This is a genomic window from Pseudomonas sp. RIT-562 (assembly GCF_026241895.1).
Classification (GTDB): domain Bacteria; phylum Pseudomonadota; class Gammaproteobacteria; order Pseudomonadales; family Pseudomonadaceae; genus Aquipseudomonas; species Aquipseudomonas mandelii_F.
Genome location: NZ_JAPJIV010000025.1, coordinates 1 through 56,171, shown reverse-complemented (window position 1 = coordinate 56,171; position 56,171 = coordinate 1). Strand labels below are relative to the sequence as shown.

Here is a 56,171-nt window from a genome sequence, read left to right as displayed (position 1 = left end):
ACCAGTGCGCTGGTACTGGCGGCCAGTTGGGGCTGGCAGGACGCGCTCGCTGCGGATAAAGCGCCGAAATTCGGCGCCGATGGCATGCCTAATGGCTGGATCGACGACCCGAAGGTTTACGTCAGCATTGCCGCCGATGGCACCGTGACCGTGGTCTGCAACCGTTCGGAAATGGGCCAGGGCGTGCGGACCAGCCTGAGCATGGTGGTCGCCGATGAGCTGGACGCCGATTGGGCGCTGGTCAAGGTGCAGCAGGCGCCTGGCGATGAAGTGCGCTATGGCAACCAGGACACCGACGGCTCACGCAGCATGCGCCATTGGTACGAGCCGATGCGCCGCTGCGGTGCCGCCGCGCGGACCATGCTGGAGCAAGCGGCTGCCAAGCAGTGGCAAGTGCCGGTTGGCGAGTGCCGTGCGCAACTGCATAAAGTCATTCACCAACCCTCCGGGCGCGAACTGGGTTACGGCGCCCTGGCTGCCGCCGCTGCTGCGCTGGCGGTGCCGGCCCGCGACAGTCTGCGGCTCAAGCAGCCTGCGGAATTTCGCTACATTGGCAAGGAGGGGATCAAGGCGATTGACGGAGCCGACATCGTCAATGGTCGTGCCGTCTACGGCGCCGACGTGCATATCGAAGGGATGCTCTACGCGACCATCGCGCGCCCGGCGGTTTACGGTGGCAAGGTCAGATCGGTGGATTCCAGTGCAGCGCTAAAAGTGCCTGGCGTGCTCAAAGTGGTCAATATCGAGGGGCGGCCGCTGCCGTCGGAGTTCCAGCCGCTGGGCGGCGTCGCGGTGATCGCCAGCAACACCTGGGCGGCCATCAAGGGGCGCGAGGCGCTGAAAATCGAGTGGGACGATGGCCCCAACGCCAGCTATGACTCGATTGCCTATCGCAAGGAACTGGAAGCCGCAGCGCTCAAACCCGGCAAGGTCGTGCGCAATACCGGCAACATCGACGCAGCCATAGACGGTGCCGACAGTACGCTGGAAGCGTCCTATTATCTGCCGCACCTGGCGCAGTCGCCAATGGAACCGATGGTTGCCATCGCGCGCTTTAAGGACGGCGTTTGTGAAGCCTGGGCTCCGAGCCAGGCGCCCCAGGTAACGCGCGAGCGAATCGGCGAGCGCCTGAGCATTGCGTTCGATAACGTCACATTCAACGTGACCCTGCTGGGTGGCGGCTTCGGACGCAAGTCCAAACCGGACTTTGTGATCGAGGCGGCGATCCTCGCCAAGGAATTCCCCGGCAAGGCGGTGCGGGTGCAGTGGACTCGCGAAGATGACATCCATTGTTCCTACTTTCATACCGTTTCGGCCGAATACCTCAAGGCCAGCCTGAACAAGGACGGCCTGCCATCTGGCTGGTTGCATCGCACCGTTGCGCCGAGTATCACGGCGCTGTTCGCACCGGGCATGAACCACGAAGCGGCGTTCGAACTGGGTATGGGCTTCACCAACATGGCTTATGCCATCCCCAATGTGCGCCTGGAAAACCCCGAGGCGAAGGTCCATACCCGGGTCGGTTGGTATCGTTCGGTGTCGAACATTCCCCACGGTTTTGCGATCCAGAGCTTCGTCGATGAGTTGGCGCACAAGGCCGGTCGCGACCCGCTGGAGTACCAGATCAAACTGCTGGGCCCGGATCGCCAGATCGATCCGCGCACCTTGAGTGAAGAGTGGAACTACGGAGAGTCGCCGGAACGTTATCCGATCGATACGGGCCGGATGCGCAAGGTCCTGGAAACTGCGGCTAAGGCCGCAGGTTGGGGCCGTGACTTGCCCAAGGGGCGTGGCCTGGGCCTGGCGGTGCACTACAGTTTTGTGACCTACGTCGCGGCGGTGATCGAGGTCGAGGTCAAGGACGACGGTACCCTGATCGTGCACAAGGCGGATATCGCGGTGGACTGCGGGCCGCAGATCAACCCGGAGCGGATCCGCTCGCAATTCGAAGGTGCTTGTGTGATGGGCCTGGGTAACGCCGTGCTGGGCGAAATCAGCTTCAAGGACGGTAAGGTCCAGCAGGACAACTTCCATATGTACGAGGTGGCGCGCATGTCCCTGGCGCCGAAGGAGATCGCGGTGCACCTGGTCACTCCTGCTGGGGAGGTGCCGCTCGGAGGCGTTGGCGAGCCCGGGGTGCCACCGATTGCGCCGGCGCTGTGCAACGCGATTTTCGCTGCCACCGGGCAGCGTGTGCGTAATCTGCCAGTGCGCTATCAGCTGCAGGGTTGGCAGAAGGCACAAGCCTGATGGACAGCGTCGATCTGAATGTCCTGCGCAGCGTGCTGGAATGGCGCAACGCGGGCCAGCGCGTGGTGTTGTACAGCGTGGTCCAGACCTGGGGCACCGCGCCTCGGGCGCCTGGTGCCATGCTGGCGTTGCGTGAGGACGGCGTGGTGATCGGCTCGGTTTCCGGTGGCTGCGTCGAGGACGACCTGATCGCGCGCCTGCACGATGGGCGCATCCCCGCTGACGGGCCGCCGGTGCAATTGATTACGTACGGTGTCACTCGCGAGGAAGCCGCGCGCTTTGGCTTGCCCTGTGGTGGCACCTTGCGCCTGACCGAGGAACGAGTCGGCGACCCGGCTTGGGTCGCACAATTGCTGGCGCGTTGCGAGGCGCACGAGATCGTGGCGCGCACGCTGTCTATCGAAACCGGTGAAGTGCAGCTCGAGCCTGCGGACAAAAGCCAGGGGCTGACCTTTGATGGCAAGACGCTGCGGGCGATTTATGGCCCGCGCTGGCGTCTGCTGCTGATCGGCGCCGGACAACTGTCGCGTTATGTTGCCGAGATGGCGCGGCTCCTGGATTTCGAAGTGTTGATCTGCGATCCGCGCAGCGAGTTTGTCTATGGCTGGGAAGAACAGCATGGTCGCTTCGTCCCAGGCATGCCGGACGAAGCGGTACTGACTATCCAGACTGACGAGCGCACGGCCATTGTGGCGCTCACCCATGACCCGCGCCTGGATGACATGGCGCTGCTAACCGCGCTGGACTCCGCCGCCTTCTATGTCGGTGCCCTGGGTTCCCGGGTCAACAGCTTGAAGCGCCGCGATAACTTGGCTCAGCTAGGCTTGTCAGCAGAGGCCATCGAACGGCTGCACGGACCGATCGGTTTGCACATTGGCAGCCATTCACCGGCGGAAATCGCCTTGTCGCTGCTGGCAGAAATTGTTGCGATCAAGAACGGCGTCGAACTCAAACAGAAGAAGCCCCTGCGGGAGGAACCATGAGCGAATCCATCGGCATCATTGTGCTGGCGGCAGGGCAGGGCGAACGGTTTCGCCAGGTGGCGGGCGAGGATAAGGACAAGTTACTGGCTGACTGCACCGGGCGCGACGGTGCCGTGCGTTCGGTGATCGAGCACGTGCTGGTGAACCTGCCGGTTCAGTCGGGCAAACGAGTGTTGGTCACCACCGCAGATCGTCCCCAGGTGATTCGCATGGCGCAGGCCTACGGGTTCGAGGTGGTCTTGATCGATTCCACGGGCATGGGTGACAGCATTGCTGCCGGGGTGGCGGCGTGTCCAGACCTCAGTGGCTGGATGATTGTGCTGGGGGATATGCCGTTCATTCTGCCTTCGAGCATTGAGCGGGTACTGGCGGGCATGGCGGACGATACCATCAGTGTGCCAGTGCATGACGGCGAGTATGGGCACCCGGTGGGTTTCGCAGCTTCATTCGGGCCGGCATTGATGGCGCTTTCGGGGGATCGCGGGGCCAGGCCGTTGTTTGCTTCTGCCAGAGTGGTTGAGGTGGAGGTGGATGATCCCGGGGTATTGAGGGATGTGGATGTGCCTGGGGCTTTGGTGTTTGTACGATAGATCGCCATCGCGGGCAAGCCTTGCTCCCACAGGTCTTGCGTGGCTCTTTTGTGGGAGCAAGGCTTGCCCGCGATGAACGATAACGCGGACCTGTTCCTTACGTTTCAAGCATAAAAAAAGCCCCGCTCTGGATCACCAGGCGGGGCTTTTTGTCAGCCGTTGGAATCAGACGAGGGGTTTAGGCTCGTGCTCTTTTTCCTGGGCTTGTTCGTGTTGCTCTACCGCTTGTTGAACAGAACGCGGTGCTTCGTCGATTGCTGACTCTACAGGCTCAGCGGCGACTTCAGCAGCAGCTTCAGCAACCACCGGAGCCGCCTCGACCACGGCTGGAGCAGCAGCGGCGGCCAGTTCAGCTTCCTTCTGCAGACGCTCGGCTTCACGCTTGCGACGACGCACTTCACGCGGGTCGTTTGGCGCGCGGCCATTCTCAGTCAGGGCGCTGGCTGGCGCGGCTTCGGCTACAGGTGCAGCCACTTCGGCTACAACCGGCGCTTCAATCGGCGCTTCTACCACTGGAGCTGGCTCTGGCGCAGCGACTGGCTCAGGCTCTGGCTGGTAAACCGGAGTTTCTGCTACCGGGGCTGGAGCTTCGACGACAGCGGGTTCGGCAACCCAGTTGAAAGCGGTTTGCTCTTCGCGAACTTCACGAATCGTTTCAGTCACGGTTTCAGTGACTGTCTCGGCGGCTGGCTCTGCAATCACCGCTGGAGCCTCGACGACGACCGCAGGTTGCGGTGCCACTTCGACTTCAGGCTGCACTTCACGAACCGGCGCGATTTCGATTTCCGGCGAAGCGGTGGCTTCCACAGGCGAGGTCGCTTCAACCACTGGCGCTTCGACTGGAGTGGTGTCCAGGGTAGCGGCAGTAGCGCGTTCGGCTTGCTCGTTGGCCTGTGCTTCAGCTGGAGCGCTTATAACGCTGCTGGCTACGGCTGCGGTAACAGCCAGGCCGGCGGCCAGGTCGGCGGTGCTCGGCGCTTCGGTAGTGGTAGCTACTTCGCCTTCAGCGGAATCGGACTCTTCCGAACCTTCGATCACATTGCCGTTTGCGTCACGTTGACGCTCGCGACGGTTGCTGCGACGACGCTGGCCACGGGAGCGACGACGTGGGCGATCGCCTTCGGCGCCTTCCTGTCCGTCTTCCTGCAGTTGCTCTTCGTTGGACAGCAGCTCTTCTTCGGCTACGGCAGCAACAGCTTGCTCGGCACGTGGCTGACGTTCTTCACGCGGTGGGCGTGGAGCGCGTTCTTCGCGTGGCTGGCGAGCTGGACGCTCTTCAGCGGTAGCGACAGCGGCGGCAGCTGGAGCAACAGCGTCCAGAGGCTCGCGCAATTCGCGCACACGCTCTTCACGCTCGCCACGAGGCTTGCGATCTTCACGAGGAGCGCGCGGAGCACGTTCTTCACGCGGGGCGCGCGGTGCACGCTCTTCACGTGGAGCACGTTCTTCACGCGCAACCGCTGGAGTTTCTTCACGAGCTTCGCGTGGTTCACGAGCTTCCCGTGGCGCGCGCTCTTCACGCGGTGCACGTTCTTCACGAGGCTTGCGCTCTTCATCGCGGCGACCGTTACGGTTGCGGCTTTGCTGGCGACCGTTGCGACGCTCTTCGTTACGCGCAGGGCGCTCGGTGGTTGCAGGCTTCTCAACCACAACCGGAGCGGCTGGCTCTTCCTTGGTTGCAAACAGGCTGACCAGCGACTTCACCAGGCCTTTGAACAGGCTTGGCTCTGGCACGGCGGCCGGTGCAGCCACAGGCGCGGCAGCGACGACTTCGGCAGGCACCGGGGCGTTGGCGCGGGCCGGGGCAGTCTTGACCGCGGCTTCCTGGCGAACCAGGGTGCGGGTCGCAGCAGCTGGCTGGACTTCTTCGACTTCGGCAGCGGCAGCAGCGATTTCGTAGCTGGACTGGCCGACCGCAGCTTCCGGGCTATCATCGCGCAGACGCTGCACTTCGAAGTGCGGAGTTTCGAGGTGATCGTTCGGCAGAATGACGATGCGGGCACGGGTGCGCAGTTCGATCTTGGTGATCGAGTTGCGTTTTTCGTTGAGCAGGAACGCTGCGACCGGGATCGGCACTTGTGCACGAACTTCGGCAGTGCGGTCTTTCAGGGCTTCTTCTTCGATCAGGCGCAGGATCGCCAGGGACAGCGATTCCACGTCACGGATGATGCCGGTGCCGTTGCAACGCGGGCAAACGATGCCGCTGCTTTCGCCCAGGGATGGACGCAGGCGCTGACGGGACATTTCCAGCAGGCCGAAGCGCGAGATGCGACCGACTTGCACGCGAGCGCGGTCGGCTTCCAGGCATTCGCGGACTTTCTCTTCCACGGCGCGCTGGTTCTTGGCAGGGGTCATGTCGATGAAGTCGATGACGATCAGGCCGCCGATGTCGCGCAAGCGCAACTGACGGGCGATTTCTTCGGCGGCTTCAAGGTTGGTCTGCAGGGCGGTTTCTTCGATGTCGCTGCCTTTGGTAGCGCGCGCCGAGTTGATGTCGATGGACACCAGGGCTTCGGTCGGATCGATAACGATGGAGCCGCCGGAAGGCAGTTCAACGACGCGCTGGAAGGCGGTCTCGATCTGGCTTTCGATCTGGAAACGGTTGAACAGCGGAACGCTGTCTTCGTACAGCTTGATCTTGCTGGCGTACTGCGGCATCACCTGGCGGATGAAAGTCAGGGCTTCGTCCTGGGCTTCAACGCTGTCGATCAGCACTTCGCCGATGTCCTGGCGCAGGTAATCGCGGATGGCGCGGATGATCACGTTGCTTTCCTGGTAGATCAGGAATGGCGCGGAGCGATCCAGCGAGGCTTCTTTGATGGCGGTCCAGAGTTGCAGCAGGTAGTCGAGGTCCCACTGCATTTCTTCGCTGCTGCGGCCCAGGCCGGCAGTGCGCACGATCAGACCCATGTCGGCCGGGGCAACCAGACCGTTCAGGGCTTCACGCAGTTCGTTGCGCTCTTCACCTTCGATGCGACGGGAGATACCGCCGGCACGCGGGTTGTTCGGCATCAGCACCAGGTAACGACCGGCCAGGCTGATGAAGGTGGTCAGGGCGGCGCCCTTGTTGCCACGTTCTTCTTTTTCGACCTGAACGATGACTTCCTGGCCTTCGCTCAGGACGTCCTTGATGTTGACGCGGCCTTCGGGGGCTTTCTTGAAGTATTCGCGGGAGATTTCTTTGAGGGGCAGGAAGCCGTGGCGCTCGGAGCCGAAATCGACAAAGGCAGCCTCAAGGCTTGGTTCGATGCGAGTAATCCGGCCTTTATAGATGTTGGCCTTCTTCTGCTCGCGTGCACCGGATTCGATGTCCAGGTCGTAGAGGCGCTGGCCATCTACCAGTGCAACACGCAACTCTTCGGGTTGAGTTGCGTTAATCAGCATTCTTTTCATGTAGTACCGTCGGTTTCCGGGCTGCCGGAAACGGCGTTCGGCACACACGACTTCTCACGGTCGGTGTCAGGTGCGTCAGGAGTGTGGTTGGACACTCCAGTGTCTAGCGAACCCCGGCCAATTGGGCCGGTGTCGCGACGTACGCGTCCTGCTTGCTGTGGCTACTTAAGCACTCAGTCAGGAGGAGGAATCAACCAGTGGCTGTGGACGAGATGAAGCGTCTTGGAAAAGCCTATTGCTACACAGTCCAGCGGTTGTGCATCTCCACCCTACACGTATCCCTGATAATTCGGGTGCTGCCGCGCGCAGAATCCGCAGCGGGTTGGCATTTACCGTGAGCTCCAAAAGGGGAGGTCACGCATCATGGCTAATTTAGGCGATGTTTCCGAAACCTTCGCTCGGGGTCATTCGCAGCTGACTGCACTTTGTGAACTGGCCGTGAATATTGGCTCGCAAGGAGAGTCAAAACTCTGCTCTGCGGCTTGATTCAGGCCTCATGTCACCTGCGCTCGTTACACCTGCAAACTCCACCGTTACGTAGCGAAAGCCCCGTAGGACGGCCTCGCGTCCTGGTGAATTGCATTGGTCAGGGCCGGTTTTTGACCGTTGGTCCGCTGTCCAGGCCGCTTTTGGCGGCGTTCGCGACTATAGCAGTAATGATTAAGTGCTTCAATTCCATAAAAAATTGATATCATCTCCGGCATGACGACTACTGCCCCCTCGACTCCAAGCGTACAACTGCTTGAGGTCTCGCCGGAATATGCCGGCCAACGTATTGATAACTTCCTTCTCGCTCGGCTCAAAGGCGTGCCCAAGACCTTGATCTACCGCATTTTGCGTAAAGGCGAAGTGCGGGTGAACAAAGGTCGGATCAAGCCCGAATACAAGCTGCAGGCGGGCGATATCGTGCGCGTGCCGCCGGTACGCGTGCCTGAGCGCGACGAGCCGGTACCGCTGGCACAAGGCCTGCTGCAACGCCTCGAAGCCTCGATTATTTTCGAGGACAAGGCGCTGATCGTGATCAACAAGCCTTGTGGCATTGCGGTTCACGGCGGCAGCGGGCTGACCTATGGCGTGATCGAAGCCTTTCGTCAGCTGCGCCCCGATTGCAAGGAGCTTGAGCTGGTTCACCGACTGGACCGCGACACCTCCGGCCTGCTGATGATCGCCAAGAAACGCAGCATGCTGCGTCACTTGCACACGGCCTTGCGCGGTGATGGCGTGGACAAGCGCTACATGGCGCTGGTTCGCGGCAACTGGGCTGCCTCGATCAAACAGGTCCGGGCGTCGCTGGGCAAGAGCAACCTGCGCTCCGGCGAACGGATGGTCGAGGTCGACGAGGAGGAGGGCAAGGAATCCGTGACCGTGTTCAAGGTGCTACGGCGCTTCGGTGACTTCGCGACCATGGTCGAGGCTCGGCCGATTACCGGCCGTACCCACCAGATCCGCGTGCATACCCTGCACGCCGGTCACTGCATCGCTGGCGACCCGAAATACGGGGACGAGGGTTTCAGCAAGGAAATCCGCGATTTGGGTGGCAAGCGCCTGTTCCTCCACGCCTACATGCTGACTGTGCCGCTGCCGGATGGTGGTGAGTTGAAGTTGCAGGCGCCGGTGGATGAAATGTGGGCCAAGACCGTGGAGCGCTTGAGTGCACCCCTCTGATTGCAAGCTGTTGATCTTTGATTGGGACGGGACGCTGGCCGATTCCATTGGTCGGATCGTCGAGGCCATGCATGTGGCCTCCGAGCGTTCCGGCTTCGAGTTGCGCGATGATTTTGCCGTCAAGGGCATCATTGGCCTGGGCTTGCCGGAGGCGATCCGCACCTTGTATCCGCAAATCAGCGACGCCGAATTGATCGCATTCAGAGAGTATTACGCCGATCACTACATCGCCGCCGAGGCCGTGCCGTCGCCGTTGTTCGAGGGTGTGCTCGAGTCGATGGAGGCGTTTCGCGCCGAGGGTTATCATTTGGCCGTGGCAACCGGCAAGGCCCGTCGCGGGCTGGATCGAGTGCTCAAGGCCCATGGCTGGGAAAACTATTTCGACATCACCCGTGCGGCTGATGAAACTGCCAGCAAGCCCCATCCTCTGATGCTGGAGCAGATCCTCGCTCACTGCGAGGTTCGTCCGGAACAGGCGCTGATGGTGGGCGATTCGTCTTTCGACCTGCAGATGGCTCGCAACGCCGGTATGGCTTCGGTGGCGGTCAGCTACGGCGCGCAATCGATCGAGGCGCTGAAGCTGTTTGAGCCGCGCCTGGCGATTGATCGTTTTTCACAATTGCATGCCTGGCTGAACCAGCGGGCTTAACAGGTTTTTTGGGGTAGACGGCATGACCGACGAATGGAAAGCACCCGCCAAGGCGGATGCGCAGAGCGGTGACGAGAAAAGCTGGCAGTTGCTGGAAAAGACTTTGCTCGCCAGTGTGCAGGAGCAGCGCCGGTCCCGTCGCTGGGGGATTTTCTTCAAGCTGTTGACCTTTGTATATCTGTTTGGCGCATTGATGCTGTTCACGCCGCTGATGGATATGGAAAAAGCTGCCAGTCGCAGCCCCAACTACACGGCCCTGATCGAGGTCACAGGCGTGATCGCCGACAAAGAGCAGGCCAGTGCCGACAACATAGTCGGTGCCCTGCGAGCTGCGTTCGAGGATGACAAGGTCAAGGGCGTGGTCCTGCGGATCAATAGCCCGGGCGGCAGTCCGGTGCAGTCGGGGTATGTGTACGACGAGATTGTTCGCCTGCGCGCGTTGCACCCTGACACCAAGCTGTACGCGGTCATCTCCGACCTGGGCGCGTCCGGTGCGTACTACATTGCCAGCGCTGCTGATCAGATCTACGCGGACAAGGCCAGTCTTGTGGGCTCCATCGGGGTTACGGCGGCCGGTTACGGTTTTGTTGGCACCATGGAGAAGCTGGGGGTAGAGCGTCGTACCTACACCTCTGGCGAGCACAAAGCGTTCCTCGATCCGTTCCAGCCGCAGAAACCTGAGGAGACTCAGTTCTGGCAGGGCGTGCTTGATACCACTCATCAGCAATTTATCAATAGCGTGAAGAAGGGGCGTGGCGATCGCCTGAAAGACAAGGAGCACCCGGAGCTGTTCTCCGGGTTGGTCTGGTCGGGTGAGCAGGCGCTGCCGCTGGGGTTGATCGATGGTCTGGGCAGTGCCAGTTCTGTGGCTCGCGATGTCATCGGCGAGAAAGAGCTGGTGGATTTCACTGTTCAGGAATCAACCTTCGACCGCTTCTCGAAGAAGCTGGGCGCCAGCGTGGCTGAGCAATTGGCGATGTGGATGGGTTTCCACGGTCCGTCGTTGCGCTGAACCCCGCAAATACGGTCCGTAGCAGCTGGCGAAGCCTGCGTTCGAGTGCGCAGCGCTCGCCAGGTCATGCGTCGCGACCATTCAGCCGGGTAGCGGAATCCGGATTTGCGAGCGCTACGCACTCGAACGCAGGCTTCGCCAGCTGCTACGGGATGTGGTGTTCAGGGGATCTGTATTCCTTCCGCCAGCAACATGTCCACCAGCCGAATCAGCGGCAGGCCCACCAGGCTGGTGGCGTCAGGGCCTTGCGTGCTTTGAAACAGGCTCACCCCCAATCCCTCGGCTTTGAAGCTGCCTGCGCAGTCGTAAGGCTGCTCTGCGTGCAGGTAGCGCTCGATGCTCGCCTGGTCGAGGGTGCGCATATGCACCGTGAACGGCACGCAGTCGACCTGGCAATGCCCGGTCTGGCTGTTGAGCAGGGCCAGGCCCGTCAGGAAGGTCACGCTGGCGCCGCTGGCAGCGAGCAATTGATCCCGTGCCTTCTCGAACGTGTGCGGTTTGCCGATGATGCGCTCGCCGAGTACCGCGACCTGATCGGAGCCGATGATCAGGTGGTCGGGAAAAGTGCCAGCCAGCGCCTGGGCTTTTTCCCTGGCCAGGCGTTTGACCAGGTCCGTCGCGGACTCTTGCGGGTGATGACTTTCATCGATATCCGGCGAGCTGCAGACGAACGGCAACTGCAGGCGGGCCAGCAATTCCCGGCGATAAACCGAGCTTGAAGCGAGTAATAAAGGCAGCATGCGCAACTCCAGAAGTCAGTCGCGAATTCTAGCGAGGCTTCCAAGTGACGCACAGGGCTGAATTTCCTTTGACATGGCTGGGTGCATCCCTATAATGCTGCGCCTATGTTGAATGACCCGATTCCACCTCACGTTGACCCGCGCAAATTGGCTGACCGTGGCACCACCCTTCAAGGTGAACTGCTGCTGGCCGATTTGGAGAGACTCTGCGACCCGCTTTCCGACACTGTCGGTACGGTGCAGGCGAAATTCGTTTTTGAACGAGATGAACGTAAGTCTGTGGTAATCCACAGCTTTATCGACACCGAAGTCAAAATGGTTTGCCAGCGTTGTCTTGAGCTGGTCACCCTGCCGATCCATAGCGAATGCAGTTATGCTGTGGTGAAGGAGGGTGCGAATACCCAGTCGTTGCCGAAAGGTTATGACGTGCTGGAACTGGGCGAAGATCCATTGGATCTGCAGTCACTGATCGAGGAGGAGCTTCTGCTCGCCTTGCCCATTGTGCCTGCTCATCATCCGGAAGAATGCCAGCAGCCGGCGGGTCTCGATGAGCCCGAACCGAGCGAGGACGAGGTAACGCGGTCCAACCCGTTCAGTGTATTGGCGCAGTTAAAGCGTGACCCAAACGTTTAGGAGTTAATCAATTATGGCTGTTCAGCAGAACAAAAAATCCCGCTCTGCCCGTGACATGCGTCGTTCGCACGACGCCCTGACGGCAAGCACTCTGTCTGTAGAAAAAACCACCGGTGAAATTCACCTGCGTCACCACGTATCGCCAGAAGGCGTATACCGTGGCCGTAAAGTGATCGACAAGGGCGCTGACGAGTAATCACTTGTCTGCTCAAGTCATCGCGATTGACGCAATGGGCGGGGACTTCGGTCCCCGCAGCATTGTTCAGGCCAGCCTCGCTTGTCTGAATGCTACGCCCTCGCTGCACCTGACCCTCGTCGGTCAACCCACTCTCCTTGAAGAATTGCTCGCAGGCCAATCGGCTGCGGATCGCGCGCGCCTGTCTATCGTGCCCGCCAGCGAAATCATCACCATGGACGAGAAGCCTGCCCAGGCATTGCGGGGCAAGCCGGACTCGTCGATGCGTGTGGCCCTCGAGCTGTTACGCGATGGCAAGGTCCAGGCCTGTGTCAGTGCCGGCAATACCGGGGCGCTGATGGCGTTGTCGCGTTTCGTGCTCAAGACCTTGCCGGGCATAGACCGGCCAGCGATGGTCGCGGCGATTCCGACGCAGAAGGGCTACTGCCAGTTGCTCGATCTCGGGGCCAACGTCGATTGCAGCGCCGAACACCTGTTGCAGTTTGCGGTGATGGGGTCGGTGGCGGCCGAGACGCTGGGCATCGTCCGCCCGCGAGTGGCGTTGTTGAACATTGGCACCGAACACATCAAGGGCAATCAGCAGGTCAAGCTGGCTGCGACCTTGCTGCAGGCGGCGCGGGGCATCAACTACATCGGTTTTGTCGAAGGCGATGGCCTGTACCGCGGCGAAGCGGATGTGGTGGTCTGCGACGGTTTTGTCGGCAATATCCTGCTCAAGTCCAGCGAAGGCCTGGCCACCATGATTGCCGGGCGTATCGAAGCGTTGTTCAAAAAGAATGTTGCCTCGCGCATGGTCGGTGCCTTGGCGTTGCCGCTGATGAAGCGCCTGCAGGCCGATCTGGCACCCGCCAGACACAACGGCGCGAGCTTCCTCGGCTTGCAGGGCATCGTTGTGAAGAGCCACGGTTCGGCCGGGGTGGAAGGGTTTCAAAGTGCTATATCCCGCGCGCTGATCGAGATCCAGGAAAACCTGCCGGAACGCATCCACGGTCGTCTGGAGGATTTGTTGCTTTAGGCGTTTTCGTCGGACAATGCTTAAATGTGACCGCTCAGTTCAATTGGCCATCCAACTGTCAGTTTCTTGCGTCCCCCAAGAGGGACGTCAATTCTCCGACGACAAGATCATTAGGGGCTTGTTACATGTCTGCTTCCCTCGCATTCGTCTTTCCAGGACAGGGTTCGCAGTCCCTCGGCATGCTGGCCGAGTTGGGCGCGCAATATCCGGTTGTCCTTGATACGTTCAAAGAAGCTTCCGATGCTCTCGGTTATGACCTGTGGGCGCTGACCCAGCAAGGGCCGGAAGAACAACTCAATCAAACCGACAAGACCCAGCCAGCCATCCTGACCGCCTCGATTGCCCTGTGGCGCCTGTGGTTGGCAGAGGGCGGTGCGCGTCCGGCCTACGTGGCTGGTCACAGCCTGGGCGAGTACAGCGCGCTGGTTGCTGCCGGCAGCCTGAGCCTGGCTGACGCGGTCAAGCTCGTCGAGCGCCGCGGCCAGCTGATGCAGGAAGCTGTTCCGGCCGGGCAGGGCGGCATGGCCGCGATCCTCGGCCTGGATGATGCCGACGTGCTGGCAGCCTGCGCCGAAGCGGCGCAAGGTGAAGTGGTCAGTGCAGTCAACTTCAATTCCCCGGGCCAGGTGGTTATCGCCGGTGCCAAGGCCGCTGTAGAGCGCGCTATCGAAGGCTGCAAGGCCCGTGGCGCCAAGCGCGCCATGCCGTTGCCGGTCAGCGTGCCGTCCCATTGCGAGCTGATGCGCCCGGCAGCCGAGCGTTTTGCCGAGTCGATCGCCGCGATCGACTGGCAGGCGCCGCAGATTCCTGTAGTGCAGAACGTCAGCGCAGCAGTGCCGGCGGACTTGGAAACTCTCAAGCGCGACCTGCTTGAGCAGCTGTACAAGCCAGTGCGCTGGGTTGAGTCTGTACAAGCGCTGGCGGCCAAGGGCGCGACCCAGCTGGTCGAGTGCGGCCCTGGCAAAGTACTGGCTGGCCTGAACAAACGTTGCGCCGACGGTGTAGCGACATCCAACCTCAATACCCCAGACGCTTTCGCTGCCGCTCGTGCAGCGTTGGCCTGAATCAGGAGAAGCTTGCATGAGTCTGCAAGGTAAAGTTGCACTGGTCACCGGCGCAAGCCGCGGTATCGGCCAGGCTATCGCCCTGGAACTGGGTCGTCAGGGCGCCATTGTCGTGGGCACTGCGACTTCCGCCGCCGGGGCCGAGCGCATTGCCGCTACCCTGAAGGAAAACGGCATCCAAGGCACTGGCCTGGAACTCAATGTCACCAGTGACGAGTCCGTGGCAGCGGTGTTGGCGAGCATCTCCGAACAGTTCGGTGCGCCGGCGATCCTGGTCAATAACGCCGGTATCACCCGCGATAACCTGATGATGCGGATGAAAGATGACGAATGGCATGACGTCGTCGATACCAACCTGAACAGTCTGTTCCGCCTGTCCAAGGGCGTTTTGCGCGGCATGACCAAGGCGCGTTGGGGACGAATTATCAGTATTGGCTCGGTTGTGGGTGCCATGGGCAACGCAGGCCAAGTAAACTACGCTGCCGCCAAGGCCGGTCTGGAAGGTTTCAGTCGTGCATTGGCGCGTGAAGTCGGTTCGCGCTCGATTACGGTAAACTCGGTGGCCCCTGGGTTCATCGACACCGATATGACCCGTGAACTGCCTGAGGCGCAGCGTGAAGCCTTGCAGACGCAGATTCCGCTGGGCCGTCTGGGACAAGCACAAGAGATCGCGTCTGTGGTCGCTTTTCTTGCATCCGACGGTGCGGCTTACGTTACTGGGGCTACAATCCCGGTGAACGGCGGGATGTACATGAGTTAAATGTGACGGACTGTTTCAAAAAAATGTCATACGAGCTGTCTAAAATCCGTTATAAAGCTGCAATCTATTTATAGGCATCGGGCTGCAGGGTTAGAGGAGTGAAGCTTTCAGTTGAAAAACTGAAAAGTCTTTCTATACACTTACCCACTGGCCAGCTGCCTGAATTTGTCCATTAGGAGTGAAAACAAGGTATGAGCACCATCGAAGAGCGCGTCAAGAAAATCGTTGCCGAGCAACTGGGCGTAAAAGAAGAAGAAGTGACTAACAGCGCTTCCTTCGTTGAAGACCTGGGTGCTGACTCCCTTGACACCGTTGAGCTGGTGATGGCTCTGGAAGAGGAATTCGAGACCGAAATCCCTGACGAAGAAGCTGAGAAGATCACTACTGTACAAGCTGCAATCGACTACGTTACCAGCCACCAGGCGTAATAGTTTGTAGTCGTTGCTTGCTGTCATGGAAAAACCGCACTGCCTCATGGCGTGCGGTTTTTTCTTTAGGCCTGATGCAAAGTCGTCATTTGAAAAAGGAGAGTGCTGTGTCGCGTAGACGCGTCGTAGTCACCGGTATGGGTATGTTGTCGCCACTGGGCACGGATGTGCCGAGCAGCTGGCAGGGCATTCTGGCTGGCCGCAGTGGCATTGGTCTGATCGAACACACTGACCTTTCTGCCTATTCCACCCGTTTTGGCGGCTCGGTAAAGGGCTTCAATGTCGAGGAATACCTGTCGGTAAAGGAAGCGCGCAAGCTCGACCTGTTCATTCAATACGGTCTGGCCGCAGGGTTTCAGGCAGTAAAAAATGCCGGCCTGGAAGTCACCGATGCCAACCGCGAACGCATCGGCGTCGCCATGGGCTCGGGCATTGGCGGCCTGACCAACATCGAAGAAACCAGCCGTACCCTGCATGATTCCGGCCCGCGACGGATTTCGCCGTTTTTCGTGCCCGGCTCGATCATCAATATGATTTCCGGCTTCCTGTCCATCCACCTCGGAGCACAGGGGCCCAACTACGCCATCGCCACGGCCTGTACCACAGGTACGCACTGCATCGGCATGGCGGCACGCAATATCATGTACGACGAAGCCGACGTGATGATCGCCGGTGGCGCCGAGATGGCCGCTTGTGGCTTGGGCATGGGTGGCTTCGGTGCCTCCCGGGCGCTGTCGACCCGCAATGACGAGCCAACCCGTGCCAGCCGTCCATGGGACAAAGGCCGTGACGGCTTTGTACTGTCCGACGGTGCGGGCGCCCTGGTCCTCGAAGAACTGGAGCACGCCAAGGCTCGCGGCGCGACCATCTACGCCGAGTTGATCGGTTTCGGCACCAGTGGCGATGCGTTCCACATGACTTCGCCGCCAGCCGACGGTGCGGGTGCTGCCCGCTGCATCACCAACGCCTTGCGCGATGCGAAGATCAACAGCGACCAGGTCCAGTACATCAACGCCCACGGTACCTCGACTTCGGCCGGTGACCTTGCCGAAGCCTGTGCGATCAAGTCGGTGTTCGGTGAGCATGCGTACAAACTGGCCGTCAGTTCGACCAAGTCCATGACCGGTCACCTGCTGGGTGCGGCGGGCGCGGTTGAAGCGATCTTCAGTGTGCTGGCGATCAACAGCCAGGTGGCGCCGCCGACCATCAACCTCGATGAACCCGATGAAGGCTGCGACCTCGACTTTGTGCCGCACACCGCGCGCAACATGGATATCGATGTGGTGCTGTCCAACTCCTTCGGGTTTGGCGGTACCAACGGCTCGCTGGTGTTCCGCCGGTTCGCTGGCTGATGGACAGCTGGGTCGACGGTCAGCCGGCGCACGCTCTGTCGCTGAAGGATCGCGGCCTGGCCTATGGCGATGGTCTGTTCGAGACCATCGCCGTGCGCAATGGCCAGCCGGTGTTGCTGGACCGCCACCTGGAGCGTTTGCTCAAGGGATGCCAGCGCCTGGCTATCAACCTTGATGGCGTGCTGGTGCGCACCGAGCTGCAGGCCTATGCCCAGGCGCTCGGTGATGGCGTACTCAAGCTGATCGTCACCCGTGGCGAAAGTGCTCGCGGCTACGCACCGGACCCTGTCGCTGCGGCGCGACGCATCATGCTGGGCAATCCCCCTGCGACGTATCCGGTGACACACGCGGAGCAGGGCGTGCGCCTGTTCCCTTGCGCGACCCGGCTGTCCCTGCAGCCTTTGCTTGCCGGTCTCAAGCATCTCAATCGCCTGGAGCAGGTCATTGCTCGCTCCGAGTGGCAAGACGCTGATCACGCCGAAGGCCTGATGCTCGACCAGGCCGGACGGGTGATCGAGGGCGTGTTCAGTAACCTGTTTCTGGTGCGTGATGGCGTGCTGCTCACCGCCGATCTCCAGCGTTGCGGAGTCGCCGGGGTGATGCGCGCTGAAATATTGTTTCAAGCCGAGTCATCGGCGATCCCTGTGCAAATCATCGATATCACCCTGGAACAGCTGCAATGGGCTGATGAAGTCTTTGTCTGTAACAGTGTTTACGGCATCTGGCCGGTGCGCGCGTATGCTGCACTGAGCTGGCCGGTTGGGCCGCTCACCCGTAAACTCCAAACCATTGCCCGTGCGCTATTGGATGCTTGATTCGTGAGACGTAAATTCTTGCTGCTGCTGGAAACCGGACTGGTTCTGGCGGGGCTGTTGTTCGGCGCTTCTGCCTGGAAAATTCATTCTGCGCTGGACCAGTCGCTGAACGTCACCCAGGAACAAATGCTTGAAGTACCCAAGGGTACGACGCCCACCCGCACTTTCAACCGACTCGAAGCCGAAGGCGTCATCAAGGATGCGTTCTGGATTCGTGTGTACTGGCGTTTCAACCTCGCCGGACAACCCCTGCACAGCGGCGAATACCGCATGCAGCCTGGCATGACCGTCGAAGGTTTGATCGATTCGTGGAAACGCGGGGACGTGGTGCAATACAGCGTGACGCTGGTCGAGGGCTGGAATTTCCATCAGGTCCGCGCGGCGTTGGCCAAGGATGAAAAACTCGAACAGACACTCGAAGGTTTGAGCGATGCCCAGGTGATGGAAAAACTCGGCCACCCGGGGATTTTTCCAGAGGGGCGTTTTTTTCCCGATACCTATCGTTTCGTTCGCGGCATGAGTGATCTCGAACTGCTCAAGACCGCTTACGAGCGCCTCGACGAGGTGCTTGCCAGGGAATGGAACCAGCGGGCCTCCGATCTGCCCTACGCCGACCCATACCAGGCGCTGATCATGGCCTCCCTGGTGGAGAAGGAAACCGGCGTGCCGCAAGAGCGCGGCCAGATTGCCGGGGTATTCGTGCGCCGCATGGCGCTGGGCATGCTCCTGCAAACTGATCCGACCGTGATCTACGGCCTGGGCGATCGCTACAGTGGCAAATTGACTCGCGCCCATCTCAAGGAAGCGACGCCTTACAACACCTATATGATTTCCGGCCTGCCACCGACTCCGATCGCCATGGTCGGGCGCGAAGCGATTCACGCGGCCTTGAACCCGGTGTCTGGCAGTAGCCTGTATTTCGTTGCCCGTGGTGATGGCAGTCATGTCTTTTCCGACGACCTGGATGCACACAACAATGCAGTGCGCGAATACCAGCTCAAGCGTCGCGCCGATTATCGGTCCAGCCCGGCACCGGCAGCTGCGCCTGGGACAGCACCCGCCGAAACATCGGCAACTGAAGCACCCGATACCGTAACCCCGGTCGACGAGGCGCCGATCCCCGCTGCGTCGCCCAATCCTGATCCCGAGGCTTTGCCCCAGGTAGCACCGCAGGAGTCGCCATCGGCGCCTGCCGCCGAACCGGACGCCGCCCCGTCGCAAAGCCCGCAATGACCCTGACTAAGGACTGCCTGTGACTGGCTTGTTTATTACCCTGGAAGGCCCCGAGGGTGCCGGCAAGAGCACCAATCGCGAATACCTGGCCGAGCGCCTGCGTGCCGCCGGTATCGAGGTGGTGTTGACCCGCGAGCCGGGCGGCACTGCGCTGGCCGAGCGAATTCGTGAAGTGCTGCTGGCCCCGGTCGAAGAAGTCATGAACCCGGACACCGAGCTGCTCCTGGTTTTCGCCGCGCGTGCCCAGCATCTGGCCGAAGTCATCCGCCCGGCATTGGCCCGGGGGGCGGTGGTGCTGTGTGACCGGTTCACCGATTCCACCTATGCCTATCAGGGTGGTGGCCGTGGCCTGTCCCTGGAGCGTATTGCCACCTTGGAAACATTCGTGCAGGGCGACCTGCGCCCGGACCTGACGCTGATTTTCGACCTGCCGGTGGAAGTCGGGCTGGCGCGTGCCAGTGCCCGTGGCCGCCTCGATCGCTTCGAGCTGGAAGGCCGGACTTTCTTCGATGCGGTGCGCAGCGCGTTCCTCAAGCGCGCTGAAGCCGATCCCGCGCGTTATGTGCGGGTCGATGCTGCGCAACCTCTGGTGCAGGTCCAGCAGTCCCTGGACGCCTTGCTCCCGCGTCTGCTGGAGCTGGCCCGTGGCTGAAGCCTATCCCTGGCAGGACTCGCTCTGGCAGCAACTGGCCGGTCGCAAGCAGCACGCCCATGCCTACCTGTTGCACGGCCCCGCCGGAATCGGCAAGCGCGCATTGGCCGAGCGCTTGATGGCCAGCCTGCTGTGCCAGCGCCCGACTGCCCAGGATGCCTGCGGCGAATGCAAATCCTGCCTGCTGCTCAAGGCCGGCAGCCATCCGGACAACTACATCCTCGAACCGGAAGAGGCGGACAAGGCGATCAAGGTCGACCAGGTTCGCGAGCTGGTGAGTTTTGTGGTGCAGACCGCGCAGATGGGCGGGCGCAAAGTGGTGCTGATCGAGCCCGTCGAGGCGATGAACATCAACGCCGCGAACGCCTTGCTTAAAAGCCTTGAAGAACCTTCCGGCGACACTGTGCTGCTGCTGGTCAGCCACCAGACCAGTCGGCTGTTGCCGACCATCAAGAGCCGTTGCGTGCAGCAGGCCTGTCCACTGCCCGGCGAGGCCATGAGCTTGGCCTGGCTTGCGCAGACCTTACCCGACTGTTCCGAAGAGGAGCGCGTGGAGCTGCTGACCCTGGCCGCCGGTTCGCCACTGGCAGCGGTCAAGTTGCAGGCCCAAGGGGTGCGTGAGCAGCGGGCGCTGGTGGTCGACGGGGTGAAGAAACTGCTCAAGCAACAGCAGTCGCCGACGCAATTGGCCGAAGGCTGGAATGCGATTCCGCTGTTATTGCTGTTCGACTGGTTCTGCGACTGGTCCAGCCTGATCCTGCGTTATCAATTGACCCAGGATGAAGAAGGGCTCGGCCTGGCAGATATGCGTAAAGTGATTCAATACCTGGCGCAGAAGTCGGCCCAGGGTAAAGTCCTGAATATCCAGGACTGGATCCTCGCCCAGCGTCAGAAAGTCATGAGCAAAGCCAACCTGAACAGAGTATTACTGCTCGAGGCGTTGTTGGTGCAATGGGCGTCTTTGCCCGGCCAGAAGTGACTAGACTTTGAACATCAGCCGTGGAGGTCAGCATGAATGAACCCCTCAATTCCGGACCGCGCAACGGCATCCTGTCCCTGACCATCAAGGACAAGTCGGTGCTGTATGCGGCGTACATGCCCTTCATCAAGAATGGCGGCCTGTTTATTCCGACCAACAAGAGTTATCGGCTGGGCGACGAAGTGTTCATGCTGCTCAGCCTCATGGACGAAGCCGAGAAGATTCCTGTCGCCGGCAAGGTCACCTGGATCACGCCAAAAGGTGCCCAGGGCAACCGCGCCGCCGGTGTCGGCGTGCAGTTCAATGACGGTGACGACACCGCCCGCAGTCGCATCGAAACCCATCTGGCCGGAGCCCTGAAGTCCGACCGTCCCACTCATACGATGTAAGTTGCAGCCCTTTTATGCTCGTAGATTCCCATTGTCACCTTGATCGACTCGACCTCGCCGCGCACAACGGCTCACTGGATGCCGCGCTGGATGCGGCCCGGGAGCGGGGTGTCGGACACTTCCTGTGCATTGGCGTAAGCGTCGACAACGCCGCCGACGTCAAGGCCCTGGCCGAGCGTTACGAAGACGTCGACTGCTCGGTTGGCGTGCATCCGCTGGATGTCCAGCCGGGTGCGGCCCCGGCTTTGGACTGGTTGCTGCAGGAACTCAACCATCCGCGGGTGGTGGCCATCGGTGAGACCGGCCTGGACTACCACTACGAGCCGGAAGCGGCCGAGTTGCAGCAGGAATCGTTCCGCCTGCATCTGCAGGCCGCGCAGCAGACCGGCAAGCCGGTGATCATTCACACCCGTGGCGCCCGCGCCGACACCTTGAATCTGTTGCGCGAAGCCGCGCTGCCTCAGGCTGGGGTGCTGCATTGCTTCACCGAAGACTGGGAGATGGCAAAAGCGGCCCTGGACATGGGTTATTACATTTCCTTGTCCGGGATTGTCACTTTCCGCAATGCCGATGCCCTGCGCGATGTCGCCAGCAAGGTCCCGGCTGATCGATTGCTGGTGGAAACCGACTCGCCGTATCTGGCACCCATTCCCCATCGAGGCAAGCCAAACCTGCCGCAGTACGTGCGCGAGGTAGCGGAATTTCTGGCAATGTTGCGCGGGACGTCCTACGAGCAATTGGCCGCGCAAACCACCGAGAATTTCAAGCGGCTGTTTCCGTTGGCGCACGTGAAAGGTTAAATCGCAGGCAAAAAAAACCCGGGTTCTGGGGGGTGAATCCGGGTTAAGACCATTAGGAGTAAAACAAAGATACGCGGTCCGTTGGTACCTTTATCGTCGCGACACTTGGGGGAGATGTCCCGTCGACAGTTGAAGTATTGATCAGTATTGCGCCGAGTCCAGTTTAGCCGGTCAGGTTTTTAAACAATTTTGGAATACGCGCGCTTCGGAAGAGTTCTCATCAACCGGCCAACGTGCAGGAAAACCTCAAGAAACACAGATATGGTCGGATGATCCGTGCATTTTGGCGCAAGTTAGGCATAATACGCGGCTTCGAATTTTGACCCCTACAGACCTTTTTCTTATGCATAAAGAACCTCGTAAGGTCCGTGAGTTTCGTCGCCGCGAGCAGGAAATTCTCGATACCGCGCTCAAGCTGTTCCTCGAACAAGGTGAAGACAGTGTCACCGTCGAGATGATTGCTGATGCCGTCGGTATCGGCAAAGGCACGATCTACAAGCACTTCAAGTCCAAGGCCGAGATCTACTTGCGCCTGATGCTCGACTACGAGCGTGATCTGAACGAGCTGTTGCACTCCGCCGATGTCGACAAGGACAAGGAAGCGCTGTCCCGCGCCTACTTCGAATTCCGCATGCGCGATCCGCAACGCTACCGGTTGTTCGATCGCCTTGAAGAAAAGGTGGTCAAGGGCAACCAAGTGCCGGAGATGGTCGAGGAGCTGCACAAGATCCGCGCTTCGAACTTCGAACGCCTGACCCTGTTGATCAAGGGCCGGATCAGCGAAGGCAAGCTCGAAGATGTCCCACCTTACTTCCACTATTGCGCTTCCTGGGCGCTGGTGCACGGTGCCGTGGCGCTGTATCACTCGCCGTTCTGGAGCAATGTGCTGGAAGATCAGGAAGGCTTCTTCCAATTCCTGATGGACATCGGCGTGCGCATGGGCAACAAGCGCAAGCGCGACACCGACACGCCGAGCAGCTGAGCCATTCAGCAGCTTGATTGCGCCATGATATTCACCCCATGGCGCATACCGCAGGAATATACTCAGGCATGGGACTTGCTAAAACTTGATTTGTGAGTCAAGTTTTAGCTGTTCCATTTCCTTTCGCCGGAGTGCTCCATGATCGTTGACCGTCAAGGCAGGCGTTTTCGCAATTTGCGGATCAGCCTGACCTCAGCCTGCAATTACGCCTGTACCTACTGCGTGCCCGATGGCAAGCGGCTGGTGGCTGCGCAGGATGAACTGTCGGCCGATGCCATGGCCCGCGGCGTGGCCTATCTGATCGAGGCCGCTGGCATCGAGCGCTTGCGCATCACCGGTGGCGAGCCGCTGGTCAGTCCGAAACTTGAAGCCTTCATGACCGCCGTCGGCAAGATGGGGCTGCAAGACATCAGCCTGACCACCAATGGCCAGTTACTGGCGAAGAAGCTGCCGTTGCTGGTGGACGCCGGTATCCGCCGCATCAACGTGTCCCTCGATACCCTGGATGCCGCCGCGTTCCGCAGCATCGCGCGTGGCGGCGACCTGGCGACCGTGCTCAATGGCATGAACCAGGCCAGCGCGGCGGGCATGAAGATCAAGGTCAACATGGTGCCGCTGCGCGGGCAGAACCTTGACCAAGTGATGCCGCTGCTCGATTACTGCCTGGAACGCGGCTATGAGCTGCGGTTTATCGAGCTGATGCGCATGGGGCACCTTGCCAGTGACTCCAATGCCTTCCTGCAGCAATTTGTCAGCCTGCAGCAATTGCTCGACCTGATTGGCGAGCGCTACGAATACCTGCAGGCCGATGCGCCCGTGGATGCCACGGCAGTGCGCTACGAGATCCCGGGGCTGGGCCATTTCGGGGTCATTGCCAACGAAAGCGTGCCGTTCTGCCGTACCTGTTCGCGGCTGCGTCTGTCGTCCACGGGCTGGCTGCATGGCTGCCTGTCGTCGAGCAACCGCCATTATGTCGGCGACCTGCTGGACAAGCCGCGCCACCAGGCCCTGCCGGCCTTGCAGCGCCTGCTGGTGAAGGCGCTGGGAGACAAGCAGGAAGTGGCGTTCTCCGGCGGCGCGACCATCATGAAGATCATCGGCGGCTGATCGCGCAAGAAGTGGTTAGGTGTGCAACTCAGTCTGGCGCGGAAGCTGCATCCAACGCCCATTCGCCGGTTTTCCGTCACCGGCCTCTGGAGGACAGGATGCGTAACCCGGTATTGCTGCTGGCCATTTTGGCGCTTGGCGGTTGCATGAACGTCAGCGATATGGCCGAGGGCACCCGTTATCACATGAGCGATGCCGGCCTGCTCGACCACAGTGACAGCCGTCGGGCAAATAACCTGCGGATCCAGCCGGACTCCTTCGTCTATATCGCCCAGGGCGCCTTTGCGCCGCCTGGCGGCACGGCCTACCCGCGGCCCAACGCCATCGCCGAAGTCGCCTTCGATGGATTCATCGAATACTTCCCTATGGTACGCCGCGCTCGTGCGCCTGAAGGCCTCGACCAGGCCATGGGTGAAGCCCGCGCAGTGGGCGCTCACTATCTGCTGTATACACGCTTTGCCAAGGCCGACGACCGCATCGGCAACTCCGATGAGTGGCTCGATCAGGAAGCCGTGGACCGCCTGGGCGTCGATACTGGCGTCATTCAAATCATGTTGATCGAGACCAGCACCCAGTATTTGATCGATACTGCACGCATCAAGAGTCGCGGCGGTTTGCTGACGTTCCACGACTCCAGGCCAGAGGACCTGATGGGCCCGCCGCTTGAGCAGTACGCGCGAAGCCTGTTGGGCATCAGTGATCAATAATTAAGGAGCACACCATGAGCGGACCGCAAAAAGCCAACGACCTGTTGGGGCAGATCCCCAAGACCAAAGGCCTGCCGCCGGTCCACCTGTGGAATCCCGACTTCTGTGGCGACATCGATATGCGCATAGCCCGGGACGGCACCTGGTACTACCTGGGCACGCCGATCGGACGCAAGCCGATGGTCAAGCTGTTCTCCACCATCATTCGTCGCGACGGTGATGATTACTTCCTGATCACGCCGGTCGAGAAGGTCGGCATCAAGGTCGATGACGCGCCGTTCGTCGCCATTGCCGTGGAGGTGGAAGGCGAGGGTGAGGCGCAGTTGCTGCGTTTTACCACCAACGTCGAGGAAACGACCGAGGCGGGCGTCGAGCACGCCATCCGCGTGGTGATCGATACGGTCACCCAGGAGCCGGCGCCGTACGTGCATGTGCGGACCAATCTCGAGGCGCTGATCCATCGCAATGTGTTCTACCAATTGGTGGAGCTGGCCGTGACCCGGGAGATCGATGGGCAGCGCTGGCTTGGGGTGTGGAGCGGTGGTGAGTTCTTCCCGATCGGGCTTGAGCCCTGATTCTTCAATACTGACGCCATCGCGGTATGCCTTGCTCCCACAGGTGTTATGCCAGCCCTGTGGGAGCAAGGCTTGCCCGCGATGAACGATAACGCGGTATGCCGGCACCCCGAATTCCCATTGACACCCAATCATATGATGATTAGCGTGGACCTCCATCGCGAGCGGCTCAACGTCGCCCCAGCATCGAGGTCTCCATGTCCAGCAGCTTTCACGCATCGACGGTCGACTGGCTGGGCTGCTGGATCGCCACCGGCCAGGTGAAACCCGGCGCGACCATCAAGGTCGAGGCCGACCTGGGCGAACAGTTGGGTGTCAGTCGCACCGTTATCCGCGAAGCCATCAAGACCCTGGTCGCCAAAGGTATGCTCGAAGTCGGCCCGAAAGTCGGCACCCGGGTGTTGCCGATGCGCCGCTGGAATCTGTTTGATCCCCAGGTGGTGGGCTGGCTGTCGCGTAGCGGGCTGCCGGAAAACTTCGTCGACGACCTCCTGGACCTGCGCCGCACCATCGAACCGATGGCCGTGCGCTGGGCGTGCGAAAGGGCCTCCGCCGAACAGGTCCAGGCGATCCTCCAGGCCTTCAATGCCCTTGAGCGGGCGGTCGACAGCGGCATCGATTACAACCGCGCCGACCAGCTGTTCCACGAATGCATACTCGCCGCCAGCCACAATCAATTCATCGAACAGATGGTCCCGGCTCTCGGCGCGCTGCTGGCCGTGTCGTTCGAGGTATCCGCTACCGATCCGGACGAACTGCGCCGAACCCTGCCGATCCATCGGGACATCGCCGACGCCATTGCCGCCCGAGATGCGGCACGCGGAGTCTGGGCCTGCATGACCCTGATCGACAACGCCGACCTGGCCATCAAACGTCACTACCCGAAAGTCATGGCGGATAAAAAAGCCAGCTGACGACCGCGCTGCACATAAAAAAAACAGAACAAGGCAGGAGGTTTCATGGCGTGCACTGCAGTAACCGAACACCGCGCCCAGCTGGGCGAAAGTCCGTTCTGGGACGCCGCGACCCAGGCGCTGTATTGGGTCGATATCGCTGGCAAGCAGGCACTGCGCCTGATCGGTGCCAATGTGCAGATCTGGGAGATGCCGGAGCACGTGTCGGCCTTCATTCCTTGTGCAAGTGGTGACGCGCTGGTGACCTTGAGCAGTGGCGTCTACCGCCTCGACCTTGACTCCCCTGGGCTTGAACCACGCCTCACGCTGTTCTGTGTAGCTGATCCACAGCCGGGCAACCGTGCGAACGAAGCGCGTTGCGATGCCCAGGGACGGCTGTGGCTGGGCACCATGCAGAACAATATCGGCCCCGGGGGCGAGGACTTGCCGGTGACTCGTCGCTGCGGTGGTCTGTTCCTTATCAATCATGAAGGTCGCGTCGTACCGCTGCTGCGCGGGTTGGGCATTCCCAACACCCTGCTGTGGAGTGATGACCAGACCACCGTGCACTTCGGTGACAGCCTGGGCGGCACCCTGTATCAGCATTTCATCCGCACCGACGGCAACCTTGACCCGGCGCGTGTCTGGTTCGGCCCCCACTCGCGGGGCGTTCCGGACGGCTCGGCCATGGATGCCCAGGACCATATCTGGAACGCTCGATGGGACGGCAGCTGCCTGCTCAGGCTGACGCCCGAAGGCCAGGTCGACCGCGTGATCGAGCTGCCGGTCAGCCGCCCCACCAGCTGCGTGTTCGGCGGTCGGGACCTGCGGACCCTTTACATCACCAGCGCCGCGAGTCCGCGTAATCACCCGCTGGACGGGGCGTTGCTGGCGCTTGAAGTTGATGTGGCAGGAAAGGCCTGTCAGCGCTTTGCTGGATAAATCCCTAAATATGGGACTTAAAATTATATATTGAGATTTTCTTGTGGTCCGGTTTATAGTCGGCCGCATCAGTTCCACGCACTCACACCTACAAAAACAATACAGGTGAAGCGATGCTGCGATTTTCCCACCCGAATTGCGACCGGACCTCGACAGATGCCCGGTTTTCGTCGTGCCTGCAAAAAGGAGTCCTGACCCATGGCTGAACCTCTTTCCTTGCCGCCTGTTCCGGAGCCGCCCAAAGGGGAGCGCCTGAAAAACAAGGTGGTGCTCCTGACCGGGGCCGCCCAGGGGATCGGCGAGGCCATCGTCGCCACTTTTGCCGCGCAGCAGGCCAGGCTGGTGATCAGCGATATTCAGGGCGAGAAAGTCGAGAAGGTGGCGGCGCACTGGCGGGACAAGGGCTTTGATGTCCAGGCGGTGAAGGCAGACGTATCGCGGCAGGATGACCTGCACCGGATGGCGCGCCTGGCGATCGAGCTGCACGGGCGGATCGACGTGCTGATCAACTGTGCCGGGGTCAACGTGTTCCGCGATCCCCTGGAAATGACCGAGGAAGATTGGCGTCGCTGCTTTGCCATCGACCTGGACGGCGCCTGGTATGGCTGCAAGGCGGTACTGCCGCAGATGATCGAACAAGGCATCGGCAGCATCATCAACATCGCCTCGACCCATTCCACCCACATTATCCCGGGTTGTTTTCCGTACCCAGTGGCCAAGCATGGCCTGCTCGGGCTGACCCGCGCCCTGGGCATCGAATATGCGCCCAAGGGCATCCGCGTCAATGCGATCGCCCCTGGCTACATCGAGACGCAGCTTAATGTCGATTACTGGAACGGGTTCGCCGACCCGCACGCCGAGCGTCAGCGCGCATTCGACCTGCATCCGCCACGCCGCATCGGCCAGCCCATGGAAGTGGCGATGACCGCGGTATTCCTGGCCAGTGACGAGGCCCCGTTTATCAATGCGTCGTGCATCACTATCGACGGTGGTCGCTCGGTGATGTACCACGACTGACCTAATTAACCTTCAGGCGCCCTATGTACGTCCGAAATTCAATCATCATACGATATGACTATTTGCTCGCTTTAACGGTTTTAACCTAACGCTCAAAAACAATAACAAGGAGTCAGCTAATGAATCGTCGTCGAGGGATTCGCTCCCTATGCCGTGCAGCCCTGGCGGTCACTGCAGTCAGTCTCGGCAGCAGCTTGCTGGCGGCCGAGGAAGTCAAGATCGGTTTCCTGGTCAAGCAGGCGGAAGAGCCCTGGTTCCAGACCGAATGGGCCTTCGCTGAAAAAGCCGGCAAGGACAAAGGCTTCACTGTCATCAAGATCGCCGTGCCGGATGGCGAGAAAACCCTGTCGGCCATCGACAGCCTGGCCGCCAACGGTGCCAAGGGCTTTGTGATCTGCCCTCCGGACGTGGCCCTGGGCCCGGCGATCATGGCCAAAGCCAAGCTCAACGGGTTGAAGGTGATCGCCGTCGACGACCGCTTCGTCGATGCCAGCGGCAAGTTCATGGAAGACGTTCCTTACCTGGGCATGGCGGCTTTCGAAGTCGGCCAGAAACAGGGGGACGCCATGGCCACCGAAGCGAAAAAACGCGGCTGGGACTGGAAAGACACCTACGCCGTCATCAACACCTACAACGAACTCGACACCGGTAAAAAGCGCACCGATGGCTCGGTCAAGGCGTTGGAAGACGCCGGTATGCCCAAGGATCACATCCTCTTTTCGGCGCTCAAGACCCTTGATGTGCCGGGCAGCATGGACGCCACCAACTCAGCGCTGGTCAAACTCCCGGGCGCGGCGAAGAACCTGATTATTGGTGGGATGAACGACAACACGGTGCTCGGCGGCGTGCGCGCCACCGAAAGTGCCGGCTTTGCGGCAGCCAACGTGATCGGCATCGGCATCAATGGCACTGACGCCATCGGCGAATTGAAAAAGCCCAACAGCGGCTTCTTCGGCTCGATGCTGCCCAGCCCGCACATCGAAGGCTACAACACCGCCAGCATGATGTATGAGTGGGTCACTACCGGCAAAGAGCCGGCAAAATACACGGCGATGGACGACGTTACCCTGATCACCCGCGACAACTTCAAGCAGGAACTGGAAAAGATCGGCCTCTGGAACTGATGACCGGCTGACTCCACTGGTGGCCCCGGCATGGGGCTGCCTGATCTGTTTGATGAGGTGGTTATGCACGCGCAAACACACGAACGACAACCCGCTCGCGGCGCCAGCCTGCGCTTCAACGGGATCGGCAAGACCTTCCCGGGCGTCAAGGCGCTGGATGGCATCAGCTTCACCGCACACCCGGGGCAGGTCCACGCCTTGATGGGCGAGAACGGCGCCGGCAAATCCACGTTGCTGAAGATTCTCGGTGGCGCCTACACCCCGAGCAGCGGCGACCTGCAAATCGGCGAGCAAACCCGAGTATTCAAATCCACCGCCGACAGTATCGGCAGCGGAGTTGCGGTAATCCACCAGGAGCTGCACCTGGTACCGGAAATGACCGTGGCGGAAAACCTGTTCCTGGGGCACTTGCCTGCCAGTTTCGGCCTGATCAATCGCACGCTGCTGCGGCAACAGGCGCTGGCCTGCCTCAAGGGCCTGGCCGATGAGATCGATCCTCAGGAAAAAGTCGGGCGCCTGTCCCTGGGGCAGCGGCAGCTGGTAGAGATTGCCAAGGCGTTGTCTCGCGGCGCGCATGTGATCGCCTTTGACGAGCCGACCAGCAGCCTGTCGGCGCGGGAAATCGATCGCTTGATGGCGATCATCGGGCGCCTGCGCGATGAGGGCAAAGTGGTGCTGTATGTCTCCCATCGCATGGAAGAGGTGTTCCGCCTGTGCAACGCGGTCACGGTGTTCAAGGATGGGCGCTACGTGCGCACCTTCGACGACATGAGCCAGCTGAGCCACGATCAGTTGGTGACCTGCATGGTCGGTCGCGACATCCAGGACATCTACGATTATCGCCCCCGGCAGCGTGGCGCTGTGGCGCTCAAGGTCGACGGTTTGCGCGGCCCGGGGTTGCGCGAGGCGGTCAGTTTCGAGGTGCACAAAGGCGAGGTCCTCGGGCTGTTTGGCCTGGTTGGCGCCGGTCGTACGGAGCTGCTGCGCATGCTAAGCGGGCTTGAACGCAACACTGCCGGGAGCCTGCTCCTGCGCGGCCATGAGCTGAAACTGCGCTCGCCACGGGATGCCATTGCTGCAGGCATTCTGCTGTGTCCCGAGGATCGCAAGAAGGAGGGCATCATGCCGCTCTCCAGCGTGGCGGAAAACATCAACATCAGCGCTCGCGGCGCGCACTCGACTTTCGGCTGCCTGCTGCGTGGCCTGTGGGAAAAGGGCAACGCCGACAAGCAGATCAAGGCGCTGAAAGTGAAGACGCCGGATGCCGCGCAAAAAATCATGTACCTGTCCGGTGGCAATCAGCAGAAGGCGATTCTCGGCCGCTGGCTGTCAATGCCGATGAAAGTCTTGCTGCTCGACGAGCCCACCCGCGGCATCGATATCGGCGCCAAAGCCGAGATCTACCAGATCATCCACAACCTGGCCGCCAGCGGCATCGCGGTGATCGTGGTGTCCAGCGACCTGATGGAAGTGATGGGGATTTCCGATCGCATCCTGGTGTTGTGCGAAGGCGCGCTGCGCGGCGAACTGGCCCGCGAACAGGCCAATGAATCCAACCTGCTGCAACTGGCTTTGCCGCGCCAACGCGCTGACGGCGTGGCGAACTGAGAGGTGACTATATGACGAGCCAAAACGATGCCCTGCCAACCCCGCGCAAACCCCTGGATCTGCGGCGCTTTCTGGATGACTGGGTGATGTTGCTGGCAGCTGTCGGCATCTTCGTGCTGTGCACCCTGCTGATCGACAACTTTCTCTCTCCCCTGAACATGCGTGGCCTGGGACTGGCGATTTCGACCACGGGGATTGCTGCCTGCACCATGTTGTACTGCCTGGCGTCGGGGCATTTCGATTTGTCGGTGGGCTCGGTGATTGCCTGCGCTGGCGTCGTGGCGGCGGTGGTCATGCGCGATACCGACAGCGTATTTCTGGGAGTCAGCGCGGCACTGGTGATGGGCCTGATTGTCGGGCTGATCAACGGGATCGTGATTGCCAAGCTGCGGGTCAATGCGTTGATCACCACCTTGGCGACCATGCAGATCGTGCGAGGCCTGGCCTATATTTTCGCCAACGGCAAAGCGGTTGGTGTGTCGCAGGAGTCGTTTTTCGTCTTCGGCAACGGCCAGTTATTCGGCGTGCCGGTGCCGATCCTGATCACTCTCGTGTGCTTCCTGTTCTTCGGCTGGTTGCTCAACTACACCACCTATGGGCGCAACACCATGGCCATCGGAGGCAACCAGGAGGCGGCATTGCTGGCGGGGGTGAATGTCGATCGGACGAAGATCATCATCTTTGCCGTGCACGGGGTGATTGGCGCCTTGGCCGGGGTGATCCTGGCTTCGCGAATGACGTCCGGCCAGCCGATGATAGGGCAGGGCTTCGAGCTGACGGTGATTTCGGCGTGCGTGTTGGGCGGGGTATCGCTTAGCGGTGGGGTCGGCATGATCCGGCATGTGATTGCCGGGGTGTTGATTCTGGCGATCATCGAGAATGCGATGAACCTGAAGAACATCGATACCTTTTACCAGTATGTAATTCGCGGTTCGATTTTGTTGCTCGCGGTGGTGATAGACCGCCTCAAGCAACGCTGAAACGCCGACAGTTGCCTGCGATGTAGACTGACAAATTGCGATCGCGAGCAGGCTCACTCCTACAGTTGATAAGTGTTGCTCACAAGTTTTGTGAACGACGCATCTCCCCTGTAGGAGTGAGCTTGCTCGCGATTGGCCGCGAAGCGGACACCTCCCATCTGTCACCTTCCTGAAATATCCCTTGCCCGCCAAGCCTCGTTTCGGGTATCTCTTTGTACATGATTAGACAGGTACGATTTGACAAGAAACAACGGGTGGTCGACGAGCTTGTCCGGCGCATCGAAAGCGGCCTCATGGAGGACGGCTTCCTGCTGCCAGGCGAGCATCAGCTGGCTCAGGAATTCAAAGTCAGCCGCGGCACGTTGCGTGAAGCCCTGGCCGAACTAAAACGGCGCAACTACATCGCCACGCAAAGCGGGGTGGGGTCGATCGTCACGTTCGACGGCGTGGTGCTTGACCAGCGCAGCGGCTGGGCCCAGGCGCTGGCCGACAGCGGGGCATTGGTCAACACCGAAGTGCTGCGCCTGGAGGCGGTGGACCGGCCTGATCTGCTGTCGCGTTTTGGTACTGAAAAATTCATCACCCTGGACCGCCGTCGGCGCTCTAACGACGGCACCTTGGTGTCCCTTGAACGCTCTTTGATGCCAGCCAACGGTGGCCTGGAAAGCCTGCCGCGGGTCGGCCTGATCGACAACTCACTGACCATCACCCTGGCGGCCTACGGCTATATCGGCGAGCGCGGCGATCAATGGATCGGCGCAGAACCACTGAATGCCGAGGATGCGCAATTGCTCGGACGCCCGGTCGGCACGGTGTTTCTCAAGGCCTTGCGCACTACCTACGACCGGCAAAACCGTTTCATGGAACAGGTCGAAAGCCTGCTCGATCCCGTGCATTTTCGACTGCACCTGCAGTTTGGAACCTCGCAATGACTCTGCTTAACCGCGCCCTGGGTGCGTTCTACGGACTGGCCCTGGGCGATGCGCTGGGCATGCCGACGCAGTCGCTCAGTCGCGCTGACATCAAGGCGCGATTCGGCGCGATCAACGACCTGCAGGATGCCGGTCCCGATCAGCCGATCGCAGCCAATATGCCCGCCGGTTCAATCACCGATGACACCGAGCAGGCGATTCTGGTCGGTCAGTTGCTGATCGAGGGGCAGGGCCGAATAGAGCCCTCGGTGCTTGCCCAGCGCCTGATCGAATGGGAGGCCGAGATGCAGGCCAAGGGATCGCAGGATCTGCTGGGCCCCTCGACCAAGCGTGCGATCGAAATGATCCTGGCGGGGCATTCGCCGGCCGAGGCCGGTCGCTACGGCACCACCAACGGCGCGGCCATGCGTATTACGCCGGTGGGCATCGCAGCGGACATTGCCGACCCCGAACGTTTCATTCAGTCCGTGGTGCAGGCCTGCCAAGTCACCCACAACACCACCCTGGGAATTTCCAGCGCAGCGGCAGTGGCGGCGGTGGTTTCGGCGGGCATCAACGGCATGGACCTGGGCGAGGCGCTCAATCTTGGCCAACAGGTCGCACAGCAGGCCGAGAGTCATGGCCACTGGGTCGCTGGCGGTCGGATGGCTTCACGCATCAGCTGGGCTCGGACCATCAGCATCGACAGCGACAAGGCGTTACTCGCCGATTTGCTCTACGACGTGATCGGCACTTCCGTGGCCTCCCAGGAATCGGTGGTGGTGTCATTTGCCTTGGCGCAGCAGGTGGCCATCGGCGAAATGCGTGGGTTCGAGGCGCTGTGCATGGCCGCGAGCCTGGGGGGCGACACCGATACCATCGCGGCGATCCTCGGCGCGATGCTGGGTGCTTGCCTTGGAATGGACATCTGGCCTGCCGAGATGATCGACAAGGTCAAAGCCGTCAATGGGCTGGCGCTGGAGCCGTTGGTGCAGGGGCTTTTGGCTTTGCGCTGACCGCACAGGGCGCGCGTCGTAAGTTCGTTTTTGCCTACAAACACAAAAAATGGCACCAGGAGCATTTTCATGAGTTCATCAAGCACCGGGCAGAACGCCGGGCAACTGGAAACCCGAGGCATCGAACCGGTCCCCGAAGCGGAGTGCAACGGTCATCCGCTGCAGCTGTTCTGGGTCTGGTTCGCCGCCAACATTTCCATCCTCGGCCTGCCGCTGGGGGCCACGCTGGTAGCCTTTCGCGGCCTGGCGATCTGGCAGGCGATCATCGTGGCGATCCTTGGGGCTGCAGGCTCTTTCGCGGTAGTGGGCATCATCTCCATTGCCGGACGCCGGGGCCGCGCCCCGAGCCTGACCTTATCCCGGGCGATCTTCGGCGTACGCGGCAACATTGGCCCGACTCTGGTCTCGCTGATGTCGCGCCTAGGCTGGGAAACGGTCAACACCACCACTGCCGCATTCGTTCTGCTGTCGCTGTGCTCGATCCTGTTCGGTTCGCCGGTAGAAGCCAAAAGCGCTCCGATGCTGACGCTGATCTTCATTGCGATTTTCGTGCTGCTGACCTTGTCGGTCTCCGGTCTTGGTCACGCTACGTTGCTGGTCATCCAGAAATGGGCGACCTACGTATTCGGCGCGCTGAATATTCTGGTGGGTGGCTTCCTCTGCGCCACCATCGACTGGAGCGCCGTGTTCGACGCCACGCCGGCGCCATTGAGCGCGATGATCATTGGGGTCGGCACCATGGCGGCGGGTACCGGGATCGGCTGGGCGAATGCTGGCGCCGACATGTCGCGCTACCAGCATCGCAGCGTCAAGGCAGTGCGGCTGGTGGCGTCGGCCGCGTTTGGTGCAGGCATTCCGCTGGTGTTGCTGATCACTCTGGGCGGCCTGCTGTCCGTGGGCAACGATGACCTGGCCTCGGCCACCGACCCGATCGTCGCAATCCGCGACATGCTGCCAACCTGGATGGCGGTGCCATACCTGATCACTGCGTTCGGCGGACTGCTGCTGTCGAACAACCTGTCGGTGTACTCCGCAGGCCTGACGACCTTGACCCTTGGGCTCAAGGTCAAGCGGGTCTATGCGGTGGTGGTGGACATCGTCGCAATCTTCGCCGGTTCCATCTATTTCATGCTGATAGCCGACAGTTTCTACGGTCCCTTCATCACCTTCATTTCGCTGCTGGCGGTGCCGATCACGGCCTGGGTGGGAATCTTTGTAGTGGACCTGATTCACCGTCACTACTACAGCCCGACGGACCTGCTGGACGTCAGCCCGAGCAGTGCCTACTGGTATCGCGGTGGCATCGAGTGGCGCGCATTTGGTGCCTGGGCGCTGGCAATCGTTCTGGGTTACAGCTTCACCACCATTGGCACCACTGAGCAAACCCAGTGGTTCCGTGGCTTCCTGTCCGATTCCTGGCTGGGGCATAACGGCCTTGGCTGGATCGTCACCTTCCTGGTGGCGGGCGGGGTTTATTGGCTATTGGGCGGAGCGCGTGATCGTCGCCCGGGACTGATCGAGAACGCACATGCCTAGATTGCTGCACACCGGTCAGGTCATCATCGACCTGGTCATGGCGGTGGACAAGTTGCCTCAATCCGGGGGCGACGTGTTGGCGCAGTCGGCCAGCTTCGAGGCCGGGGGTGGCTTCAATGTCATGGCTGCCGCGCAGCGTAATGGCTTGCCCGTGGTCTATCTCGGGCGGCACGGTACTGGTCGTTTTGGCGACCTGGCCAGGGAAGCGATGAAGACAGAAGGCATTCAGATCGGCATTGCTCACCGCGCCACTCTAGATACCGGTTTGTGCGTCGCCGTGACCGAGGCGTCGGCGGAACGCACTTTCATTTCCTACATTGGGGCTGAAGGCGAACTGAGCGCTGAGGACCTGGCCAGTGTGCCGGTCGAGGCGGGGGATTATGTCTACGTCAGTGGCTACAGCCTGCTGCACGTCGGCAAGGCCCAGGCCTTGGTGGATTGGGTGCTGGCGCTGCCAGGCGAGATCAAGGTGGTGTTTGATCCGGGGCCCCTGGTGGACTCGCCGGACGCGCCGTTGATGCAGGCGCTGTTGCCGCGCATTGACGTGTGGACCAGCAACGGCGTCGAGGCGCTGCGTTTTACCGGTGCGACGGAGATTGCCCAGGCGTTGGTCTTGTTGGCTGATCACTTGGCGGAAAACGTATTGCTGGTGGTGCGCGATGGGCCACAGGGGTGCTGGGTCAGTCAGTCTGGCTTATGCCAGCATGTGCCAGGTTTCAAGGTAGAAGCGGTGGACAGCAATGGTGCCGGCGATGCCCATGCCGGCGTATTCATCGCCGGTTTGGCTCAGGGGCTTGCGATGCTCGAAGCGGCGCGGCGAGCCAATGCAGCGGCGGCCTTGGCGGTAACCCGCTGGGGGCCGGCAACTTCGCCTGGCTCGGTTGAGGTAGATGAGTTGATCAGCAAGACCTGCTGCGCCTGAAATGACCATCGCCGGCAAGCCGGGCTCCTACAGGTGGTGTTCACACATCCCTTGCAGGAGCCGGCTTGCCGGCGATAGCGTCATAAAGCCCAACCCCTGTAGGAGCGAGCCTGCTCGCGATAGGACCACCAGCCCCAGCGCAAGCCCAGACTAAACGTCCAGCTTACGCGCAGCCTCAACCCCCGCCGCGCTGAGCTTGATCGGCAGATTCAGCGAATGCTCGCCAGCCTCGTTGCACGTGACATGCCCCTGCTGGATCAGGCCGCGATCCTGCAAAGTGGCGAGGGTGCTGGCCACGACTTTTTCCCCGCGGTAATTATCCAGGACCTCTTTACCCAAACCACTCGGATGGGCGTGCAACAGACGGGTCAGGACTTCTTTCTCAAGGTTTTCATCGACGTTCATGCTTACCTCTTCATGACAGTAGCTTTCATAAAAGTAAAAGCGCTGCTCGCGTGGGCGAACTATTGGCTGGCACCACCTTCTGAACCCGAGCCACCGGTAGTGGTTTTCGAGCCGGTGCCGGTTTCTGCGTTATCGGGAGTCTGGGTGTCCGGTGCGTTCATCCCGCCCTGACGGCCCATGTCGCTGCCTTGGGTCCTGGGGTCGGTGCCGGTGGACGGCGGCAAACTGCTGTCGACCCCAGTGCCATTAGTGTTGATACCCGGGGCGCTCTGGATGGCGGGCGCTCTGGGCGCTTCCACTGGATTGGTCGGTCCCGTGCCGGTCGCTACGGTCGCCGCGAACGCGGTAGAGGACAGCAAGGTAGCAAGTGTGAGGGCGGTCAATCTGGACAGGATCATGGTGTCATCTCCATTAATTTAAAGTCCTTACCGAATATTGGTCCGCCCCTGATTTGAATTGGTGCCTGAAGGTCGACGAACGGTTCAGGCGCTTTGAGCCGCCCTGGCCTCCGAGATTCGTCGCCAGAGCAGACGCCCTGCGGTGATCAACCAGTTCAGCAGGCTGATCAGCACAACTGTGTGCAAAAGTGTCGCCATCCCATAGTCGACGATGATCTTGCCGGCCACGAACGGAAAGCCAAACACTCCGATGAAGTACGCAAGGCTGAACAGCAGCAGCGCTTGCGACAGAGTGCCGGCGGGTGCTTCGTTGGCCGCCAGGCCATTGATCACCGAGTAGGTCAGGCCGTAGCCGATGCCTAGCATCACCGCTGCCATCAAGTAGCTGAAGGTGTCGTTCACCACATAAGCGAACATCAGGATTGAACCCAGGGTCAACCCGGATAGCAAGCAGGAGGCGCGCAATGGGTCGCGCTTGACCACCAACCCGGCGATCAACATTCGCCCGGCGATGGCCGCGCCCATGAAGCCCAGGAAGAACAGCGAATAGTCGACTGACCGAGCGGCGGCGTAGCTGGTTTGAAAGCTCGACAGGCCCCCGAAGATGCAGCCGCCAAGGCCGACCATGATGATTGGAAACGCTGCTTTGGATGACAGCACTCGAGCCGTTGCGCGCCAGGAAATGCGTGCCCCTGCAGTCGATGCACACGGCGCTTGCCGCAGCTGCATATCCAAGCGCCAGAACAGTCCGACGCCGACCAGGCTCGCCAGTGCGGCCAGGTAAAACGCTGCCGTCACCGGATACCCCAACTCGCTCGCCAGGCGCCCGAGCAAAGGACCACTGCCAATCCCGCTCAGCATGCTCCCCGACAGCAAGGCAAAATAGCGAGTCCGTTGCGCGGGCGTGACCAGACTCGCGACGATGATCGGCCCCAAGGTATAGAACACGCCCCAACCCAGCCCCAACAGTAAACCGAACACCAGTAGCAGGTCGCCAAATCCTGGCGCCATGGCAAAACCCAGGCTTGCCGCCGCCAGCAAGATCGCGAACAGGGCAATCGAGCGCGCGGCGCCGAGGGTATCCGACAAGTGCCGGGACACAATAACCGCAACAAAAGTGCTGAGCATCGCCGCCGAAATCACGCTGCCGGCATCATGCTCGTTGCCACCCCGGGAGCTGATCAGCAGCGACAACAGGAAGGTCGAGCCGTAGGACAACGACAGCAGGTAGCTGGCGAAGCAAAACAGCGCGAACAGGCGGTTCGAGACGACGGGTATTGCGGTCGGCATGGCGGGGTCCTTGTCCGGATAAAAAAACGCTAACTGTCTATCTATCACGCGGGGCGTTGGCGTTAGGTGCGAGGTTGGCGATTTCAGCATTAGCCACGACCGGAGTATTCCCGGGCGGCGGTGTCGATTGAGATGTGACGCAGGTCGCGGAGCGACTTAGTATGGCGTTTTCCACTTTTGACGAAGGCACGTCCATGACGATCGACATCCGCCCGGCGACCCCCAGCGATGCTCCGCAAATTCTCGCGTTCATCACTGAACTGGCCGACTACGAACGGGCTCGCCACGAAGTCATCGCCAGCGTCGCCGACATCGAGCGCAGCCTGTTCAGCGAGGGCGCCACCGCCCATGGCCTGATCTGCCTGCGCGACGGCCTGCCGATCGGCTTTGCGGTGTTCTTCTTCAGCTACTCGACCTGGTTGGGCAGCAACTGCCTGTACCTGGAAGACTTGTACATCACCCCCGAACAGCGCGGCGGCGGGGCGGGCAAGACGCTGTTGCGCCACCTGGCGAAGATCGCCTGCGCCAATGATTGCGGGCGATTCGAATGGAGCGTGCTGGACTGGAACAAGGCGGCTATCGAGTTCTACCAATCCCTGGGGGCGCAACCGCAGGAAGAGTGGGTGCGCTATCGGATGGATGGGGCAGTGCTGCGGGACTTTGCTGCCGGTAATTGATAATTCCCTAAAAGATCGCAGCCTGCGGCAGCTCCTACGATCCCTGTAGGAGTTGCCGCAGGCTGCGATCTTTTTTTGATCATTCCACAATATGGGATTGATATTTATATATTGAGATTTAACCCCGCTCAGGTTTATATTCCAGCTCACTCACTGCCAAACAAACAGAACAGGTGAAGCGATGCTGGCGCAATTGATCGCGCTCGATTGGGGGACAACCTCACTACGTGCTTACAAACTCGCCGAAGGTGGCCAGGTGCTGGAGCAGCGGTCGCTGTCGACGGGCATCATGCAGCTGCCGCGCACGCCCCGAGTGATCGCCGGCCAGCCCTGCGCTGACGGTTTTGAACTGGCCTTTGATCAAGCCTGCGGCGACTGGCTTGACGCGCAACCCGGCTTGCCGGTGATTGCCTGTGGCATGGTCGGCAGCGCCCAGGGCTGGCACGAAGCCGCCTACCGGGACACCCCGGCCAACGTTGCCGATCTCGGCACATCCCTGCAAACCGTGCGCAGTATTCGCGGAGTCGACGTGCACATCGTGCCGGGCGTCATCCAGCGCTCGCGCCTGCCAAATGTGATGCGCGGCGAAGAAACCCAGGTGCTTGGCGTTCTGCATACGCTTTCAGATAAGAGCGGCCTTGCAGATAACGGCGGCGCCAGCGATCTACTGATCGGCCTGCCCGGCAGTCATTCGAAATGGGTGGAAGTAGCTGAAGGCTGCATCGTGCATTTCGATACCTTCATGACCGGGGAAATTTTCGCAGTGCTCAGCGAGCACAGCATTCTCGGCCGCACCCAGCAGCGCGGCGGTTCCTTTGACGGCGATGCATTCGACCGCGGCGTGCAGGTGGCGTTGTCGACCGATGGCGACATCGGTCCACTGTCGACCCTGTTCAGTGCCCGCAGCCTTGGCCTGACCGGTGAACTGCCTGCCAGCGCCCAGCCGGACTATCTGTCCGGGCTGCTGATCGGCCACGAAGTTTGCGCGCTGGCGAATGTCCAGCGTCATCGCCGCAACAGCGTGCATCTGCCGTCGGTCATCCTCATTGGCAATACCCAACTCTGCGACCGCTATCAACGCGCCCTCGATGCCTGTGGTTTTGCCCGGGTGTCCCTGGCCGAGCAGGCCACCGAGCGCGGGTTATGGCAACTGGCGCTGGCCGCCGGTCTCATCCCGCCAACTTCTTCCCGCTAACCCCCACTGGAGGTCTGACATGCTCAAGCAAGCCCTGGCGCAAAACGGTCTGATCGCGATCCTGCGTGGCCTGCGTCCGCAAGAAGCGGGCGCCATTGGTGAAGTCCTGTATGCCGCCGGATTTCGTGTCATCGAAGTGCCGCTCAATTCTCCCGAGCCGTACGACAGCATCCGCATCCTGCGCGATACCTTGCCTGCCGATTGCTTGATCGGCGCCGGCACGGTGCTCACCCCGGAGCAGGTCGAGCAGGTGAAAGCTGCAGGCGGCCAGGTGATCGTCATGCCCCATAGCGATCCCAAGGTGTTGCGTGCGGCAAAAGCGGCGGGTCTGTTCCTGTCGCCGGGTGTTGCCACTCCGACCGAAGCGTTCGCCGCGCTGGCCGAAGGCGCGGACGTACTCAAGATGTTCCCCGCCGAACAAATGGGCCCTGCAGTGGTGAAAGCCTGGCTCGCTGTGCTGCCGGCCGGGACTGTGCTGGCGCCAGTTGGCGGGATCACACCAGACAACATGCAAGTGTTCATCGACGCCGGGGTCAAAGGTTTCGGCCTGGGTTCCGGGCTGTTCAAGCCGGGCATGACGCCAGAGCAAGTGGCGACTAACGCCAAGGCCTACGTGGCTGCCTGGAACGCCCTTCGCTAAGACTTTTTGGCGCTGCGAGCGCTGCATCTAATAAGAGAGACATACAGATGAAAATCACCAAACTCACTACCTTCATCGTGCCGCCGCGCTGGTGCTTCCTCAAGATCGAAACCGACGAGGGCGTGACCGGGTGGGGCGAGCCCGTGGTCGAAGGCCGCGCCCACACCGTCGCTGCAGCCGTCGAGGAATTGTCCGACTACCTGATCGGCAAGGACCCACGCAACATCGAAGACATCTGGACAGTGCTTTATCGCGGCGGCTTCTACCGTGGCGGTGCCATCCACATGAGCGCGTTGGCCGGTATCGATCAAGCGCTGTGGGACATCAAGGGCAAGGCGCTGGGAGTGTCGGTCAGCGATCTGCTCGGTGGCCAGGTTCGGGACAAGATCCGAGTGTATTCCTGGATAGGCGGGGACCGGCCTGCGGACACCGCCCGTGCTGCGAAAGAAGCGGTGGGGCGTGGTTTCACCGCAGTGAAGATGAATGGCACCGAAGAACTGCAATTCCTCGACTCTTTCGAGAAAGTCGACCTGGCATTGGCTAACGTTGCTGCCGTGCGGGATGCGGTGGGGCCGAACGTCGGCATCGGCGTGGACTTCCATGGCCGGGTGCACAAGCCCATGGCCAAGGTGTTGATGAAAGAGCTGGATCCGTACAAGTTGATGTTTATCGAAGAGCCGGTGCTCAGCGAAAACTACGAAGCCTTGAAGGAACTGGCGCCGCTGACCAGCACCCCGATTGCCCTCGGCGAGCGCCTGTTCTCGCGCTGGGATTTCAAGCGCGTGCTCAGCGAAGGTTACGTCGACATCATCCAGCCGGATGCGTCCCATGCCGGCGGCATCACCGAGACCCGCAAAATCGCCAACATGGCCGAGGCCTACGACGTCGCCCTGGCGCTGCATTGCCCGTTGGGCCCGATCGCACTGGCCGCCTGCCTCCAGCTGGATGCGGTTTGCTACAACGCGTTCATCCAGGAGCAGAGCCTGGGTATCCATTACAACGAAAGCAACGATCTGCTGGATTACGTCAAGGATCCGCGGGTGTTCGACTATGACAAAGGCTTTGTGAAGATCCCGAACGGTCCGGGCCTGGGTATCGAGATCAACGAGGAGTACGTGATCGAGCGTGCAGCGGTCGGCCACCGCTGGCGCAACCCGATCTGGCGCCACGCCGATGGCAGCTTTGCCGAGTGGTGAGTTCTTCCTGACCCAAAAGATATCCATTGTGGGAGCGGGCTTGCTCGCGAAAGCGGCGTGTCATTCAGCGTCCATGTCGACTGACGCACCGTATTCGCGAGCAAGCCCGCTCCCACAGGGTTCAGCGCAAATTTCTAATTGACCTCAATAAACATAAGAAGAGGCCCCCCCATGCAACCGCAAACCCTCACCGGGCAGGCGTCGTTGGTGGCACCCAGCCGCAAGCGTTTTTTCATCATGGTGCTGCTGTTCATCACCGTGGTCATCAACTACCTGGACCGCAGCAACCTGTCGATCGCCGCCCCGGCGCTCACCAGCGAACTGGGGATCGACCCCATTCACGTCGGGCTGATCTTCTCCGCATTCGGCTGGACCTACGCGGCCATGCAAATTCCCGGCGGCTGGCTGGTGGATCGGGTGCCGCCGCGCATTCTCTACAGCGTTGCCCTGTTGTTGTGGTCGATCGCTACGGTGATGCTCGGCTTCGCCGCCAGCTTCATCGCGCTGTTCGTCTTGCGCATGGCGGTGGGTGCGCTGGAAGCGCCGGCGTATCCGATCAACAGCCGCGTGGTCACCACCTGGTTTCCCGAGCGCGAACGGGCGACGGCCATCGGCTTCTACACTTCCGGACAGTTCGTCGGCCTGGCGTTCCTGACACCGGTGCTGGCCTGGCTGCAGCACCAATACGGCTGGCACATGGTGTTCGTCAGCACCGGTGCCGTCGGCATTCTGTGGGCAGTGATCTGGTACGCGGTGTATCGCGAACCAAGGGACTTCAAGGGGGCCAATGCCGCCGAAATCGAACTGATCCGCGAAGGTGGCGGGCTGGTGGATATCCAGGCCGAACAAGCCAAGGTCAAGGCCAAGTTCAGCTGGACCGACCTCGGCATCGTGCTGACCAAACGCAAACTTTGGGGCATCTACCTGGGGCAGTTTTGCCTGAACTCGACGTTGTGGTTTTTCCTGACCTGGTTCCCGACCTACCTGGTGAAATATCGCGGCATGGACTTCATCAAGTCCGGCCTGCTGGCGTCGCTGCCGTTTCTTGCCGCTTTCGTCGGAGTGTTGTGCTCGGGGTTCTTCTCGGACTTGCTGATCCGTCGCGGCTACAGCGTCGGGTTCGCGCGCAAGTTGCCGATCATTGGCGGCCTGCTGATTTCGACCTCGATCATTGGTGCCAATTTCGTCGAGTCGACTCCGCTGGTCATCGCCTTCCTGGCGCTGGCATTCTTCGGTAACGGCCTGGCGTCAATCACCTGGTCGCTGGTCTCGACCCTGGCGCCGGCGCGGTTGCTCGGCTTGACCGGTGGGGTGTTCAATTTCATCGGCAACCTGTCGGCGATTACCACGCCAATTGTCATCGGCTTCCTGGCCACCGGTGATTCCTTTGCCCCGGCAATCACCTATATCTCGGTCCTGGCGCTGATCGGAGCACTTTCCTACGTGCTGCTGGTGGGCAAGGTCGAGCGTATCAAGTTGTAGTGACCGGCATCGGGCGACCATAATGCCGCCCGTTCACTCGCTCAACGGTAAAGGCTGGATATGCAGGAAGACTCCGCAAAAATTGCCAAGGACGCCGCGCCCACCGGCACCCAGACATTGCTTCGTGGCCTGGGCGTGGTCCAGGCCGTGGCCAGTGGCGCTCGCGATCTCAAGGAAATTGCCCGGATGATCGGGACCACGCGCAGCACCACTCATCGCCTGGCCAGCTGCCTGGTGGACGAGCGTTATCTGCGTGTGGTGCCGCAAGTCGGTTACCTGTTGGGGCCCAAGCTGATCGAGCTGGGTTTTCAGGCCCGCGAAGAACTGCCGTTGGTGACCCTGGCCGGGCCGTATCTGGACGAGTTGTCGGCCTTGACCGGCGACACCATTCACCTGGCGATTCGTGAGGGTGACGAGGTGCTATACCTGCACAAGAACCCGGGACGCAATGGTCCGGAAATGCGCTCGCGGGTTGGCCACCGCATGCCGCTGGCGCGCACCGGTATTGGCAAGGCGCTGATGCTCGATGACAGTCAGGAAGAATGGCAGCGGCTGTACGAAGTCAGCTTGCCGGCGGGTGGGAAAAATCTGTTCTGGCCGCAGCACCCGGAGCAATCCTGGGAGCAGTTTCAGCAGCGCATGCTTGAGTACGTGGCAGGCGGATATGCCTTCGATCTGGAAGACAACGAACCGTCGATCCGCTGTGTCGCGGCGCCTATTCGTGACGCCAGCAAGCGTATTGTTGCCGGCATCAGCATCGCCAGCACCGTGCCCTACATGCCGCTGGAAAAAATGGCCGAACTGATTCCCCTGATCAAAGGGGTCACAGCCCGGCTGTCGGCGGAGCTTGGGGCCAAGGTCTGATCAGACCTTCAGGGTGGCCATGTCGATCACGAAACGGTATTTCACGTCGCCGGCGATCATGCGAGCGTAAGCCTCGTTGATCTGGCGGATGTCGAGCATTTCGATGTCGCAGGTGATGCCGTGCTCGGCGCAGAAGTCCAGCACTTCCTGAGTCTCGGCAATACCGCCAATCAGCGAGCCGGCCAGCACTCGGCGGCTCATGACCAGCTTGCCGGCATGCACGGGTGGGTCGACCGGTTCGATCAGGCCTACCAGGATGTGCACTCCGTCAAAACGCAGGGTATCGAGGTAGGGGTTGAGGTCGTGCTGCACCGGAATGGTGTCCAGCAGGAAGTCGAAGTGTCCTGCAGCGGCCTTCATCTGTTCGGCATCGGTGGACACGATGACGTGGTCGGCGCCCTGGCGACGACCTTCTTCGGCCTTGCTCGCCGAGCGGGTGAACAGCGTCACTTCGGCGCCCATGGCCTTGGCGAACTTGATGCCCATGTGTCCCAGGCCGCCCATGCCGAGAATCCCGACCTTGTCGCCAGCCTTGACCCCGTAGTGCTTGAGCGGGGAATAGGTGGTGATGCCGGCGCAGAGGATCGGCGCGGCGCTGGCGAGGTCGAGCTTTTGCGGGATGCGCACCACGAAGTGCTCGCTGACCACGATGCTGTCGGAATAGCCGCCCATGGTGTTGCTGCCATCGACCCGGTCCGGGGTGGCGTAGGTCATGGTCGGACCTTCAAGGCAGTATTGCTCGAGGTTAGATTGGCAGGCTTCGCAACTGCGGCACGAATCAACCATGCAGCCGACACCGACCAGATCGCCGACTTTGTGCTTGGTGACATTCGCACCGACGGCGGTAACTTTGCCTACGATCTCGTGACCGGGCATCAACGGGTAGACCGCGATTCCCCACTCGTTGCGGGCCTGGTGGATGTCGGAATGGCAGACTCCGCAGTAGAGAATGTCGATGGCTACGTCATCAGCGCGAGGGCTGCGGCGTTCGAATTTCATCGGGGCGAGGGGAGTGGTGGCCGACTGGGCGGCATATCCGATAGCGGTGTACATGAGGAACCTCGCAAAAGCAGTGACAAGTGAGGCGATGCATTTTGGTCGCCGGGCCCGCCATCGGCCATGGTGATTCCTCCGGGTGTCATGCCTATTCCTCCGGCATCGGCGTACGTTTGATCAAATGGGCGGTCAGACCTGCGATGATGCTTTCATGCCCTTTTTCGAGATTTTTTTACATGTTGTTGACCCGTCATCTCGATGCCAATGCAGCCCTGGTTTCGCTGATCCAGCCGCTGACCACCCGTGATGGCTTCGCGCCCACTGCCTTGGCCGGTGTGCAGGTTTTGCGCGCCAGTTGTGACGTTGCCCGTGGCCCGCAGATATACGAGCCGAGCCTGGTGATCATCGCCCAAGGCAGCAAACTGGCGTATCTGGGGCCGCGCAGGCTGGAGTATGGCGCTGGGCATTATCTGATTCAGGCGTTGCCGGTGCCGTTTGAGTGCGAAACGTTTTCGGCGCCGGACGGGCCGATGCTGGGTGTTTCCATTGCCATCGATCGAGTGCTGCTCGGTGAGCTGGTGCTGGCCATGGGCTTGGCGCCGGGGCGGCATATTCCGGCGCAGACTCCAGAGTCCATGACTTCGGCGGTGCTCGATGATGCGATGCGCGGTTGTGTGGAGCGGTTGTTGCGCTGCCTGCACGATCCGCTGGAATGCCAGATCATGGGCCAGGCGCGGTTGCGTGAATTGTTGTTCGTTGCATTGCGTGGTCCGCAGGCCGATGTGCTGCGGGCGCTGGTGGAGCAACAAGGGCAATTTGCGCGGATCGCCGCCGCGCTCAGTCATCTGCATGCGCATTACACCGAGCCACTGAACGTCGAGACCCTGGCCAGTTGCGCGAACATGAGTGCGTCGACGTTTCACGAGCATTTCAAACGCAGCACGCTGTTATCGCCGGTGCAGTATCTCAAGCGCTTGCGCCTGCTCAGGGCCCAGGCGTTGCTGATGGCCGAAGGGCTGGGCGTGGCGCAGGTGGCGCATCGCGTGGGTTACCAGAGCACTTCCCAGTTCAGTCGCGAGTACAAACGTTACTTCGAGCGTAACCCCGGCGAAGAACGCGCCGCCTGATCCACCGCCAATCCCCTGTGGGAGCGGGCTTGCTCGCGAAGCGGTGTGTCAGTCGACTAGGTGGTGACTGATCCACCGCATTCGCGAGCAAGCCCGCTCCCACAGGGGACCTTCAGTGTTTTATAAATTGCAGGCAACAAAAAGGCCCCCATTCGGGAGCCTTGATGTTCAGGCGCAGGACTTACATGTTCGGGTAAGTCGGGCCGCCAGCACCTTCCGGCGCCACCCACGTGATGTTCTGCGCAGGGTCCTTGATGTCGCAGGTCTTGCAGTGAACACAGTTCTGGGCGTTGATCTGGAAGCGCTTCTCGCCGTCTTCCTTGGTTACCACCTCATATACGCCAGCCGGGCAGTAACGCTGGGCAGGCTCATCGTACAGCGGCAGGTTCTTGGCGATCGGAATACTTGGATCGGTCAGCTTCAGGTGGCACGGCTGCTCTTCTTCATGGTTGGTACCGGAGATGAACACCGAGCTCAGCTTGTCGAAGCTGATCTTGCCATCGGGTTTCGGGTAGTCGATCTTCTTGCAGTCGGCCGCCAGTTTCAGACACGCGTAATCCGGCTTGGTGTCGTGCAAGGTGAACGGCAGCTTGCCGCCAAAGATGTTCTGGTCCAGCCAGTTGAAACCACCACCCACGATAGCGCCGAACTTGTGGATCGCCGGGCCGAAGTTGCGGCTGGCGAACAGTTCTTCGTGCAGCCAGCTGTTCTTGAACGCGTCGACGTAGGAGGTCAGCTCTTCGGTGCCGTCTTTTTCGGCGAACAGTGCCTCGGCCACGGATTCAGCCGCGAGCATGCCGGACTTCATCGCGGTGTGGCTGCCCTTGATCTTGGCGAAGTTCAGGGTGCCGAGGTCGCAACCGATCAGCGCGCCGCCCTTGAAGACCATCTTCGGCAGCGAATTCAAGCCGCCTTTGCAGATGGCGCGAGCGCCGTAGCTGATGCGCTTGCCGCCTTCCAGGTACTGCTTGAGTACCGGGTGGTGCTTGAGGCGCTGGAATTCGTCGAACGGCGACAGGTAGGTGTTGCTGTAGGACAGGTCGACGATCAGGCCGACAACCACCTGGTTGTTTTCCAGGTGATAGAGGAACGAGCCACCGGTGTTCTCGGTGCCCATGATGTCCAGCGGCCAACCGGCGGTGTGGACCACCAGGCCTGGCTGATGCAAAGCCTCGTCGATTTCCCAGATTTCTTTCAGCCCGATGCCGTAGTGCTGGGCGTCGGCCTCGCTGTCGAGGTTGAAACGCTTGATCAGTTGCTTGCCGATGTGGCCACGGCAACCTTCGGCGAACAGCGTGTACTTGCCACGCAGTTCCATGCCTGGGGTGTACAGGCCTTCTTTCGGATGGCCTTCGCGGTCAACGCCCAGGTCACCGGTGATGATCCCGCGCACTACGCCGTTCTCGTCGAACAGCGCTTCCTGTGCAGCGAAGCCCGGGTAGATTTCCACGCCCAGGTTCTCGGCCTGCTGGGCCAGCCAGCGGCACAGGTTGCCCAGGGAGATGATGTAGTTGCCTTCGTTGTGCATGGTCTTGGGCACAAAGAAGTCAGGAATTTTCTGCGCGTTGTCGGCGTTCTTCAGGACAAAAATGTCGTCGCGCGTGACTGGGGTGTTCAGCGGCGCGCCCAGTTCTTTCCAGTCTGGGAACAATTCATTCAGGGCGCGGGGTTCGAAAATCGCGCCAGAGAGAATGTGTGCACCGACCTCGGAGCCTTTTTCGACCACGCAGACGCTGATTTCCTTACCGGCTTCAGCGGCTTTCTGCTTCAACCGGCAGGCGGCGGAAAGACCAGCGGGGCCGGCACCGACGATGACGACGTCGAATTCCATGTATTCGCGTTCCACAGGTTATCTCCTACTCAAGGCTCAACAGTTTTTTTTCTAATTGGAGGTTTGGTGTCGCATCCATGAATTTCTGCGCAATGCGCTGAACAGGACAATCGATTGACCACCTTTCTCTCTGGGTGGCGCATTATATCTACACCACTCTCAGCGTCCAATACAAACGTTTGTTTGAATTGGCTCAAACCCAGGTAAATCAAAGTCACGCGGCTTATGAACGGCCATTTTGCCGTATTGACCGGAATAGGTGTTCCGGTCAAGATACGGTCGGTTTTGCGCTCGCCGTAGGCTGACTGTTGGTTTCAAGAGCACCTCTAAAGACAGGGCGATGGCAGTAGAAGGTGATGCGCAGTGCGGGTTTGGCGCGCAGTTTACACGCCGCGATAATGAATGACTCGTCGGTCGCCACTGACGAACGGTCATCAGCATCATGAGCGATGGTCACTTGACACTTATGCCGGCGTTTTTAGAGGTGCCCTTGCGCCCGATGAGCATTATCCGCCAGGTTCGCCTAGGCGATTTTCTTTTCACCGGAGAGTAACGAGGAATCCATGAAGGTTCTTGTAGCTGTCAAACGCGTTGTGGATTACAACGTCAAGGTTCGCGTCAAGGCGGACAATTCCGGCGTCGACCTCGCCAACGTCAAGATGTCGATGAACCCATTCTGCGAAATCGCAGTGGAAGAAGCCGTACGCCTGAAAGAAAAAGGCGTTGCGACTGAAATCGTCGTCGTCTCCGTAGGCCCGTCCACCGCTCAGGAGCAACTGCGCACTGCGCTGGCTCTGGGTGCGGACCGCGCCATCCTCGTCGAATCCGCTGAAGATCTGACTTCCCTGGCCGTTGCCAAGCTGCTCAAGGCTGTTGTCGACAAGGAACAGCCTCAGCTGGTGATCCTTGGCAAACAAGCCATCGACAGCGACAACAACCAGACCGGCCAGATGCTGGCTGCACTGAGCGGTTACGGTCAGGGCACGTTCGCGTCCAAAGTCGAAATCAGCGGCGACAGCGTTGCTGTCACCCGCGAAATCGACGGCGGCGCGCAGACAGTTTCCCTGAAACTGCCGGCCATCGTCACCACCGACCTGCGTTTGAACGAGCCGCGCTACGCGTCCCTGCCAAACATCATGAAAGCCAAGAAGAAGCCTCTCGAAGTGCTGACTCCGGATGCTTTGGGCGTTTCCACCGCCTCCACCAACAAGACCGTGAAAGTCGAAGCGCCTGCTGCACGCAGCGCGGGTATCAAGGTCAAGTCGGTGGCTGAACTGGTCGAGAAACTGAAAAACGAAGCGAAGGTAATCTGATCATGACTATCTTGGTAATCGCTGAACACGACAACAAGGTAGTGGCTCCGGCCACCCTGAACACCGTGGCTGCCGCTGCCAAAATCGGCGGCGACATCCACGTTCTGGTTGCAGGCCAGGGCGCTGGCGCCGTGGCTGAAGCCGCTGCGAAAATCGCTGGCGTGGCTAAAGTGCTGCTGGCCGACAACGCTGCTTACGCGCATCAGCTGCCGGAAAACGTTGCTCCTCTGGTTGCAGAGCTGGGCGCTGGCTACAGCCACATCCTGGCTGCCGCCACTTCCAACGGCAAAAACATCCTGCCGCGCGTTGCCGCCCAGCTGGACGTTGACCAGATCTCCGAGATCATCTCGGTAGAAAGCGCTGACACCTTCAAGCGCCCAATCTACGCCGGTAACGCCATTGCCACCGTTCAGTCGAACGCGTCGGTAAAAGTGATCACCGTGCGGGCCACCGGTTTCGACCCGGTTGCTGCAGAAGGCGGTTCGGCGTCGGTTGAAACCGTTGCTGCTGCCCACGACGCTGGCACTTCCAGCTTCGTTGGCGAAGAGCTGGCCAAGTCCGATCGTCCGGAACTGACCGCTGCCAAGATCGTCGTTTCCGGCGGGCGTGGCATGCAGAACGGCGACAACTTCAAGCACCTGTACGCCCTGGCCGACAAGCTGGGCGCTGCCGTCGGCGCTTCCCGCGCTGCGGTCGACGCAGGTTTTGTACCCAACGACATGCAGGTCGGTCAGACCGGCAAGATCGTTGCTCCACAGCTGTACATCGCGGTCGGTATTTCCGGCGCGATCCAGCACCTGGCCGGCATGAAAGACTCCAAGGTGATCGTTGCGATCAACAAGGACGAAGAAGCGCCGATCTTCCAGGTGGCCGATTATGGCCTGGTGGCGGACTTGTTCGAAGCCATCCCTGAGCTGGAGAAGCTGGTCTAATCCAGCGGCTTCACTTATAAAGAGCCCGGCCTTATGGCCGGGTTTTTTTTTGGCTTTCCGTACGTTTTAGGGGACAGAGTTATGGGGCGAGTGTTCGGTTGGTTACTGCTGGGTTTGACGGTACTGCCAGCCCTGGCCAATGCCGCAGGCAAGTGCGAGCGCCTGGTGGTTACTGGCAGCCCTGATGCACCTCCCTATCTTTGGCAAGACCCCCAGGACCCCAAGCACCTGATCGGTGCCAGCGCCGATCTGTTGCAACAGGTGGCGGGGCAGTTGGGCGTCAAGGTTGAACTGCTGTATGCCGGCAAACGGGCCCAGGCGCTGGACGAAGTGCGCAGCGGCCGTATGGACCTGCTGGCCGATGCTCCGTTGACGTTCGCCGAGCTCGAGGCGCTGGATTACATTCATCCGCCATTGCTGGAAAACGACTACCTGGTCTGGACTCGCAAGGATTCGCCGCTGGTCTACAACGAAGTACCAGACCTTCATGGGCACCCCGGGGCGATATCGGAAAAAGCTCGATTGACTCCGCAGTTCGCTACCTACGCCGAGCAGCAATTGACCCTGGCCCGCACGCCCAGCCTGACCCAGGCGTTGCAGAAACTGCTGCTGGGTGAAGTGGAGTTCGTGTTGGCCGGACGTTATTCCGGCATGGCGGCTGCGCAGTCCTTGAGCATGGCCAATGACCTGGTCGCCCGGGGTGAACCGGTCGACAAACCCGGGCTGTACCTGGCTGTTTCCCACAACTCCGCCTGCAACGATCCGTGGTTGCGCGGACAGCTGGCGAAAAAGATGACAGAATTGCCCGCGTCCGGCCTGACGGAAGCCGCGTTGCAGCGCAATATCGAGCGCTGGAAACTGCAGCAGCAACAACCTGTCAGTACCCCAAAACAGTAGGGATTTTTAGTGAGTATTCGACCTCTTTTCGCTGCCCTGGCCGTTCTGGCTCTGGCGGGTTGTGCAGCCGATCCGGCGCCGAATGAACAGATGCGCCTGACCGAACAGGCGCTTGAACAGGCCAAGGCCGTGGGTGCTACCGCCGCCGACGTCCCGGAAATGAAACTGGCCGAAGACAAGTTCAACCGCGCCAAGGGCAGCATGAACGACCAGTCCTTCAAGAATGCGCGCATGCGCTCCGAACAGGCCGAGCTGGATGCGCGCCTGGCCGAAGCCCGGGTACTGACCCTCAAGAGCGAAGAGCAGTTGGATGTACTGAACACCCGCATCACCCGCCTGCGCAAGCAACTGGGGAATGCCCAATGAAGCTTGCGTCCAGAACCTTTGGTGGATTGATCCTGGTGGGCTGCGCCAGCCTTTATGGCTGCGCCGGGCAGCACAGCGAGACGGCGTTGCAAGAGGCCAGTGTCGACTTCCAGAAGGTCAAGGAAGATTCCAACGTGCTGCGCATTGCTCCCAAGGACGTGATTCGAGCGGGCGAGTCCCTGGCCCGGGCCGACCGTCTGTCCAGTTATTGGGGCAGTGGCTCGGATGTGTTGCATTACGCTTACTTGAGCCGGCGCTACAGTGAAATCGCTCGGGAGCACACCAAACAGGTGCTCAACGAGGAGCGCGCCGCCAAGCTCGAACTGGAACGCCAGCGGCTGCAACTGGCCCTGCGCGAATCCAAGTTGCTCAGCGTGCAACAGCAGGGCAAGTGGCTTGAAGAACAGATCGTCGCGCTGGCCACCACCCAGACCGACCGTGGCCTGGTCATGACCTTGGGTGACGTGTTGTTCGACACCGGCGAAGCCGAGCTGAAAAGCTCCGCCAACCGCGTGGTGTTGAAGATCGTGCAATTCCTGCAACTCAATCCCAAGCGCGTGGTACGCATCGAGGGTTACACCGACAGTACCGGTGGCAAGCAGGAAAACCTCAAATTGTCCCGGGATCGCGCGCAGTCCGTGGCCGACGTGCTGATGGACCTTGGCATCGATGACAAACGCATCAAGGTTGAAGGTTATGGCGATGAGTACCCGGTCGACGTGAATGCCTCGGAGCGGGGGCGGGCACAGAACCGTCGCGTCGAAATTGTGTTCTCCGACGAAAAAGGCCAACTCGGCGCCGCCCGCTAACTGACCCCCAATAGAAACCCGGCACTGCCGGGTTTTTTTACGCCTGCCAACTCGCCCACAAAGCAGTACAGTTTTTACTGACACTGCACTGTACGGTCGACTATTGTGGCAACTGTCCCCGTACACTTCTAAACTGTTCCGGTATTGTTTCACACAAGAATAAAATGCCCGTGAAATCGAGTGCTGCGTCATGACCAATCTCTTGCTGTACCAACGTATTGCTCAACAACTGGCCGAAGACATCCGCCGTGGTGTCTATCAACCGGGGGAGCGCGTGCCTTCGGTGCGCAAGATGAGTTCGCAGCTCAACGTCAGTCATGCCACCGTGCTGCAGGCGTACGCTAATCTCGAGGATCAGGGGCTGATTCGTGCCCGACCGCAGTCGGGTTATTACGTGCACCAGACCCCGGCCTTGACGGCGCCGACCCCGGATATCGCCAGGGTCGAGCGCCCAGGCCTGGTGACGCGCAGCAGCATCATTCAGCAGGTGCTGGTCGAGTCCCGGCGTGAAGGGGTGTTTCCCCTTGGCGCTGCGGTACCGAGCGTCGATTATCTGCCGGTACGCGCGCTGCACCAGCAGCTGGCGAAGGTCACGCGCTTCCACAGTCCTCGGGCCTTCAGCTACATGTTCAGCCCGGGATTCGAACCGTTGCGGCGTCAGGTGGCGATCCGCATGCGTGATGCCGGGGTAGTGGTCGACCCTTCGGAGGTGGTGATCACCCACGGTTGCGTCGATGCGCTGCAGATGTCCCTGCGCGTATTGACCCGGCCGGGCGACCTGATCGCCGCCGAGTCGCCGACCTACTATGGTCTGCTGCAACTGGCAGACCTGCTGGGCCTGAAAGTCATCGAAATCCCCAGTGATCCCGCCACGGGCATGAGCCTGGAAGCCCTGCAGCTGGCCGCCAACCAGTGGTCAATCAAGGCATTGGTGCTGACCACGCGCCTGAGCAATCCCTTGGGCGGAACCATGCCCGAAGAGCGGCAGAAGCAACTACTGCGCCTGGCGTCGGACTTCGATATCCAGATCGTGGAAGACGATATCTATGGCGAACTGATGTTCGAACAGGGCCGCACCAAGGCGCTCAAGGCCTATGATCGGCTGGATCGGGTGATCTATTGCTCAAGCTTCTCCAAGACCCTGTCGCCCGGGGTACGCATCGGCTGGATGATTGCCGGCAAGTACCAGCAGGAAATCCAGCGCCTGCAGACCTTCAGCACCCATTCAGCCTGCAGCGTCACCCAGATGGGCATTGCCGCTTATCTGGAAAACGGCGGCTACGATCGGCACTTGCGCTACATCCGCCAGGAATATCGCAAGAACCTCAGCGCCTTCCAGCTGGCCGTGCAGCAGCACTTCCCGGAAGGCACGCAGATGACCCGGCCCACGGGTGGTTTCATTCTTTGGGTCAGCCTGCCGGGGCGAGTAAACACTCAGGAGCTGCACGTGCGGGCGTTGCAGCAGGGGATCAGCATTGCTCCGGGCCTGATTTTCAGCAACACCGAGCAATTCAACCACTGTATCCGTCTGAACTGTGGCATCCCCTGGAACCGTGAAGCCGAGCGCGCCTTGATGACGCTGGGCATGCTTGCCACCCAGCTTTGCCAGGAGACGGCGGCCGGTTTCTGACGAGACGGGCAGGTTATTCCTGTCCGCGCTTGTCTTGTGTCGCCTAACAGGCGAGCATATGGCCCTCTGCCGTCAGTGTTGCTGGGTCCATGAAACCGATTTTCCCCGCCGTGTGGTTGTCGTTTTGCCTGCTGATGGCTGTTCAGGCACAAGGGGCGATGGCGGCCCCGACTCAGGAAACGCCGTCGGCCAGCACTCCCGCGAGCACGTCGGCCCCGGCGAAAAAGACCACTACGGTCAAAAAGACTGCGCCAGCTAAAAAGAGCAGCAAACCGGTCAAAAAACGCGCGCCGATTGCTTCCAAGTCCAAATCCGCCAAGGAAATAGCGAAAACTGCGCTACCGTCGGCCAAACTCGACCTGAGCCTGCCCAAGGACATGGTTGAGGAGCTGGATCCGGTCGGCACGGTGCCGCTGCCCAAGCACGATGACTTACTGCCGCAAATGTTTGGCGACAAGACTGGCAGCAGTCCTTTCCAGCTAAACGGCCGCCTGCTCAGCAATGAAATGCAGCTGCAGTTGCGCAATGAAGAGCGGCGCGACGTCGAGGGTGCCGCGCTGGAATTCGAATTCAAGCAGTGATGTTGTCCTGGTTGTGACCCCGAGCCAGGACGCTTTGTCGGAGACTGGTCAGTCACGCTCATTTGTTGGAAAAACCTCATCCGGTTTAATTTAAAACAACTGTTTTAGCGGTTACTCTGTGCCTTGTCTTTTTACACATCGCCCGTCGCGAGGAGCTCGTCGTCATGAAATGCCGTGAGGGTTGTGGCGCCTGTTGCATTGCCCCTTCCATCAGTTCACCGATCCCCGGGATGCCCCACGGCAAACCTGCGGGAGAACGTTGCCTGCAACTTTCTGTCGAAAACCTGTGCAACATTTTCGGTAAACCGGAGCGCCCGGCCGTTTGTTCGGCATTTGCGGCCGATCCCGATGTTTGCGGCAACAGCAGTGAAGAGGCCATCAGGTTGATTGGCTGGTGGGAGCAAATGACGGCGGCGTGATGTGTTCTACGGTCGGAACTTCAACAATAAGGAATAACATTATGGGTTCGCTGCATCGTTTGGCTGTGCTGTGTGGTTTCACCGTTTTGCTGGCGACTTCGGTCCAGGCCGAAGATTGGAAAGTCGCCAAGAACGAGGACGGTATCAAGGTGTCCTTGAGCGAAGTGGCCGGTTCCGATTACAAGGCTTACCAGGGCATCACCCTGATGAAAACCACCATGGCCAAGCTGCGCGCCTTGCAAGAGGATGTGGCGGGTGCCTGTGCCTGGATTCATGAATGCAAGATGCAGAAACTGCTCAAGCATGAAGGTGACCAGAGCTGGACTTACTCCCAATTCAATACCCCGTGGCCGGTCACTCCGCGGGATTCTGTAATGCACATCACTACCGTCGAAGGTGCCGATGGCAGCCTGACCCGCAAGCTCGAAGGCGTGCCCAAGTACCTTCCCGAGGAAAAGGGTTTTGTGCGGGTGACCAAGGTCGATGGCTTCTGGAAGTTCGTGCCCAAGGGCGACCAGGTTGAAGTGACTTACCAGGTGCACACCGAGCCGGGCGGTAGCGTGCCTTCCATGGTGGCCAACAAGTTTGTGGTGGATGCGCCGTTTAATACGTTGAAGGCGTTGAAGGCGCTGGCGGAGAAGTGATTTCGCTGGGGGGCGCGTTGGAGCTGTGTAGGAGCTGTGTAGGAGCTGTCGAGTGAAACGAGGCTGCGATCTTTTGATCTGATCTTCGTGTACATATCCGTTTCTGCGGTAATGGCTTCTAACGGTTCCGCTCTTACAGCGGGTTACTTGGAAAGCGCCAAGTAACCAAACGCTTTGTGCCCCACCACTCGGCACCTCGCTTAGGCTCGGTGTGCCCTCACTCCGGCATTGCTCCGCGGGTCGCTGCGATGGGCCATCCCTGGCCCAGCGCAGCTAAACCGGCATCCTTGCCGGTTTACCCGCTGCGCAATGCCTGCGTTCGGCCATCGTGGTTAACGGGCGTCCGCGATCAACAACCGGGCCGAGGCGGCCTGAAAGCCGACCTGACGGCTAGTTCGGCTTTGCATCGGCGGAGTTATGTGAAGGCGAATTTTTGGCACAACCAAAATCCCCTGTAGGAGCCCGGCTTGCCGGCGATGGCGATCTCGCGGACGCCATCGCCGGCAAGCCAGGCTCCTACAGGGGCGTGTTTATTCAGTAAGTATGCGTAATCGTTTACGT

At 60.5% G+C, this 56,171-nt stretch carries 56 protein-coding genes (1 of these 56 running past the window's edge); 49 read left to right on the top strand and 7 right to left on the bottom strand.

Annotation, left to right across the window (positions count from 1 at the left end; translation table 11 throughout):
• The 3 genes in view from ORL50_RS24460 to ORL50_RS24450 are tightly spaced (each overlapping or abutting the next) and all read left to right on the top strand, a layout consistent with a single transcriptional unit that may run on beyond the window.
• Window positions 1-2,250, top strand: the 3' portion of a protein-coding gene (locus ORL50_RS24460) for a xanthine dehydrogenase family protein molybdopterin-binding subunit (protein ID WP_266018812.1). 72 nt of this gene lie to the left of the window's left edge; only the last 2,250 of its 2,322 coding nucleotides appear in the window; the start codon falls outside the window, past its left edge; the stop codon is at window positions 2,248-2,250.
• The gene (locus tag ORL50_RS24455; RefSeq protein ID WP_266018810.1) at window positions 2,250-3,233 is read left to right on the top strand and encodes an XdhC family protein; all 984 of its coding nucleotides are present in this window, start codon (window positions 2,250-2,252) and stop codon (window positions 3,231-3,233) included. The genes ORL50_RS24460 and ORL50_RS24455 overlap by 1 nt, the downstream gene beginning before the upstream one ends.
• Window positions 3,230-3,823, top strand: a complete 594-nt coding sequence (locus tag ORL50_RS24450) for a nucleotidyltransferase family protein (RefSeq protein WP_266018809.1) — start codon at window positions 3,230-3,232, stop codon at window positions 3,821-3,823. The genes ORL50_RS24455 and ORL50_RS24450 overlap by 4 nt, the downstream gene beginning before the upstream one ends.
• A gap of 165 nt (window positions 3,824-3,988) precedes the next feature.
• Here ORL50_RS24450 and rne read toward each other — a convergent pair whose 3' ends face one another.
• Entirely contained in the window at window positions 3,989-7,216 is a 3,228-nt protein-coding gene (rne, locus tag ORL50_RS24445; RefSeq protein ID WP_266018808.1) for a ribonuclease E, read from the bottom strand.
• Window positions 7,217-7,918: 702 nt separating this feature from the next.
• Between rne and rluC the strand changes: the two genes are divergently transcribed.
• Genes rluC through sppA form a run of 3 tightly spaced genes read left to right on the top strand, consistent with a single transcriptional unit; the run spans window position 7,919 to window position 10,542 of the window.
• Entirely contained in the window at window positions 7,919-8,881 is a 963-nt protein-coding gene (gene rluC / locus ORL50_RS24440; protein ID WP_266018806.1) for a 23S rRNA pseudouridine(955/2504/2580) synthase RluC, read from the top strand.
• Window positions 8,868-9,530, top strand: a complete 663-nt coding sequence (locus ORL50_RS24435) for an HAD-IA family hydrolase (protein ID WP_266018805.1) — start codon at window positions 8,868-8,870, stop codon at window positions 9,528-9,530. The genes rluC and ORL50_RS24435 overlap by 14 nt, the downstream gene beginning before the upstream one ends.
• Before the next feature lie 22 nt (window positions 9,531-9,552).
• On the top strand, window positions 9,553-10,542 hold the full coding sequence (sppA, locus tag ORL50_RS24430) for a signal peptide peptidase SppA (protein ID WP_266018803.1): 990 nt from the start codon (window positions 9,553-9,555) through the stop codon (window positions 10,540-10,542).
• Window positions 10,543-10,703: 161 nt separating this feature from the next.
• Here the strand turns inward: sppA and ORL50_RS24425 are convergent, their stop codons facing one another.
• Window positions 10,704-11,282 carry a Maf family protein gene (locus ORL50_RS24425; protein WP_266018802.1) on the bottom strand — a complete coding sequence of 193 codons (579 nt, stop codon included), beginning with the start codon at window positions 11,280-11,282 and terminating at the stop codon, window positions 10,704-10,706.
• A 105-nt stretch (window positions 11,283-11,387) separates the two neighbouring features.
• Here ORL50_RS24425 and ORL50_RS24420 point away from each other — a divergent pair, with 105 nt between their 5' ends.
• The 27 genes from ORL50_RS24420 to ORL50_RS24290 all read left to right on the top strand — a co-directional run bounded on the left by ORL50_RS24420 (window position 11,388) and on the right by ORL50_RS24290 (window position 35,918).
• Window positions 11,388-11,915 carry a YceD family protein gene (locus ORL50_RS24420; RefSeq protein WP_004371317.1) on the top strand — a complete coding sequence of 176 codons (528 nt, stop codon included), beginning with the start codon at window positions 11,388-11,390 and terminating at the stop codon, window positions 11,913-11,915.
• Between the two features lie 13 nt (window positions 11,916-11,928).
• On the top strand, window positions 11,929-12,111 hold the full coding sequence (gene rpmF / locus ORL50_RS24415) for a 50S ribosomal protein L32 (RefSeq protein WP_008152339.1): 183 nt from the start codon (window positions 11,929-11,931) through the stop codon (window positions 12,109-12,111).
• A gap of 4 nt (window positions 12,112-12,115) precedes the next feature.
• Window positions 12,116-13,126, top strand: a complete 1,011-nt coding sequence (gene plsX, locus ORL50_RS24410; protein WP_266018772.1) for a phosphate acyltransferase PlsX — start codon at window positions 12,116-12,118, stop codon at window positions 13,124-13,126.
• 125 nt (window positions 13,127-13,251) lie between these two features.
• A complete protein-coding gene (gene fabD / locus ORL50_RS24405; protein ID WP_266018770.1) occupies window positions 13,252-14,190 on the top strand; it encodes an ACP S-malonyltransferase in 939 nt (312 codons plus the stop codon).
• Between the two features lie 16 nt (window positions 14,191-14,206).
• Complete coding sequence (fabG, locus tag ORL50_RS24400; RefSeq protein ID WP_266018768.1) at window positions 14,207-14,950, top strand: 3-oxoacyl-ACP reductase FabG; 744 nt, start codon at window positions 14,207-14,209, stop codon at window positions 14,948-14,950.
• A 191-nt stretch (window positions 14,951-15,141) separates the two neighbouring features.
• On the top strand, window positions 15,142-15,378 hold the full coding sequence (gene acpP / locus ORL50_RS24395; RefSeq protein ID WP_004371293.1) for an acyl carrier protein: 237 nt from the start codon (window positions 15,142-15,144) through the stop codon (window positions 15,376-15,378).
• 107 nt (window positions 15,379-15,485) lie between these two features.
• A complete protein-coding gene (gene fabF / locus ORL50_RS24390; RefSeq protein WP_266018763.1) occupies window positions 15,486-16,730 on the top strand; it encodes a beta-ketoacyl-ACP synthase II in 1,245 nt (414 codons plus the stop codon).
• The gene (gene pabC / locus ORL50_RS24385) at window positions 16,730-17,545 is read left to right on the top strand and encodes an aminodeoxychorismate lyase (RefSeq protein WP_266018762.1); all 816 of its coding nucleotides are present in this window, start codon (window positions 16,730-16,732) and stop codon (window positions 17,543-17,545) included. Before fabF ends, pabC begins: the two co-directional genes overlap by 1 nt.
• 3 nt (window positions 17,546-17,548) lie before the next feature.
• Window positions 17,549-18,778, top strand: coding sequence for an endolytic transglycosylase MltG (mltG, locus tag ORL50_RS24380; RefSeq protein ID WP_266018760.1), 1,230 nt, complete (start codon window positions 17,549-17,551; stop codon window positions 18,776-18,778).
• A gap of 19 nt (window positions 18,779-18,797) precedes the next feature.
• The gene (gene tmk / locus ORL50_RS24375; RefSeq protein ID WP_266018759.1) at window positions 18,798-19,430 is read left to right on the top strand and encodes a dTMP kinase; all 633 of its coding nucleotides are present in this window, start codon (window positions 18,798-18,800) and stop codon (window positions 19,428-19,430) included.
• The gene (locus tag ORL50_RS24370) at window positions 19,423-20,409 is read left to right on the top strand and encodes a DNA polymerase III subunit delta' (protein ID WP_266018757.1); all 987 of its coding nucleotides are present in this window, start codon (window positions 19,423-19,425) and stop codon (window positions 20,407-20,409) included. The genes tmk and ORL50_RS24370 overlap by 8 nt, the downstream gene beginning before the upstream one ends.
• A 32-nt stretch (window positions 20,410-20,441) precedes the next feature.
• Window positions 20,442-20,798: a PilZ domain-containing protein gene (locus ORL50_RS24365; RefSeq protein WP_266018756.1), complete on the top strand. Its 357-nt coding sequence runs from the start codon at window positions 20,442-20,444 to the stop codon at window positions 20,796-20,798.
• 14 nt (window positions 20,799-20,812) lie between these two features.
• Window positions 20,813-21,598 carry a TatD family hydrolase gene (locus ORL50_RS24360; protein ID WP_266018754.1) on the top strand — a complete coding sequence of 262 codons (786 nt, stop codon included), beginning with the start codon at window positions 20,813-20,815 and terminating at the stop codon, window positions 21,596-21,598.
• 343 nt (window positions 21,599-21,941) lie between these two features.
• Window positions 21,942-22,580, top strand: a complete 639-nt coding sequence (locus tag ORL50_RS24355) for a TetR/AcrR family transcriptional regulator (RefSeq protein ID WP_019689364.1) — start codon at window positions 21,942-21,944, stop codon at window positions 22,578-22,580.
• A 138-nt stretch (window positions 22,581-22,718) separates the two neighbouring features.
• On the top strand, window positions 22,719-23,687 hold the full coding sequence (locus ORL50_RS24350; protein WP_266018750.1) for a GTP 3',8-cyclase MoaA: 969 nt from the start codon (window positions 22,719-22,721) through the stop codon (window positions 23,685-23,687).
• A 98-nt stretch (window positions 23,688-23,785) separates the two neighbouring features.
• Entirely contained in the window at window positions 23,786-24,394 is a 609-nt protein-coding gene (locus ORL50_RS24345; protein WP_266018748.1) for a DUF4823 domain-containing protein, read from the top strand.
• Window positions 24,395-24,408: 14 nt separating this feature from the next.
• Window positions 24,409-24,969, top strand: coding sequence for a DUF1285 domain-containing protein (locus ORL50_RS24340; protein WP_266018746.1), 561 nt, complete (start codon window positions 24,409-24,411; stop codon window positions 24,967-24,969).
• Window positions 24,970-25,166: 197 nt separating this feature from the next.
• Complete coding sequence (locus tag ORL50_RS24335; protein ID WP_266018744.1) at window positions 25,167-25,883, top strand: FadR/GntR family transcriptional regulator; 717 nt, start codon at window positions 25,167-25,169, stop codon at window positions 25,881-25,883.
• A 45-nt stretch (window positions 25,884-25,928) separates the two neighbouring features.
• Entirely contained in the window at window positions 25,929-26,804 is an 876-nt protein-coding gene (locus tag ORL50_RS24330) for an SMP-30/gluconolactonase/LRE family protein (protein ID WP_266018742.1), read from the top strand.
• Between the two features lie 198 nt (window positions 26,805-27,002).
• On the top strand, window positions 27,003-27,821 hold the full coding sequence (locus ORL50_RS24325; protein WP_266018740.1) for an SDR family oxidoreductase: 819 nt from the start codon (window positions 27,003-27,005) through the stop codon (window positions 27,819-27,821).
• Between the two features lie 119 nt (window positions 27,822-27,940).
• Window positions 27,941-28,945 (top strand): substrate-binding domain-containing protein, encoded by a 1,005-nt coding sequence (locus tag ORL50_RS24320; RefSeq protein ID WP_266018738.1) that lies wholly within the window; start codon window positions 27,941-27,943, stop codon window positions 28,943-28,945.
• Window positions 28,946-29,008: 63 nt separating this feature from the next.
• On the top strand, window positions 29,009-30,553 hold the full coding sequence (gene araG, locus ORL50_RS24315; protein ID WP_266018736.1) for an L-arabinose ABC transporter ATP-binding protein AraG: 1,545 nt from the start codon (window positions 29,009-29,011) through the stop codon (window positions 30,551-30,553).
• A gap of 11 nt (window positions 30,554-30,564) precedes the next feature.
• Complete coding sequence (gene araH, locus ORL50_RS24310; protein WP_266018734.1) at window positions 30,565-31,533, top strand: L-arabinose ABC transporter permease AraH; 969 nt, start codon at window positions 30,565-30,567, stop codon at window positions 31,531-31,533.
• A 218-nt stretch (window positions 31,534-31,751) separates the two neighbouring features.
• Window positions 31,752-32,465 carry a GntR family transcriptional regulator gene (locus ORL50_RS24305; RefSeq protein WP_266018732.1) on the top strand — a complete coding sequence of 238 codons (714 nt, stop codon included), beginning with the start codon at window positions 31,752-31,754 and terminating at the stop codon, window positions 32,463-32,465.
• A complete protein-coding gene (locus ORL50_RS24300; RefSeq protein ID WP_266018730.1) occupies window positions 32,462-33,460 on the top strand; it encodes an ADP-ribosylglycohydrolase family protein in 999 nt (332 codons plus the stop codon). The genes ORL50_RS24305 and ORL50_RS24300 overlap by 4 nt, the downstream gene beginning before the upstream one ends.
• Window positions 33,461-33,529: 69 nt before the next feature.
• The gene (locus tag ORL50_RS24295; protein ID WP_266018729.1) at window positions 33,530-34,996 is read left to right on the top strand and encodes a purine-cytosine permease family protein; all 1,467 of its coding nucleotides are present in this window, start codon (window positions 33,530-33,532) and stop codon (window positions 34,994-34,996) included.
• Complete coding sequence (locus tag ORL50_RS24290; RefSeq protein WP_266018728.1) at window positions 34,989-35,918, top strand: PfkB family carbohydrate kinase; 930 nt, start codon at window positions 34,989-34,991, stop codon at window positions 35,916-35,918. Before ORL50_RS24295 ends, ORL50_RS24290 begins: the two co-directional genes overlap by 8 nt.
• Window positions 35,919-36,068: 150 nt before the next feature.
• Here the strand turns inward: ORL50_RS24290 and ORL50_RS24285 are convergent, their stop codons facing one another.
• From ORL50_RS24285 to ORL50_RS24275, 3 genes are all read right to left on the bottom strand, one after another.
• On the bottom strand, window positions 36,069-36,323 hold the full coding sequence (locus ORL50_RS24285) for a hypothetical protein (RefSeq protein ID WP_266018726.1): 255 nt from the start codon (window positions 36,321-36,323) through the stop codon (window positions 36,069-36,071).
• A 59-nt stretch (window positions 36,324-36,382) separates the two neighbouring features.
• Entirely contained in the window at window positions 36,383-36,721 is a 339-nt protein-coding gene (locus tag ORL50_RS24280; RefSeq protein ID WP_266018723.1) for a hypothetical protein, read from the bottom strand.
• Between the two features lie 84 nt (window positions 36,722-36,805).
• On the bottom strand, window positions 36,806-38,011 hold the full coding sequence (locus tag ORL50_RS24275; RefSeq protein WP_266018721.1) for an MFS transporter: 1,206 nt from the start codon (window positions 38,009-38,011) through the stop codon (window positions 36,806-36,808).
• Between the two features lie 194 nt (window positions 38,012-38,205).
• On the opposite strand from ORL50_RS24275, the gene ORL50_RS24270 reads away from it, so the two are divergent.
• The 6 genes from ORL50_RS24270 to ORL50_RS24245 all read left to right on the top strand — a co-directional run bounded on the left by ORL50_RS24270 (window position 38,206) and on the right by ORL50_RS24245 (window position 44,065).
• Entirely contained in the window at window positions 38,206-38,688 is a 483-nt protein-coding gene (locus tag ORL50_RS24270) for a GNAT family N-acetyltransferase (RefSeq protein ID WP_266018880.1), read from the top strand.
• A 181-nt stretch (window positions 38,689-38,869) separates the two neighbouring features.
• Entirely contained in the window at window positions 38,870-39,883 is a 1,014-nt protein-coding gene (locus tag ORL50_RS24265) for a 2-dehydro-3-deoxygalactonokinase (protein WP_266018719.1), read from the top strand.
• A gap of 19 nt (window positions 39,884-39,902) precedes the next feature.
• Window positions 39,903-40,523 (top strand): 2-dehydro-3-deoxy-6-phosphogalactonate aldolase, encoded by a 621-nt coding sequence (locus tag ORL50_RS24260; RefSeq protein ID WP_266018717.1) that lies wholly within the window; start codon window positions 39,903-39,905, stop codon window positions 40,521-40,523.
• A 47-nt stretch (window positions 40,524-40,570) separates the two neighbouring features.
• On the top strand, window positions 40,571-41,719 hold the full coding sequence (gene dgoD, locus ORL50_RS24255; protein ID WP_122839154.1) for a galactonate dehydratase: 1,149 nt from the start codon (window positions 40,571-40,573) through the stop codon (window positions 41,717-41,719).
• A 171-nt stretch (window positions 41,720-41,890) separates the two neighbouring features.
• Window positions 41,891-43,201 (top strand): MFS transporter, encoded by a 1,311-nt coding sequence (locus tag ORL50_RS24250; protein ID WP_266018713.1) that lies wholly within the window; start codon window positions 41,891-41,893, stop codon window positions 43,199-43,201.
• 60 nt (window positions 43,202-43,261) lie between these two features.
• The gene (locus ORL50_RS24245) at window positions 43,262-44,065 is read left to right on the top strand and encodes an IclR family transcriptional regulator (protein WP_266018711.1); all 804 of its coding nucleotides are present in this window, start codon (window positions 43,262-43,264) and stop codon (window positions 44,063-44,065) included.
• On the opposite strand, the gene ORL50_RS24240 is transcribed toward ORL50_RS24245, so the two are convergent.
• Complete coding sequence (locus ORL50_RS24240) at window positions 44,066-45,118, bottom strand: NAD(P)-dependent alcohol dehydrogenase (protein WP_266018709.1); 1,053 nt, start codon at window positions 45,116-45,118, stop codon at window positions 44,066-44,068.
• A gap of 179 nt (window positions 45,119-45,297) precedes the next feature.
• Here ORL50_RS24240 and ORL50_RS24235 point away from each other — a divergent pair, with 179 nt between their 5' ends.
• Window positions 45,298-46,188: an AraC family transcriptional regulator gene (locus ORL50_RS24235; RefSeq protein ID WP_266018707.1), complete on the top strand. Its 891-nt coding sequence runs from the start codon at window positions 45,298-45,300 to the stop codon at window positions 46,186-46,188.
• 181 nt (window positions 46,189-46,369) lie between these two features.
• Here the strand turns inward: ORL50_RS24235 and ORL50_RS24230 are convergent, their stop codons facing one another.
• On the bottom strand, window positions 46,370-48,034 hold the full coding sequence (locus tag ORL50_RS24230) for an electron transfer flavoprotein-ubiquinone oxidoreductase (protein ID WP_266018706.1): 1,665 nt from the start codon (window positions 48,032-48,034) through the stop codon (window positions 46,370-46,372).
• A gap of 548 nt (window positions 48,035-48,582) precedes the next feature.
• On the opposite strand from ORL50_RS24230, the gene ORL50_RS24225 reads away from it, so the two are divergent.
• From ORL50_RS24225 to ORL50_RS24185, 9 genes are all read left to right on the top strand, one after another.
• Complete coding sequence (locus ORL50_RS24225; RefSeq protein ID WP_007987229.1) at window positions 48,583-49,332, top strand: electron transfer flavoprotein subunit beta/FixA family protein; 750 nt, start codon at window positions 48,583-48,585, stop codon at window positions 49,330-49,332.
• Between the two features lie 2 nt (window positions 49,333-49,334).
• Window positions 49,335-50,264, top strand: coding sequence for an electron transfer flavoprotein subunit alpha/FixB family protein (locus ORL50_RS24220; RefSeq protein ID WP_266018700.1), 930 nt, complete (start codon window positions 49,335-49,337; stop codon window positions 50,262-50,264).
• A gap of 81 nt (window positions 50,265-50,345) precedes the next feature.
• Window positions 50,346-51,161, top strand: a complete 816-nt coding sequence (locus ORL50_RS24215; RefSeq protein WP_266018698.1) for a substrate-binding periplasmic protein — start codon at window positions 50,346-50,348, stop codon at window positions 51,159-51,161.
• Window positions 51,162-51,170: 9 nt separating this feature from the next.
• The gene (locus ORL50_RS24210) at window positions 51,171-51,527 is read left to right on the top strand and encodes a DUF4398 domain-containing protein (RefSeq protein ID WP_266018697.1); all 357 of its coding nucleotides are present in this window, start codon (window positions 51,171-51,173) and stop codon (window positions 51,525-51,527) included.
• A complete protein-coding gene (locus ORL50_RS24205) occupies window positions 51,524-52,336 on the top strand; it encodes an OmpA family protein (protein WP_266018695.1) in 813 nt (270 codons plus the stop codon). The genes ORL50_RS24210 and ORL50_RS24205 overlap by 4 nt, the downstream gene beginning before the upstream one ends.
• Window positions 52,337-52,526: 190 nt before the next feature.
• A complete protein-coding gene (locus ORL50_RS24200; protein ID WP_266018693.1) occupies window positions 52,527-53,966 on the top strand; it encodes an aminotransferase-like domain-containing protein in 1,440 nt (479 codons plus the stop codon).
• An 89-nt stretch (window positions 53,967-54,055) separates the two neighbouring features.
• Window positions 54,056-54,547: a translation initiation factor 2 gene (locus ORL50_RS24195; RefSeq protein ID WP_266018692.1), complete on the top strand. Its 492-nt coding sequence runs from the start codon at window positions 54,056-54,058 to the stop codon at window positions 54,545-54,547.
• A gap of 164 nt (window positions 54,548-54,711) precedes the next feature.
• Window positions 54,712-54,966: a YkgJ family cysteine cluster protein gene (locus ORL50_RS24190; RefSeq protein ID WP_266018690.1), complete on the top strand. Its 255-nt coding sequence runs from the start codon at window positions 54,712-54,714 to the stop codon at window positions 54,964-54,966.
• A 41-nt stretch (window positions 54,967-55,007) separates the two neighbouring features.
• Window positions 55,008-55,610, top strand: coding sequence for an START domain-containing protein (locus tag ORL50_RS24185; protein WP_266018688.1), 603 nt, complete (start codon window positions 55,008-55,010; stop codon window positions 55,608-55,610).
• Window positions 55,611-56,171 lie beyond the last annotated feature (561 nt).

Bases quoted from the DNA above. Each gene is read 5' to 3' on its own strand.
- ORL50_RS24455 (WP_266018810.1), top strand. From the start codon at position 2,250: ATGGACAGCGTCGATCTGAATGTCCTGCGCAGCGTGCTGGAATGGCGC.
- ORL50_RS24450 (WP_266018809.1), top strand. From the start codon at position 3,230: ATGAGCGAATCCATCGGCATCATTGTGCTGGCGGCAGGGCAGGGCGAA.
- rne (WP_266018808.1), bottom strand. From the start codon at position 7,216: ATGAAAAGAATGCTGATTAACGCAACTCAACCCGAAGAGTTGCGTGTT.
- rluC (WP_266018806.1), top strand. From the start codon at position 7,919: ATGACGACTACTGCCCCCTCGACTCCAAGCGTACAACTGCTTGAGGTC.
- sppA (WP_266018803.1), top strand. From the start codon at position 9,553: ATGACCGACGAATGGAAAGCACCCGCCAAGGCGGATGCGCAGAGCGGT.
- ORL50_RS24425 (WP_266018802.1), bottom strand. From the start codon at position 11,282: ATGCTGCCTTTATTACTCGCTTCAAGCTCGGTTTATCGCCGGGAATTG.
- ORL50_RS24420 (WP_004371317.1), top strand. From the start codon at position 11,388: ATGTTGAATGACCCGATTCCACCTCACGTTGACCCGCGCAAATTGGCT.
- rpmF (WP_008152339.1), top strand. From the start codon at position 11,929: ATGGCTGTTCAGCAGAACAAAAAATCCCGCTCTGCCCGTGACATGCGT.
- fabD (WP_266018770.1), top strand. From the start codon at position 13,252: ATGTCTGCTTCCCTCGCATTCGTCTTTCCAGGACAGGGTTCGCAGTCC.
- fabG (WP_266018768.1), top strand. From the start codon at position 14,207: ATGAGTCTGCAAGGTAAAGTTGCACTGGTCACCGGCGCAAGCCGCGGT.
- acpP (WP_004371293.1), top strand. From the start codon at position 15,142: ATGAGCACCATCGAAGAGCGCGTCAAGAAAATCGTTGCCGAGCAACTG.
- pabC (WP_266018762.1), top strand. From the start codon at position 16,730: ATGGACAGCTGGGTCGACGGTCAGCCGGCGCACGCTCTGTCGCTGAAG.
- ORL50_RS24365 (WP_266018756.1), top strand. From the start codon at position 20,442: ATGAATGAACCCCTCAATTCCGGACCGCGCAACGGCATCCTGTCCCTG.
- ORL50_RS24360 (WP_266018754.1), top strand. From the start codon at position 20,813: ATGCTCGTAGATTCCCATTGTCACCTTGATCGACTCGACCTCGCCGCG.
- ORL50_RS24355 (WP_019689364.1), top strand. From the start codon at position 21,942: ATGCATAAAGAACCTCGTAAGGTCCGTGAGTTTCGTCGCCGCGAGCAG.
- ORL50_RS24350 (WP_266018750.1), top strand. From the start codon at position 22,719: ATGATCGTTGACCGTCAAGGCAGGCGTTTTCGCAATTTGCGGATCAGC.
- ORL50_RS24345 (WP_266018748.1), top strand. From the start codon at position 23,786: ATGCGTAACCCGGTATTGCTGCTGGCCATTTTGGCGCTTGGCGGTTGC.
- ORL50_RS24340 (WP_266018746.1), top strand. From the start codon at position 24,409: ATGAGCGGACCGCAAAAAGCCAACGACCTGTTGGGGCAGATCCCCAAG.
- ORL50_RS24335 (WP_266018744.1), top strand. From the start codon at position 25,167: ATGTCCAGCAGCTTTCACGCATCGACGGTCGACTGGCTGGGCTGCTGG.
- ORL50_RS24330 (WP_266018742.1), top strand. From the start codon at position 25,929: ATGGCGTGCACTGCAGTAACCGAACACCGCGCCCAGCTGGGCGAAAGT.
- ORL50_RS24325 (WP_266018740.1), top strand. From the start codon at position 27,003: ATGGCTGAACCTCTTTCCTTGCCGCCTGTTCCGGAGCCGCCCAAAGGG.
- ORL50_RS24320 (WP_266018738.1), top strand. From the start codon at position 27,941: ATGAATCGTCGTCGAGGGATTCGCTCCCTATGCCGTGCAGCCCTGGCG.
- araG (WP_266018736.1), top strand. From the start codon at position 29,009: ATGCACGCGCAAACACACGAACGACAACCCGCTCGCGGCGCCAGCCTG.
- araH (WP_266018734.1), top strand. From the start codon at position 30,565: ATGACGAGCCAAAACGATGCCCTGCCAACCCCGCGCAAACCCCTGGAT.
- ORL50_RS24305 (WP_266018732.1), top strand. From the start codon at position 31,752: ATGATTAGACAGGTACGATTTGACAAGAAACAACGGGTGGTCGACGAG.
- ORL50_RS24300 (WP_266018730.1), top strand. From the start codon at position 32,462: ATGACTCTGCTTAACCGCGCCCTGGGTGCGTTCTACGGACTGGCCCTG.
- ORL50_RS24295 (WP_266018729.1), top strand. From the start codon at position 33,530: ATGAGTTCATCAAGCACCGGGCAGAACGCCGGGCAACTGGAAACCCGA.
- ORL50_RS24290 (WP_266018728.1), top strand. From the start codon at position 34,989: ATGCCTAGATTGCTGCACACCGGTCAGGTCATCATCGACCTGGTCATG.
- ORL50_RS24285 (WP_266018726.1), bottom strand. From the start codon at position 36,323: ATGAACGTCGATGAAAACCTTGAGAAAGAAGTCCTGACCCGTCTGTTG.
- ORL50_RS24280 (WP_266018723.1), bottom strand. From the start codon at position 36,721: ATGATCCTGTCCAGATTGACCGCCCTCACACTTGCTACCTTGCTGTCC.
- ORL50_RS24275 (WP_266018721.1), bottom strand. From the start codon at position 38,011: ATGCCGACCGCAATACCCGTCGTCTCGAACCGCCTGTTCGCGCTGTTT.
- ORL50_RS24270 (WP_266018880.1), top strand. From the start codon at position 38,206: ATGACGATCGACATCCGCCCGGCGACCCCCAGCGATGCTCCGCAAATT.
- ORL50_RS24265 (WP_266018719.1), top strand. From the start codon at position 38,870: ATGCTGGCGCAATTGATCGCGCTCGATTGGGGGACAACCTCACTACGT.
- ORL50_RS24260 (WP_266018717.1), top strand. From the start codon at position 39,903: ATGCTCAAGCAAGCCCTGGCGCAAAACGGTCTGATCGCGATCCTGCGT.
- dgoD (WP_122839154.1), top strand. From the start codon at position 40,571: ATGAAAATCACCAAACTCACTACCTTCATCGTGCCGCCGCGCTGGTGC.
- ORL50_RS24250 (WP_266018713.1), top strand. From the start codon at position 41,891: ATGCAACCGCAAACCCTCACCGGGCAGGCGTCGTTGGTGGCACCCAGC.
- ORL50_RS24245 (WP_266018711.1), top strand. From the start codon at position 43,262: ATGCAGGAAGACTCCGCAAAAATTGCCAAGGACGCCGCGCCCACCGGC.
- ORL50_RS24240 (WP_266018709.1), bottom strand. From the start codon at position 45,118: ATGTACACCGCTATCGGATATGCCGCCCAGTCGGCCACCACTCCCCTC.
- ORL50_RS24235 (WP_266018707.1), top strand. From the start codon at position 45,298: ATGTTGTTGACCCGTCATCTCGATGCCAATGCAGCCCTGGTTTCGCTG.
- ORL50_RS24225 (WP_007987229.1), top strand. From the start codon at position 48,583: ATGAAGGTTCTTGTAGCTGTCAAACGCGTTGTGGATTACAACGTCAAG.
- ORL50_RS24220 (WP_266018700.1), top strand. From the start codon at position 49,335: ATGACTATCTTGGTAATCGCTGAACACGACAACAAGGTAGTGGCTCCG.
- ORL50_RS24215 (WP_266018698.1), top strand. From the start codon at position 50,346: ATGGGGCGAGTGTTCGGTTGGTTACTGCTGGGTTTGACGGTACTGCCA.
- ORL50_RS24205 (WP_266018695.1), top strand. From the start codon at position 51,524: ATGAAGCTTGCGTCCAGAACCTTTGGTGGATTGATCCTGGTGGGCTGC.
- ORL50_RS24200 (WP_266018693.1), top strand. From the start codon at position 52,527: ATGACCAATCTCTTGCTGTACCAACGTATTGCTCAACAACTGGCCGAA.
- ORL50_RS24195 (WP_266018692.1), top strand. From the start codon at position 54,056: ATGAAACCGATTTTCCCCGCCGTGTGGTTGTCGTTTTGCCTGCTGATG.
- ORL50_RS24190 (WP_266018690.1), top strand. From the start codon at position 54,712: ATGAAATGCCGTGAGGGTTGTGGCGCCTGTTGCATTGCCCCTTCCATC.
- ORL50_RS24185 (WP_266018688.1), top strand. From the start codon at position 55,008: ATGGGTTCGCTGCATCGTTTGGCTGTGCTGTGTGGTTTCACCGTTTTG.